The following is a 55,604-nucleotide window of genomic DNA, read 5'->3' on the forward strand; positions in this document are numbered from 1 at the left end:
GATTCTGGGGGTGCGGCATGACGCGCTGGTGGTGCCCGATCCCGCCGTGCAGCGCGGGGCGCAGGGCCTGTTCGTTTATGTGGTTGGCAAGGACGACGTCGCCCAGCCCCGGACGGTGCGGGTATTGGCCTCGCAGGACGGGCTCAGCGTGATCGCCCAGGGCCTGGCCGCGGGCGATCGCGTCGTGGTGGACGGGCAATACCGCTTGCGGCCCGGCGTGAAGGTCGCCGAAATCCAGCCCCAGGCGGGCGATGGCGCCAAGACCTCGGCGGGGGCCAAACCCGTCGCCGTCCCGGCCGCGAACGCCGCATCCTGAGCAGGGCTGAATCTTGAACATCTCCTCGCTTTTCATCCAGCGGCCCATCGGCACGTCGCTGTTGGCCCTGGCGCTCTTCCTGGTGGGGCTGGCGGTGTTTCCTCTGCTGCCGGTGGCGCCTTTGCCGCAGGTGGATTTCCCCACCATCCAGGTCACCGCCAAACTGCCCGGCGGCAGCCCGGAAACCATGGCCACCAGCGTGGCCCAGCCGCTGGAGCGGCAGTTTTCCACCATCCCCGGCCTGGCGCAGATGAGTTCGGAAAACACGCTGGGCGCCTCGCGCATCACGCTGCAGTTCGATCTGGACCGCAATATCGACGGCGCCGCGCTGGACGTGCAGACCTCGATTGCCGCGGCCGCCCGCCAGCTGCCGTCGAACATGCCCAGCCCGCCGACCTTCCGCAAGATCAATCCCGCCGATTTCTCGATCCTGCTGCTGTCCGTGCAGTCCGACGTCCTGCCGATCACCGTCGTGAACGACTACGCCGACAACATCCTGGCGCAGCAGCTGTCGCGGGTGGACGGCGTGGGGCAGGTGAATATCTTCGGTCAGCAGAAGCCCGCCATCCGGGTCCAGGTCGATCCACGCAAGATCGCCGCGCTGGGGCTGGACCTGGAATCGATCCGGGGGGTGATCGCCACCACCACCGTCAGCCAGCCCAAGGGCTCGGTGGACGGCACCCGGCAGAGCTACACCGTCTACACCAACGACCAGCTGACGGACGCGGACCAGTGGAACGACGCGATCGTCGCCTGGCGCAAGGGGGCGCCGGTGCGGGTGCGCGACATCGGCCAGGCGGTGCCGGGACCGGAAGACGCCAAGCAGGCCGCCTGGGCCTTCGCCGGGCGCGGCGCCGGCCCCAACGACGTGGCCATCGACGGCCGTTCCCTGGTGGTCGGCGTCACCAAGCAGCCGGGGGCCAACGTCATCGACACGGTGGCGCGCATCCGCGCCGAGATGCCCAAGCTGATGGCGGCCATGCCGGCCAGCGTGCACGTCAGCACCCTGATGGACCGCACCCAGAACATCCAGGCGTCCGTGCACGAGGTCGAATTCACGCTGATCCTGTCCATCGTGCTGGTGGTCCTGGTCATCTTCATGTTCCTGCGCAGCCTGGCCGGCACCCTCATTGCCAGCGTCACGGTGCCGCTGGCCCTGATGGGAACCTTCGCCCTGATGTACCTGGCGGGCTACAGCCTGGACAATCTGTCGCTCATGGCCCTGACGATTTCAGTCGGCTTCATCGTCGACGACGCCGTCGTGATGCTGGAAAACATCTGGCGCCACGTCGAAGAAGGCATGAAGCCCCTGGAAGCCGCCTTGCGCGGGGCGCGTGAAATCGGCTTCACCATCGTGTCGATTTCCGTGTCGCTGATGGCCGTGTTCATTCCCTTGCTGCTGATGGGCGGCATCGTGGGCCGCCTGTTCCGGGAATTCGCCGTGACGGTCGTCATGACCATCGGGCTCTCGGTGCTGGTCACGCTGACGCTCACGCCCATGCTCTGTTCGAAGTTCCTGCGCGACCTGCAGCACGTGCGGCACGGGCGCGTCTACCAGGCCTTCGAACGCGGCTTCGATATCCTGCTGGGCGCGTACCGGCGCAGCCTGGACGTGGTCCTGAACCACTCCTTCCTGACCCTGTGCGTGTTCCTGGCCACGCTGGCCGCCTCGGCGGCCCTGCTGGTGGTCATTCCCAAGGGGTTTTTCCCGCAGCAGGATACCGGCGCGATCTTCGGCCTGGCGGAAACCGCCCAGGACAGCTCCTTCGAAGCCATGAACGGCCGCATGATGGCCCTGGCCGACGTGCTGCGCCAGGATCCCGACATCGCTTCCTTCGGCATGACCAGCAATGCGCCGACCTTCAACACGGGCCGCTTCTTCATCAGCCTGAGGCCCCGCGACCAGGGGCGCACGGCCTCGGCCGACGCCGTGATCCGGCGGCTGAATCCGCAACTGGCGAAGGTGCCCGGCGTGCGCCTGTTCATGCAGGCGGGGCAGGACATCAACGTTGGCGGACGGATGTCGCGCACGCAGTACCAGTACACCCTGACCAGCGCCGATCTGGACGAGCTCAACGTCTGGGCGCCCCGGCTGCTGGATCGCTTTCGCACCCTGGCGCCCCTGACCGATCTGGCCACCGACCAGCAGAACAGCGCCAATACGGCGGTGGTGACCATCGACCGGGCGCGGGCCGCGATGTTCGGCATTTCTCCGGCCATGATCGACAACACCATCTACGACGCGCTGGGTCAGCGCCAGGTCGCCCAGTATTTCACCCAGATCAACAGCTACAACGTCGTGCTGGAAGTCACGCCCGAATGGCAGCGCGACCCGGACGTGTTCTCGCACCTGTACGTCACCTCGCCGCTGACGGGGCAGCAGGTGCCCCTGTCCAGCCTGGTGAAGGTGGACACCTCCAGGACCGGCTATCTGTCCATCAATCACCAGGGGCAGTTCCCGGCGGTGACGATTTCCTTCAACCTGGCGCACGGGTATTCGCTGGGCCAGGCGGTGGACGCCATCCAGCGGGCCCAGGCCGAAATGGCGGTGCCGATTTCGGTGCAGGGGTCTTTCCAGGGCACGGCCCAGGCCTTCCAGGAATCGCTGGCCACGCAGCCCTATCTGATCACGGCCGCCCTGGTGGCGGTCTACATCGTGCTGGGCCTGCTGTACGAAAGCTACATCCACCCGCTGACCATCCTGTCCACGCTGCCGGCGGCGGGAGTGGGCGCGCTGCTGATCCTGATGGTCAGCGGCATGGACTTCAGCGTGATCGCCCTGATCGGCATCCTGCTGCTGATCGGCATCGTGAAGAAGAACGGCATTCTGCTGATCGATTTCGCCATCGTGGCCGAACGCGAACAGGGGCTGTCCTCGCGCGAAGCCATCTACCAGGCCTGTCTGCTGCGTTTTCGCCCGATCCTGATGACGACCCTGTGCGCCCTGTTCGCGGGGCTGCCGCTGATGCTGGGCACGGGCGCCGGTTCGGAACTGCGCCAGCCCCTGGGCTACACCATGGTGGGCGGACTGATCCTGTCGCAGGCCCTGACGCTGTACACGACGCCGGTCGTCTATCTGTACCTGGACCGCGTGCATCATCATTACGTGCGTGGACGCGCGCTGAAACAGGCCCGGCGGCTGCGCAGCCGCCGGGTGGCCGCCCGCGCGGCGGGCCAGCCGGGCCGGTGATCCGGCCCGCCCGGCGTCCGGCCGGGCGGCGGCGTCGGGCGCCCCGGCCGCCGCTTTCGCGGCCGCAGCCGCTCAGTTCCGCGCCACCGACGTCAACCCCGCCACCAGCTGGTCGATGAAGAAGGTGTACAGCACGGCGATCGGGATGCTGGCGATCAGCGCCCCCGCCAGCAGCGGCCCCCAATGATAGACGTCGCCCCGGATCAGTTCGGTGGGCACCGCGATGCTGATGGTCTTGTCGGCCGTGTGCGTGACGAAGGCCAGGGCGTAGATGAATTCGCTGGTGGACAGGGTGAAGGCGAAGACCACCACCGTCATCAGGCCCGGCAGGGCCAGGGGCAATACCACGTGGATGAAGGCGCTGAAGCGGTTGTGGCCGTCGATCATCGCCTGTTCCTCGATGTCGCGCGGGATGCCCTTGAAGAACCCCATCAGCAGCCAGGTGCAGAACGGCACGGTGAAGGTCGGGTAGGCCACGATCAGCGCCCAGAGCGAATTCTGCAGGCCCAGGAATGCGATGACCTTGGAAAAGGGGATGAACAGCAGGGTGGGCGGCACCAGGTAGCTCAGGAAGATGCCGATGCCCAGGGTCTCGCCCCAGCCGCCCGCGATGCGGGCCAGCCCGTAGGCCGCCGGCACCGACAGCGCCAGCGTGATGACGACCACCGCCAGCCCCACCCAGACCGTGTTGATCAGCCACTGGACGAACTGCGTCTGGAAGAACAGCAGCTTGATGTTCGCCAGGGTCGGCGGCGCGGAAAACCAGAAGGGGTTGGCCGCCGGTGAAAAGATGTCGCCCTGGGTCTTGAAGCTGGTGATCAGCATCACGTAGAACGGCAGGGCGGAAAACACCACGAACAGCAGCGTGGCGACATAGAGGCCGCCGGCGCGGGCGGGGGATCGGGATCCGGTGTGCATGGCTAGATCTCCCGGCGGCGGATGATGGACAGGATCACGATCGACACGGCGGCCAGCACCGGCAGCAGGAACAGCGCCGTCGCCGCGCCGCGCCCGAGCGATCCGCCCTGGACCCCGGTGAAGAAGGCCAGGGTGGGCAGGACCTGGGTGGCGTTGGCCGGACCGCCGCGCGTCAGGATGAAGACGGTGACGATGTCCGTGAACACGAAGACGAAGGTGAACAGGATCGTCACCCCGAACACGGGAATCAGCATGGGCAGGATGATGTGGAACAGGCGCCGGAAATAGCCCGCGCCATCGATCTCGGATTGTTCCAGGATGTCGCGCGGCACCCCGTTCAGGCCGGCGAGGATGATGACGGTGGCCAGCGGCAGCAGGCGCCAGACGTTGACCAGGATGATGGAGAACAGCGCCAGGCCGCTGCGCCCCAGCCAGAAGGTATTGTCGAAATCCCCGAACAGGGCGCCGGGATGGCCCAGCAGGCCCAGCCCGCGCAGGATCCAGTCCAGCGGACTGAACGTCGAGTCCAGCATCCACAGCCAGGCGATGGCGCTCAGGGACGCCGGCGCCGTCCAGGGCAGCAGGATCAGGAAGCGGATCAGCCACTTGCCCCGGATGGGGCGGATCAGCAGTTCGGCCTGGACGGTGCCCAGCACCAGCACGCCGATCAGGGTGGAGATCGTGATGACGAACGTATTGCTGACGGCCCGCAGGAAATCGGGGGTGTCCAGCAGCGCCTGGAAGTTGTCCAGGCCGATGAAGCGCATCACCGGGCTGCCGGTGGTGACGTCGTTGAGGCTGTAGATCACGGCCAGCACGATGGGAATGCCGAGCAGCAGGGTGATGTACAGGATGGCGGGCAGCACCATGCCCATGGCCAGCAGCGTGTCGCGCTGGTGCAGGGTCAGGGTCGAGGCGCGGCGAGCCATGGCCTCAGTCCCGGACCCGCAGGCCGGTGCGGGGATCGAAGCGGCGCATCAGCGCGTCGGGCACGCAGAAGGTGCGGGACTGTCCGGCCGCCAGGCCTTCGGCCAGCCGCTCGGGCAGCTTCAGGATGACGTCGCTGCGATTGGGCGTGAACGTGCCGTAGACCAGCGCGTCGGCCCCCAGGTTCTCCACCTGCTGGATCTCGACCGGCAGCATGTGGTGCTGCGGCAGGTCCGCCTGCTCGGTCAGGCGGGCATCTTCCGGGTGGAAGCCCAGCAGCTGGTCGCCCGATGGAATCAGGTTCATGGGGGGCGAGCCCATGAACTGCGCCACGAAGGTGTTGGCGGGTTCGTGGTAGATCTCGTAGGGAGTGCCGATCTGCTGGATCTTGCCGTGGTTCATGACGGCGATGCGCTGCCCCAGCCCCATGGCCTCGACCTGGTCGTGAGTCACGTACAGGGTGGTGATGCCGGTCTGCTGATGCAGGCGCTTGAATTCCCGGCGGGCCGAGTGGCGCAGCTTCGCGTCCAGGTTGGACAGGGGCTCGTCCATCAGGAACAGGCGGGGCGTCCTGACCAGGGCGCGGGCCAGCGCGACCCGCTGACGCTCGCCCCCGGACAGTTCGCGGGGCTTGCGGCCCAGGAGCTGGCCGATGCCGAACAGCTCGGCCGCCCATCGGACTTTCTCCTGGATCTGCGCGGACGGCATCTTGATGGCCTCCAGCGGAAAGGCGATGTTGCGGGCGACCGTCTTGTGCGGGTAGAGGGCGTAGCTTTGAAACACCATGGCGATGTTGCGCAGGCGCGGCGGCTCCTCGTTGGCCTCGCGCCCGTCGATGCGGATGACGCCGCCGCTGGGGTGCTCCAGCCCGGCGATGGTGCGCATCAGGGTGGATTTCCCCGAGCCCGAAGCGCCCAGCAGCACCAGGAACTCCCCGTCGGGAACATCCAGGCTGACGTCGTCGACCGCCTTGACTCGGCCATGGTCGTAGGTGGTGCTCAGGTGCTCGATGCTCAGGCTGGCCATGAGAGTTTCCTTGTCGCGGGTTCAGGCCTTCTTGCCGCCGATCAGGCCGCGGCCGCGCCATTGGGCATAGATGCTTTCGCATTGCTTGGCGGCTTCGTCCACCGCCTGTTCCGGCGTCAGGTCGCCTCGCGCCGCCTTGGCCATCATGTTGGGCAGGATGAAGGTGTTGAAGACCTCGCCCACGGCCGGGTTGGAATAGCCGGGGTGGCCCAGGTTGGTGGTCCAGTCCGGGGCCGGCACCAGGGGGGCCAGCTTGCCGTCGGCCTCGCCGTCCAGCTTGAACGGATCGTGGGCGAACCAGGCGTCGTTCAGGTTCTTCAGCGTCTTGGCGCCCTGGACCGCCGCATAGCCTCGGTCGCCGCCGGGCACGGGCGTGCCGAAGAAGCTGGGCGAGTTGTAGAGCTTGCTCTGGTACATGGCCTGATCGTAGTTGGCCGCCAGGTGCAGGATGAACTGCTTGGCCAGGTCTTCGCGGGCCTTGGCGAATTTCGGGATGATGTAGTTGTAGAGCACGTGCACGTTGGCCCAGCGGTCTCCCTTGGGCCCGGCCAGCGGGCCGGTGAAGAACACGTCCTTGGCGATGTCGGGCTTGGCTTCCTGGGCGGACCGGTAGGCCGAGATCGAATTGACGATGTAGGACGCCTTGCCCGCGATCAGGTCCTGGTTGTTGGATGCCGCATTCCAGGAAAAGATGGCCGGCGTCATGGTGCGGTGATACAGGTCGACCATGTATTTCACGGCTTCGATGGCCAGGGCGCGGTTGTTGCCCCGGCCCAGGATCACGTTGTCGTCCGCGTCCTGCACCGACGCCCCCCAGGACCACAGCACGGAACGCGCCACCATGTTCGAATCCAGTTCCTGGGACATGCCGATGCCCACCTGCACGCCTTGTTCCTTGCGGATCTTCTCGCCCGTGTCCAGCAATTGCCGCCAGGTGTCCGGGCCATTGGCCAGGCCGGCCTTGTCCCAGAGCGATTTGCGGTAGTCGCCGCAGTCGATGGTCCAGCCGTGGCAGAAGGCATACCAGGTCTTGACCACCGGGTTGTAGGACACGCGCCTGGTGATGGGGAAGATGTCGCCGAACTGCTTGGCGGCCTGCTGGTTGACGTCGGCCATGTCCAGCACGTTGGGGGTGAACTGGGCGGCTTCCGGTCCGAGCTCGATGATGTCGTGGCCCGAATTGGCGGACAGTTCGGACGTGGTGGCCGTGACCAGGTCGCCGATGTTGATGTGGTCGACCGTGACCTGCACGCCGTGGGCTTCGCCCCAGGCCTTGGCGAAGGCGTCGAACCATTTGTCGTAGCTGGGGACGAAATGACTCCATTGCAGGATCTTCAGGGTCTTGCCGGCGGCCAAGGCGCGGGCCGGCAGGAAGGGAACGCCCAGGACCGCCAGGCCGCCGGCCTGCAGGATGCGGCGCCGGGCGGGGGATAGGGGGGATGCGGAGCGGGCCAGGGGCGAATGCCCCCGGGAAAGGGTGGAGCGTACGGACGACATGACCTGCCTCCTAGAAAAGGGCAGGTCGTCAGACCGGATTCACTGGCGGCGGCGCTACCCAGAACAGATGGATATGCAGCTGCGTAGCGGTCGCGTGCTACCTGGCGCGTCACGCACGATGAAATCGTAGTTCAGTGTAACGCGGGTTTACAGGATCGGATGAGGTGAACGCGGGTAAACCCCTGGTGTTTCGCGCCCTCTGGCCGGCATCCGGCCGGACGGGCGGACCGTCAGGCCGGATGCCGGGGCGAAAGCGGTTCAGACGGCGGCGGTCTGTTTCGTCCGCCGGCCCAGCAGGGACAGCGCCGTGTCTTCGATCATGTCCTCCTGGCCGCCGACCATGCCGCGCCGTCCCATCTCCACCAGGATCTCCCGGGCGGGGATGCCGTATTTCTTCTCGGCCCGCTTGGCGAACAGCAGGAAGGATCCGTAGACCCCGGCGTATCCCAGCGTCAGGGCGTCCCGGTCGATGCGGATGGGGAAGTCCATCATGGGCACGACCAGGTCTTCGGCCACGTCCTGGATCTTGAAGACGTCGACGCCCGTGTCGATGCCCATCAGGTCCAGGACGGCGACCAGGACTTCCATGGGCGTGTTGCCGGCGCCGGCGCCCAGCCCCGCGCAGGCGGCGTCGATGCGGGTAGCGCCGGCCTCGATGGCGGCGATGCTGTTGGCGACTCCCATGGCCAGGTTGTGGTGGCCGTGGAATCCCAGTTCCGTTTCCGGCTTCAGGGCGTCCCGCACCGCCCGCAGGCGTTCGCGCACGGTGGCGGGCAGCAGGTGGCCGGCGGAGTCCGTCACGTAGATGCAGTTGGCGCCGTAGCTTTCCATCAGCCTGGCCTGTCCGGCCAGGCCTTCGGGGCTGTTCATGTGGCTCATCATCAGGAAGCCGACCGTGTCCATGCCCAGGCGGCGGCCTTCGGTGATGTGCTGTTCCGACACGTCGGCTTCGGTGCAGTGGGTGGCTACACGGATGGAGTGCACGCCGAGATCGTGCGCCATGCGCAGGTGGTCCGTCGTGCCGATGCCGGGCAGCAGCAGGGCCGAGACCCGGCTGTGCTTGACCACGGGCAGGACGGCCTTCAGGTAGTCCTCGTCCGAGTGGGCGGGAAAGCCGTAGTTGACCGATGCGCCGCCCAGGCCGTCGCCGTGGGTGACTTCGATCAGGGGCATGCCAGCCTCGTCCAGGCCCTGGGCGACGGCCCGCATCTGCTCCAGGGTGATCCGGTGCTGCTTGGGGTGCATGCCGTCGCGCAGCGTCATGTCGTGCAGGGTGATTTTCCGCGGTGTCTGTGTCATGTTCGTGTCCTTAGCTGGCGGTCGATTCGGTGGGGGCCGCGCGCCGCAGCATGTGTTCGGCCATCAGTTCGGCGGTCCGGGCGGCGGCGGCCGTCATGATGTCCAGGTTGCCGGAATAGGTCGGCAGGTAGTCGCCCAGGCCTTCGATCTCCAGGTAGATCGAGACCCGCTTGCCGTCGAAGACCGGGCCGTTGACGATGCGGTAGCCCGGCACGTATTTGCGCACCTGTTCCAGCATCCGGTGAATGGAGTCAGTGATGGCGGCTTCGTCGGGGTCCGTTTCCGTCAGGCAATGCACGGTGTCGCGCATGATCATAGGGGGCTCGGCGGGGTTCAGGATGATGATCGCCTTGCCCTGCTTGGCGCCGCCGATCTTCTCGACCGCGCCGGCGGTGGTGCGGGTGAATTCGTCGATGTTCTTGCGCGTGCCGGGGCCGGCCGAGCGGGACGACACGGTGGCGACGATTTCCCCGTAGGCCACGGGCTGCACGCGCGAGACGGCGTGGACCATGGGAATCGTGGCCTGGCCGCCGCAGGTCACCATATTGACGTTGGCCTGGTCCTGTTCTGCCAGGACCGCCAGGTTGACGGGGGGCACGCAGTAGGGGCCGATGGCCGCCGGCGTCAGGTCGATCATGCGCACGCCCAGGGCGGTCAGCTTGTCCGAATTGGCCCGGTGCACGTAGGCGCTGGTGGCGTCGAAGGCGAAGCGGATGTCGTCTTCCCGCACGTGGGGCAGCAGGCCGTCCACGCCCTGGTCGGTGGTCTTCAGGCCCAGTTCGCGGGCGCGTTTCAGGCCGTCGGACTGCGGATCGATGCCGACCATCCAGGCCGGCTCGATCCAGTCGCTGCGCATCAGCTTGGCCAGCAGATCCGTGCCGATGTTGCCGGGGCCGATGATGGCGGCCCGTAGTTTCTTTGTCATGGCGAGTTCCTCAGTATCCGAGCGCGAAATAGGGTCATGGGGGGCGCGCTCACTTGCCCATGAGACTCAGGGGCGCCAGCGACAGGGCTGGCACGTAGGTGATCAGCATCAGGACGGTCAGCATCGAGGCGATGAAGATCAGCGCCCCGGAGGACGCTTTCTCCAGACTGGTGCCGCCGATGCGGGCGCCGACGAAAAGGTTGACTCCGACCGGCGGCGTCACCATGCCGATGGCCAGGTTGGCGATGACCACGATGCCGAAATGCACGGGATCGACGCCGACCGCCAGCACGACGGGCAGCAGGATGGGGGTCAGGATGATGATGGCCGCCAGGGTTTCCATGAACATGCCGACGAACAGCAGCAGGACGTTGATCAGCAGCAGGATCAGGATGTGGCTGCTGGTCAGGCTGACCATGGCTTCGGCGATCATCACCGGAATGCGTTCGATGGTCAGGACCCGGCCGAAGATCGTGGCGGTGCCGACGATGAGAATGACCGTGGCCGACGTCAGCGCCGATTCCGCGATGACGCGGTACAGGTCCTTCCATTGCAGTTCCCGGTGCACGAAGACGCCGACGATGAAACCGTAGAGGACGCCGACGGCGGCCGCCTCGGTGGGCGTGAACACGCCCCCGTAGATGCCGCCCAGGATGATCAGGGGCACGAGCAGCGCCCATTTGGCGTCCCAGATCGTGGCGGAAATTTCCCGGAATGTGTAGCGGCGCTCGTCCCCCCTGTAGCCGCGCCTGCGGGCGCTGAGCCAGGCCACGGCGATCAGGCCGATGCCGATCAGCAGGCCCGGGATGATGCCGGCGATGAACATCTGCGTGATCGAGACGTTGGCCGAGACCGCGTAGATGATCATGGGGATGCTGGGGGGGATGATGATGCCGATGCTGCCGGCCGAGGCGATCAGGCCGACCGACCAGCCCCGGGCGTATCCCGCCTTGTTCATGGCCGGCAGCATGATGCCGCCGATGGCGGCCACGGTGGCGGGGCCCGAGCCCGAAATGGCGGCGAAGAACATGCAGGTCACGACCGCGATGATGGCCAGTCCGCCGGTGTAGCGGCCGAAGAAGACCGCGCCGACGTTCAGCAGGCGGCGCGACAGCCCGCCCTGGCCCATCAGTTCGCCGGCCAGGATGAAGAAGGGCACGGCCATCAGGGGGAAGGAGTCGATCGAGGTCACCAGACCCTGCGCGATGAAGCTGCTGCTGACCTTGCCGCTGTAGAGCAGGGCGAAGGCCGAGGCCAGCCCCAGGGAGATCGCGACCGGGACCGCGGCCGCCAGGAAGGCGACGAAGGTGCCGAAGAGGAGCAGGGATACCATGCTCAGGCTCCTTGGCGGATGGCGCGGATTTCGCCGCTGACGGCCTGCAGCAGGCGCAGCACCACCAGGCCGAAGCTCAGCGTGGGCGCCAGGTAGATCCAGCCCATGTAGATGCCCAGGGACGAGGATTTCTGTCCGAAGCGGAAGATCTTCATGGCCAGCGCCCAGCCTTCTTTCATGACCATGAAGGCGAACAGGCCGAAGACCGCGTAGGCGAAGATGTGCAGATAGCGCTGGCTGTTGCCCGACAGGCGTTCGCTGAGCGCGGTGACGCAGATGTGGGCCTTGCGCTTCACGCCGTAGCTGACGCCGATGTAGGTGGCCCAGATGAAGCAGTAGCGGGCCAGCTCTTCGGACCAGGTCAGGGAATTCAGCATGACGTAGCGCATGAAGACCTGGGCGCCGATCAGGAGGGACATGGCCGACAGCAGGAAGACGAGCAGGGCTTCCTCGAAGTGATCGTCGATCAGCTTGATCATCGTAGTGTTCCAGGGCGTGGGTCCCGCATGCCCCGGCGCCGGCGTCGGCCGGGCCGGGGCATCAGGCGGAACGCGGGCGCCCGCGTTCCGGGATGGGTTTAGCGGTTGACTTCAGCGACGATCGCTTCCACGACTTCCGCGCCGACCTTCTTTTTCACCGAGTCCTGGATGGGGCCCATGCGGCTGGCGAAGGCCGCGTGCTCTTCCGGCGTCAGGTCGATGATCTGCACCTGCGGCATGGCGGCGGCGGCCTTGTCGTCGGCCTTCCGGGCCAGGTCGCGCTGGAAGCTGGTGGCGTCCTTGACGGCCTGGTCGAAGATGGCGCGGTCTTCCGGCGAGAAGCTGTTGTAGACGTCCGGATTGATCAGGAGCGGCCACGGCGAATAGACGTGGTTGGTGCGGGTGATGTACTTCTGCACCTCGTAGAACTTCATGTCGTAGAACAGGTTGATGGGGCCTTCCTGGGCATCGAACGTGCCCTGCTGCAGGGCGGTGAACAGTTCGCCGAAGGCCAGCGGCGCCGGGTTGGCGCCTTCCGCCTTCCAGGCGGCGATGTGGACCTCGTTTTCCATGGTGCGCATCTTCATGCCTTCCAGATCCTTGGGGCTGCGGATCGGGCGCACGTTGTTGGTCAGCTGGCGAAAGCCGTTTTCCCAGTACGCCAGGCCCTTGATGCCGACCTTGTCCAGGCTGGCCAGCAGCCGCGTGCCGATGTCGCCGTCCAGGACCCGGTAGACGCCGGCGCGGTCCTTGAACATGAAGGGGATGTCCAGGGCGAAGAACTGGGGATTGAACGCGCCCAGCACCGCCGAGGAGATGAAGGTCATGTCCAGGTTGCCCAGCTGGACGCTTTCGATCTGTTCCCGTTCGCTGCCCAGTTGCGAGTTCGGGAAGATCTGGATGGTCAGGCGGCCGTCGGTCTTTTCCTTCAGTTGCCGGGCCATGTGTTCCAGCGCCTGGTGCCCGGTGCTGGTGGTGGATGACGAGTGAGCGGCTTTCAGCACGGTCTGGGCTGTGGTCGCGGCGGGGGCGCCCAGGCCGAGCGCCAGCGCAACCAGGCCGGGCGCCAGAAACGTGCCGCGCGCCAGGCGTCCGATGCGGGTGGGGATTGTCTTCATGTCTTCTCCGTTGTCGCGCCCTGGTCTGCGGATGGTGCAGCCATGGTGTGCGGTCCGGCCCGTTCGTCGGAGCCGTTGGGAGATTCTAGATGGGCATCGATAATTTTTCAACAGATGAGATTTAGTCTCATATATTGAGAATAATTGAATACGGAGGGGCGATCGGATCGAGGGAAGGACGGCGCTCGGTACTGCGCCGGGCGGCGGTGGGGCCGGATGCGAAGGGGGCCGGATGCGAAGGGGGCTGGGGCGGCGGGGCGCTCGGCTGGGGGCCGTGCGGGTCGGGCAGGTCGGGCAGGATCGGGTCGAGCCCGGCCGGGCGTCAGCCGCCCAGTTCCGCGCTGATCCGCCGGGCGGCGTCCAGCACGACGGGGACCAGGTCGCGCATGCGCTTGGGCGGCATGTAGGCGCTGGTGCTGGTGACGCTGATGGCGGCCACGATGGCGCGGCGGCCGTCCCGGACGGGGGCCGCCACGCAGCGGATGGAGGGCGCGTCTTCGCCCAGGTCGTAAGCGTAGCCGCCGCGCGCGTAGCCCTGCATGAGGTCCAGCCACTGGTCACGCGTCATGGACACCTGCAATGCGGCCGCGTCCCGGTCGTACAGGGCGCCCCAGGAATCCACGCTGCCGTCCAGCAGCAGGGCCTTGCCCACGCCGGTGGACATCAGCGGCTTGACGCCGCCGATGCGGGAACTGATTTCCACGGGCCGCCGGCTGGCGATCTTGTCCAGGTAGAAGACGGCGCCCAGTTCTTCGCAGGCTAGGTGCACGGTGTCGCTGGTCTGCGTGGCCAGCCGTTCCAGGATGGGACGCGCGATGGCCGTCAGTTCGACCTGGCTGTGCGCCTGGAAACCCAGGGACAGCAGCTTGCGGCCCAGGAGCAGGCCCTTTCCGGGCACCCGCTTCAGGTACTGGCGCTGCAGCAGCACCGAGACGATGCGATGCGCCGTGCTGTAAGTCATGCCCGTGCGCTCGGAGATCACGCCGATGTCGGCCGCGCCGCCCTGCGCGACGGCGTCGATGACGTCCAGGCCCCGGACCAGCGTCTGGCTGGCCGTGACGGCCTTGGCGGATTGCGGGTCCCGGGCGGGCGCGGCGCCGTCCGCGCGCTTCATTCCAGCGCCTGGACGCATTCCCGGACCAGCGCGGGGCCCCGGTAGATCAGGCCGGTGTAGAGCTGGACGGCGTTGGCGCCCGCCTGGATCTTTTCCAGGGCCTGCCGGCCTGATTCGATGCCGCCCACGCCGATGATGGCCGTGTCCGCGCCCAGGCGTTCGCGCAGGCGACGGATCACGGCCAGCGACAGGGCATGCACGGGGGGGCCGGACAGGCCGCCGGCTTCGTCTTCGTGGGGCAGGCCGCGCACGGCGTCGCGCGACAGGGTGGTGTTGGTGGCGATGATGCCGTCGATGCCGTGGCGCGGGACCAGGTCGGCGATGGCGTCGATTTCCTCGGGCTGCAGATCCGGGGCGATTTTCACCGCCAGCGGAGTGCGGCGCCCGTACTGGTCGGCCAGGGCCAGGCGGCGCGCCTGCAGGGCGGCCAGCAGGGCGTCCAGCGCGTCGTGGCTTTGCAGGCTGCGCAGGTTTTTCGTGTTGGGCGAGGAAATGTTCACCGTGACGTAATCGGCATGCGGGTAGACGCCGTCCAGGCAGCGCAGGTAGTCGTCCACGGCGTGTTCGATGGGGGTGGCGGCGTTCTTGCCGATGTTCAGCCCCAGGATGCCGCCCTGGCGGCGCCATTGGCTGCGCTGCACGTTGGCGATGAAGGTGTCCAGGCCGTCGTTGTTGAACCCCATGCGGTTGATCAGGCAGCGGGCGCGGGGCAGGCGGAACATGCGCGGTTTCGGATTGCCCGGCTGGGCGCGGGGGGTGACGGTGCCGACTTCGATGAAGCCGAATCCCAGGGCCGCCAGCGCGTCGATATGGGCGCCGTTCTTGTCCAGTCCCGCGGCCAGGCCGACCGGGTTGCGCAGCGGCAGTCCCATGACGGTGCGCGGCAGGATGGGCTGCGCGGAAGCCGTCAGCAGCCGCGTCGCGGCGCAGTCGTGGCTGCGCTGCAGCAACCGCAGCGTCTGTTCGTGCGCCTGTTCGGGGTCCATGGAAAACAGCGCGGCACGGGCCAGGGGATAGGCGTTGAACAGGAGGGACATGGGCGTTTCGGACAGTGAGGGGATCAGTGCGCGGCGGCTTCGATCCAGACGCCGCCCCGTAGAATCTGATGCGGATGGAACCGCGATTTGTAGGCCATTTTACGGCTTTCGTCGATCCAGTAGCCCAGATACAGCCAGGGCAGGCCCAGGCGCCGGCAATAGTCCAGCTGCCACAGGATCCCGTAGGTGCCCAGGCTGCCGCGCCAGTCCGGATCATAGAAGGTATAGACGGCCGAGATGCCGTGATCGACGCGGTCCATGATGGACACCATGCGCAGGACGCCCTGCGTGTCGCGGAATTCCGCCATTTCGGTGTGCACGCGGCTGGTCAGCAGGAACTGCGTGTACTGCGCCTGGTCGTCCTGATCCATGCCGGCGCCCGGGTGGCGCTGCTGCTGGTAGCGCAGGTACAGGTCGAAGTGCCGGGCATCCCAGTGCAGCGGCGCCAGCTGCGCCGTCAGCGTTTCCTGCATGCGGTTCCAGAGCTTGCGCTGGGTGCGGTCGCGCTGGAAGCGCCGCGCGTCGACGCGCAGGGGGATGCAGGCCTGGCAGCCGTCGCAGGCGGGCCGGTAGGTGAACAGCCCGCTGCGGCGGAAGCCCTGTTCGATCAGGCGCGAATAGGCGGCGTCGTCCACCAGGTGGGCGGGGGCGGCGACTTCGGATCGGGCCATGCGCCCCGGCAGATAGCTGCAGGGGTAGGCTGCCGTGGTATAGAACTGCAGGCGGCGGAAAATCGATTCACTGGGTTTGCTCATGGCGAAGGCCGGGGACTTCTGTCGGTTCATTGTGACACCAGCCATCGGCGAAGGCCAGCCGGCGCGGCCTGCTTGAATTGTCCTGCCTAGTTGTCGTACAACATAGGTCTGAGAAAAATCGGATGTCGGAGGACGGTATGACGGAGACGGGCGCGGAACTGGCGCAACTGGTGTCCCTGGGGGCGGAATACAACGCGCAGCTGGCGGCCCGCTGGCGGGTGCTGCCCCTGTTCCAGGAAGATGCGCCCGAGGCGCGGCTCAAGGCCCTGGCGCCCGGCGTCCGCCTGCTGGTCACGTCCGCCCGCGTGGGCCTGAGCGACGAGGCGCTGCGGGCCTTGCCCGACCTGCGGGCCATCTGCAGCTGGGGCGTGGGTTGCGACGCCCTGCCGCTGGAATCCGCCCGGGCGCGGGGGATCGTCGTCAGCAACACGCCCGACGTGTTGAGCGAGTGCGTGGCGGACATGGCCTGGGGCCTGCTGCTGGCCGGCGCCCGCCAGATTCCGGCGGGCGACCGGTACGCGCGCTCGGGGCGCTGGGTGAAGCAGGGGAAGTTCCCGCTCGGCACCCAGGTCTGGGGCAAGCGCCTGGGCATCCTGGGGATGGGCCGGATCGGCGAGGCCATCGCCCGGCGCGGGCAGGGGTTCGGCATGACGACGCGCTACCACAACCGCCGGCCGCGCGCGGACCTGCCGGACTACGGCTACGAGCCGTCCCTGATCGAACTGGCGCGGTGGGCGGACTTCCTGGTGGTCGCCTGCCCGGGCGGCGAGGCGACCCGGCATCTGGTGGACGCTCCAGTCCTGCAGGCCCTGGGGCCGCAGGGCCTGCTGGTCAACATCGCCCGGGGTTCGGTGGTGGACGAATCCGCGCTGATTCCCATGCTGCGCTCGGGAGCCGTGGGCGGAGCGGGCCTGGACGTGTTCGAACATGAGCCGGGCGTGCCCGCCGAACTCGCCGCGATCGACCATGTGGCGCTGATGCCGCATGCGGCCAGCGGCACCCGGGAAACCGCCGGCAGGATGTCGCAGTTGGTGATCGACAACCTGAATGCCTGGCAGGACGAGCAGCGCCTGCTGACGCCGGTTGTCTGATGTCTGCGCGGGCGCGAAGGCGCCCGCCGCCGGAGGTCATGCAGGGAGCGGGCGCCCAGGCGGGAATCAGGCGGGAATCAGGCGGCCGTCGGCCAGCAGGCGGCCCCGTCCCCAGGCCGGGGGCGGGGCGTCCCGCCCGTCGGCCAGCAGGCCCAGGAATTCCGCGCGAGCGATCGGCCGCGCGCCCAAACTGGCCAGGTGCGGGGTTTCCTGCTGGCAGTCGATCCAGGGGACTCCCTGGGACAGCAGATAGCGCACCAGATAGGCCAGGGCCACCTTGCTGGCGTCGGCGGCCAGGCTGAACATCGATTCGCCGAAGAAGCACCGTCCCAGGCTGACGCCGTACAGTCCGCCCGCCAGCCGGCCGTCCACCCAGGTTTCGACGCTGTGGACGCGCCCCATCCGATGCCAGGCGGTATAGACCTGGATGATGTCCGGCGTGATCCAGGTGGCGTCCCGGCCCGTCGGGTGCTCGGGCGCCGCCCATTGTCCGCCCGCTCGCGCCCGGCCCAGGCCGATGCGGGGCGCGCCCCGCCGGGCGCAGTGCGCCATGACGTCGGGAAAGGCCAGATTCAGGGTGACGCGCAGTGCGCCGTCCGGGTCATCGGCCCGCTGTCCCGCGTCCTGCGCGCGGCCGAACTGGCGGATGCGCTTGGCCAGGGAATGGCTGATGCGCAGGTCCTGGCAGCGCAGCACCATGCGAGGATCCGGGCTCCACCAGAGCACGGGGTCGCCGGGGCTGTACCAGGGAAACAGGCTTTTGCGGTAGGCTTCCTGCAGCCGTGCGGGCGACAGGTCCAGGCCGGCGGCCACCAGACCGTCCGGAGACGTCCGGCTGATGTCGGGCAGGGGCGCATCCGGTTCGACCCAGGCGATCGGCATGGCTTCGGCTGGCGGGGACGGCTCAGTCCGGGAACCGCAGGTCGATGGCGTAGTGCCGGGTGGGAAACCGGCCCTGTTCGCGGTCCTTCAGGTAGTGTTCCAGCGTCGTGCTGACCGTGCGGAACGCCAGGTCGTGCCAGGGGATGCGGTCCAGATCGAAGAAGGCGGCTTCCAGCGTTTCCGGGCCGGGGGCCAGATGGGCGTCCAGGGCCTGGGCCAGATAGAACAGGTGGACCTGATTGACCGAGGGCACGTCGATCACCGTGTACAGGGATTCGATGCGGATCCGCGCGCCGGATTCTTCCTGGTTTTCGCGGGCGGCGCCTTGTTCGGTGGTTTCGCCCAGTTCCATGAAGCCGGCCGGCAGCGTCCATTTGCCATGCCTCGGTTCGATGGCGCGGCGGCACAGCAGGACCTGGTCGCCCAGGATCGGCACCACTCCGACCACGTTGCGCGGGTTTTGATAGTGCACCGCACCGCAATGGGTGCAGAGATCGCGGATGCGGTTGTCGTCCGGCGGGATGTCGCGGGTCAGCGCGTGGCCGCATTGCGAGCAGTATTGCTGGGTGCGGGGCGCGGGATGGTAAAAGGCGGGGTCGGACGGGTTCATGCGCTGATTTTAGCGTGACGGTCAGGGGCGCGGGATGCCGAAAATGCGTCAGCCCGCGGTATCGGCCGGCGCGGCGGCCGGCCGTCGGACGAAACCCAGGACCGCCTCCGCGTCCGCCGTCCGCAGGCGCCCGAACGGCGCGTGCGCCGGCGGGGATGCGCCAGCGTCCGGACCCGCGCCGGCCGGGTCCCGCGCGCCCGGGTCGGCCGGGCGGACCTGCGTGATGTCGTCCGCGCCCGGGCCGGCTTCCAGCCAGGCGCCGACCGGCTGCCCGTCCGCCGTGCGCAGGGCATCGATCACCTGGGCGAGATCCCGGTCCGCGACCAGTCCCGCGCCCTGGTCCGATTGGGCGTACAGGCAGCCTTCGTCGTCCAGCCACCAGCGGGTGACGGGACCGTAGGGCTGGCCCGCATGGGTGCGCAGCTGCAGCGGTCCCCGGGTGTCCGGCGGCGTATGCAGGATCCAGGGGGCGCCGTCCAGGCGCACGTAGACGCGCTGCGGACCGTTCTGGAAGAACCAGCGGCCCTGCCCGTCGGACTGATAATTGCGGTTCATGAAGGCCGTGATCTGCGGGTTGGCGATGGCTTCGCCCGGCTCCTCGTCCGGCGCGCCCCAGCCCCGGCCGTGCGGGTGCAGCAGCCACTGCCCCCGCCGGGACAGGGACAGCCAGCCGTAGGCTGCCGGCACGTTGGGCCAGCGGGCCATGGCGGCCAGTACCTGCTCGTCCATATGCGCTCGTCCTCCGATGGTGATGTCCATCAAGGATGACATGAAAACCGCCGCTTTGCAGCGCCCCGGCGCGCGCGTGTTCTCGCGGATCGGCGGCGTAGAATGAAGGTTTGCCAAGATCATCAGGAAGCCGTCATGGATGCTCCCGTCAGCCAGGGGCTGGATCCCGTCGCCCTGCAGGATTTCGTCGATGCGCAGTGGGACCGGGAAATCGTCCCCGCCTTGAAGCGCTACATCGCCATCCCCGCCAAAAGCCCGGCCTTCGACCCGGACTGGGCGCAGCATGGCCATATCGAGCAGGTCGTACGCGATGCGGCCCAGTGGCTGGAATCCCGGCCGGTCACGGGCCTGAAGGTCGAGATCCTGCGGCTGCCGGGCCGCACCCCCGTCCTGTTCTTCGAGGCGCCGGCCACGCGCCGGGACCAGGGCGATGCCGTGCTGATGTACGGTCACCTGGACAAGCAGCCCGAATTTTCCGGCTGGCGCGCGGGCCTGGGCCCCTGGCAGCCGGTCATGCAGGACGGCAAGCTCTACGGACGCGGCGGCGCCGACGACGGCTATGCCGTCTATGCCTCCCTGACGGCCATCGAGGCCCTGGATCGCCAGGGCGTGCCCCGCCCGCGCTGCGTGGGGCTGATCGAAACCTGCGAGGAATCCGGCAGCTACGATCTGCTGCCTTACGTCGATGCGCTGCGCGACCGCCTGGGGCGCGTGGCGCTGGTGGTCTGCCTGGATTCGGGGGCCGGCAATTACGACCAGCTCTGGATGACGACTTCGCTGCGCGGGCTGGTTTCCGGGGTGCTGGAAGTCCAGGTGCTGGACGAAGGCGTGCATTCAGGCGATGCCAGCGGCGTGGTGCCATCCAGTTTCCGGGTGCTGCGCCATCTGCTGGACCGCCTGGAGGACAGCGGCACCGGCAGGGTGCTGCCGGACAGCTTCCATTGCGACATCCCCGTGGAACGCCGGGACCAGGCGCAGGAAGCGGCCCGCATCCTCGGAGACGAGGTCTGGAAGCGCTTCCCCTGGGCCTGCGGCGCCGACCAGGGCTTTGTCCTGCCCATGACCCGGGATCCCCAGCAGGCGCTGCTGAACCGCACCTGGCGGCCCGCCCTGTCCGTCACCGGGGCCGAGGGCCTGCCGCCCCTGGCCAGCGCCGGCAACGTGCTGCGGCCGCGCACGGCGTTCAAGCTGTCCCTGCGCCTGCCGCCCCTGGTGGACGCGGTCGCGGCGGCCGGCACGCTGAAAGACCTGCTGGAACAGGACGCCCCCTATCAGGCGCGGGTGCTGTTCCATCCCGATCCCGGGGCGGCCAGCGGCTGGAACGCGCCCGCGTCCGCCCCCTGGCTGCTGGATGCGCTGGAAGCGGCGTCGCAGCAGTATTACGGGGCGCCTTGCGGTTATATCGGGCAGGGCGGCACGATTCCGCTCATGAACCTGCTGCTGCAGGGCTTCCCGACGTCGCAGTTCATGGTCTGCGGGGTGCTGGGGCCGAAATCCAATGCCCATGGCCCCAATGAATTCCTGCACGTGCCCTATGCCAGGCGCCTGACGGCCGCCGTCGCCCAGGCCATGGCGGCGTTGCCGGCCTGATGGCGGCGAAAGCCGTGTATTGCTGGGGGATAAGGCAGCAGTTTGACTGATCCTGCCCTGGGGCTGCCCGCTAGAATGGTTTTGATTCTTTTCAAAACCTTTCAAGGCAGCCCTCCATGTTCAACAGTTTGCGCGCCCGGCTGACCGGCGTCAGCGTCCTGATCGTTTCTCTGTCCCTGATCGTGCTGACGGTTGCCGTCTTCCTGGTGGTGCGGTCCATCGTGCTGGATTCCCTGGACGCCAGCACGGGCCGGCTGGCCCGCACCTATGCGGACGAACTCTCCCAGTGGGTGAAGGACAAGCAGCAGATCACCGGCTCCATCAAGCTGGCGCTGCCGCAGCAGGACCCCGTGCCCTTCCTGAAGGCCGCCGAGAAGGCCGGCCTGGATCTGGCCTATTTCGTGCGGGCCGACAAATCGTATGCCTTCACCCGCAAGCAGCCCGATGGCTACGACGGCACGCAGCGCGACTGGTACAAGCAGGCCGCCGCCGCGGGGAAACCCGTCTACACGCCGATTTATGCCGACGCGGCGACGGGCGACCTGACCCTCAGCTTCGCCGAGCCGGTGGTGGAAAACGGCAAGACCGTCGCCGTGGTGGCCTCGGACATGACCATGAAGTCGGTCATCCAGAAAGTCGCCGGCATCCGGCCTTATGAAAAAAGCTTCGCCTTCCTGATCGATGGCAATACGGGCGTGATCCTGGCGCACCCGGACCCCGCGCTCACGCTCAAGCCGATGACGAACCTGTCCCCGGATCTCGACATCGGCCTGGTGTCGGAACTGGCGAAGCAGGGCGGGCATCAGGTGGTCTCGATCGGCGGGGCGCCGCAGATGCTGTATGCCGCCGGCGTCACCGGCACGCATTGGCTGCTGGGCATCAGCATCGACCAGGCCGAAGCCACGGCGGCCCTGCATCGCCTGCTGTTGCTGGCCATCGTCATCGCCGTGGCCTGCGTGCTGGTGGCGGGCCTGCTGATGGCCGGATTCGTGCGCCAGCAGCTGGGCCGGCTGGTCCAGGTGCGCGACGCCCTGCAGGACATCGCCTCGGGCGACGGCGACCTGACCCGGCGCCTCGGCGAGTCCGGCAAGGACGAACTGACGCAGATCGCCAGCGCCTTCAATCTGTTCGCCGACAAGATTTCCTCCGTGCTCGTGCGCATCCGCGCGGCCTCCGATTCCGTGCAGACGGCCGCCACGGAAATCGCCAGCGGCAGCCAGGATCTGTCCGCGCGGACCGAGGAGCAGGCCAGCTCGCTGGCGGAAACCGCCGCCACCATGGAAGAGATCACCGCCACGGTGCGGCAGAACGGCGATCACGTCCAGGAAGCCAACGCCTTGGCGGCGACCGCGGCCGAGACCACCGCCGCCGGAAACGTGACCGTGGGTGAACTGGTCACCACCATGAACGAAATCAACGCCAAATCCCAGCAGGTGGCCGAAATCATCGGGGTGATCGACAGCATCGCCTTCCAGACCAACATCCTGGCGCTGAATGCCGCCGTCGAAGCCGCCCGCGCCGGCGAACAGGGCCGGGGCTTCGCCGTGGTGGCGGCCGAAGTCCGCGCCCTGGCCCAGCGCAGCGCCGCGTCGGCCAAGGAAATCCGCAGCCTGATCGAACTGTCCGTGCAAACCACGGCCAAGGGCAACCAGCAGGCCGCCAGCGCCAGCAAGGCCACCCAGGAAATCCTGGAGGGCATCCGCCGCGTGACCGACATCATGCGCGAAATCAGCGCCGCCAACCGCGAACAGACCACCGGGATCGAGCAGATCAATACGGCGGTGACGCAGATGGACGACGTGACGCACCAGAACGCCAGCCTGGTCGAGGAATCCGCCGCGGCGGCTGCCAGCCTGCAGGATCAGGCCAACACCCTGTCCGAACTGGTGGGCACGTTCCGGGTAGACGATCAGGGGGCTGGCGACGCGGCGTCCGATCCGCGTCGCGGCCCGGTGGCGCTGCTGCCGCGCCGCTGATGGCGCCGGCATGAAAAATGGCCCCCACGCTGCGCCTGCGGCTTGCTGCCCCCCCCCCAAGGGGGCGTTTTCATCTTGGGGCGGCCCGGCGATGAAAAAAGGGCTTGTGCCGAAAGCATAAGCCCTTGATTCATTTGGAGGCGCAAGCCGGAATCGAACCGACGTACACGGATTTGCAGTCCGCTGCATCACCACTCTGCCATTGCGCCTGTGATGGGCTGGGGTGATCCAGCCAAGTCCAGCATTATACGATATTTTTCAGCGCATCTCGAACGCCTCCCGATGCACCGGCGCGTCCTTGAAACCCAGGGACCGCAGGCCGGCTTCCAGCTGGCGGGCCAGGCCGGCGGGGCCGCAGAACCAGACGTCCAGCGCTTCGCCGGGCTGCGCCCCGCTTTCCCTGCGCAGGATGTCCGCGTCCAGCCGCTGGCCGGCGCCGGCATCGTGGACGTGCAGGGTGATGCCGGGCAGGGCGGCGCACAGCGCGCGCAGGCGGCCGACGAAGGGATCCCGGGCCGCGTCGCGCACGCAGTAGTGCAGCTGCGCGCAGGGGGCGGCGTCCGGTCGGCCCTGCAGCGATTCCAGCCAGGCCAGGAACGGCGTGATGCCGATGCCGCCGGCCACCCAGGCCTGGCGGTCTTCGCCCCGATGGTGATCGAAGCGGCCGTAGGGGCCTTCGACCTGGATCGCCTGGCCGGCATGCAGACGCCGCGCCAGCGTGCGGGTGTAGTCCCCCAGGGCCTTGATCTGGAAGGTCAGCCGGCCCGCCCGGTCGGCGCTGGCGATCGTGTAGGGGTGGGCGCCTTCTCCGGCGTCGAAGGTCACGAAGGCGAATTGCCCCGCCCGGTGGCCCGGCCAGTCGCCGCCCATCGCGCAGTTCACTTCCGTGACGCCGCCTTCCAGCTGGCGCACGGACTCGATGCGCCCGGCATGCCGGCGGCTGTGTCCGATGCGCTGGCGCAAGGCGGGGATGGCCGACAGGCTGCCGCCCAGCATCAGGGCGCCCATGATCAGGCCCAGGGGCTGCAGCCACCAGGCGGCCGGAGTCAGGGCTGCGGAGTGAAAGACCAGGGCCAGGTACAGCAGCGGCATGACCCGGTGCAGGATGCGCCAGGATTTATAGGGGAACGCCTTCCACAGGCTGATCAGCAGGGAGACGATCAGCGCGTAGATGACCCATTCGCCCACGTCCTTGGCCAGGCCGTGGCTGGATTGCAGGAAATCGGCCACGGCCACGCGGGGCGGTTTGTCCACGGCGGCGCCGACCAGCGCGCGCAGTGCGCCCCCGCCGAGTTCCAGCAGCCAGTGGGCGACGCCCAGGCTGATCGCCAGGATGCCCGCCCATTTGTGCAGGCGGTAGATGCGGTCCATGCCGCCCAGGGCGGGTTCCAGCCAGGCGGGGCGGGTGGCCAGGATCATGGTCAGGGACATCAGGCCCATGGCCCAGATGCCGGTCAAGTAGATGCCTTGCTTGCGGGCGACCCAGACGGCGTCGCCGGGCATGGGATTCAGGACGAAGGCGTCCCAGGCCCAGGCCAGGGCCAGGATCCCCAGGAAGGAGAGCAGAATGGTGCGTGTTTTCATGCGGACTTCCAGATGCGGGCCGATGGGTATCGGCGATGAGGGCAGTATGGAGTCCGGTGTCTGAATCGCGCGTGAAGCGGCCGTTCAGCCGGGGTTCATGCAAGGGGCGGGGGCGGTGCCGCCCAGGAGCGGCGGCGGCCGGTCTTGGTAAGATGCTGCGACTTATCTGTGTATTCTGTCATTTTTACTGTATCTGGATCGTCTCATGGGGACCCTGCTGCCGTTTGTCACCGGCACCATCTGGCTGTATGTGGTGTGGCGTTTCGTCTGGCCCTTGCCCTGCGGGTTCGCCTGCCGGGCGGCGCTGGCGGTGGCGCTGCTGCTGGCGGCCGAATATCACCAGATCACGGGGCGGTTTTTCGGCACCCTGGGTTCTCCGGAACTGCCTCAGTGGATCCTGATGTGCCTGGCCTGGGCCTTTGGCGTGGTGCTGCTGCTGGCGCTGCTGTTGCTGCTCCGGGATGTCGTCGGCATGCTGGTGTGGCTGCCGGCGCGCGGGGCGGGACGGGTGGTCCTGCAGGGACGGGCCGTGGGGCTGTCCATCGGGGCGCTGGCGCTGGTCCTGTCGGCCGTCGGCGTCTGGCAGGCGGTCAAGATTCCCGGCATCCGCACCGTGGCGGTGACGATCCCCGGTCTGCCCGCGGCGTTTGACGGCTATCGCATCGTGCAACTGACGGACCTGCACGCCAGCCGCCTTCTGCCGCAGTCCTGGCAGGCGGCCGTGGTGGCGCGCGCCGACCGGCTGGATCCGGACCTGATCGTCATCACGGGGGATCTGGCCGACGGCACGCCCGAGCTCCGGGCGGCCGATGTCCGGCCCTTGCGGGACCTGAGGGCGAAGGACGGCGTGCTGGCGATCCCGGGCAATCACGAATACTACAGCGACTACGTCCGCTGGATGCAGGCCTATCGCGCCATGGGTCTGAACATGATGGAAAACAGTCATGTGCTGATCCGCCGGGATGGGGCATCGCTGGCGGTGGCGGGGGTGACGGACCGGCAGGCGGGGACCTTCGGCCTGCCGCGTCCCGACCTGAAGGCCGCCTTGCAGGGGATTCCGGCGGGCACGCCGGTGATCCTGCTGGAACACCGGCCGGGCGACGCGCCCGCCAATGCCGACGCGGGCGTGGCGCTGCAGCTGTCGGGGCATACGCATGGCGGCCAGATCCTGGGGCTGCACTTCATCACCCGGTGGGCCAACAATGGTTTCGTCTCGGGCTTGTACCGGGTCGGGCCCATGACCTTGTATGTCAGCAACGGCACCGGCTTGTGGAATGGCCTGGCGCTCCGCCTGGGGCGGCCTTCCGAGATCACGCAGATCGTGCTGCGGGCGAAATGACGCCCGCGGCGGCGGGAACCCGGGTCCGCATCGCAGCGGGCCCGCGTACCGGCCATGAGGTCCCCCGGACCGAGGAGCATCGTGGATGGACTCTTTGATATGGGTCGGCGGCGCCGGCGCGGTGGCGGGCGCCATGAATGCCCTGGCGGGCGGCGGCTCCTTCGTCAGCCTGCCGGCCCTGATCGCGGCGGGCGTGCCGCCGGTGCTGGCCAATACGTCCAGCACCGTGGCGCTCTATCCCGGCAGCGCGGCCAGCGCCTGGGCGTATCGCGACAGCCTGGGCGGCGTGGGCGACGTGCCTTTGCGCAAGCTGTTCTTCGTCACCCTGCTGGGGGGCAGCGCGGGCGCCCTGCTGCTGTTGCTGACGCCGTCGCGGGCCTTCGATTTCGCGCTGCCCTGGCTGTTGCTGGCGGCGACCGTCGCGCTGGGCTTCGGCCGCCGGATCGGCGAGTGGGTGCGGGCCCATTGCCGGGTGCATCCGGCCGTCGTGATGGTCCTGCAGTTCTTCCTGGGCATCTATGGCGGCTATTTCGGCGGCGCGGTCGGCATCATGATGGTGGCCGTCTGGGGGCTGCTGGGTTCGCACGATCTCAAGCGCATGAGCGGGCCCCGCGTGCTGATGGTCACGGTGGCCAACACCATGGCCGTGATCATCTTCATCGGCGCGGGCGCCGTCCAGTGGCGGGAAACCGTGGTGATGCTGGTGACGGCCAGCCTGGGCGGCTATCTGGGGGCGGTGCTGGGCAAGCGCATCCCGGCTCCGATCATCCGCTTCGGCACCCTGGCCCTGACCGTCTTCATCACCGTGATGTTTTTCCTGCGCACCTATGGTTGATGCGGCCCTGCGGGAGCATGTCCCGCAGGGCCGCATCGAGCCGTTTCGCCGCGGCGCGCCGCGGGCGGGGAGCGGCCGCCTTATTTCACTTCCTCGATTCGCTGGACGTCGGATTTGTTGACCTTGACTTCGTGGCCGTCCTTTTCATAGCGGACGAAGCCGTCGTCCGCATCCGTCTGCGGCGCGTCGGCCGTGTAATCCGTCCGTCCGTCGTTCGTCGTGACGGTGGACGGAGTGGAGCAGGCGGCCAGAATGAAGCTGCCGGCCAGAACGGCGAGGAGTCCGGGAATCTTCTTTGACATGAGTATCTCCTGAAAACGAGGGTCTCATAAACACCATATCAAGGTCTTCCGGACGGTAATGTAAGCGGGTTCGACAGCAGGCTCCGGCGGGTCGCCTGCGCAATCGGCCGCATGCCGGGGTTTTAGAGCGGGAAGGGCGCGAAAACCCCTTGTAGAGTCTTCTGACAAAATCGAGGCCGGTTGTTGCGCGGACGAGGCGCTGCGCGAGCGAGGCCTAGGCCGGCGCTCGCCGCGCGGCCCATTGCCGGTAGCCCCGCGCGCGCAGCTCGCAGGCCGGGCATCGACCGCAGCCGTAGCCCCAGTCGTGCAACCGGTCCCGCTGGTTCAGGTAGCAGGTATGCGTCTCGGCGCGCACCAGATCCACCAATGCCGCGCCGCCCAGCTGCCGGGCCAGATCCCAGGTGTCGGCCTTGTCCAGCCACATCAGCGGGGTTTCGATCCTCAGCGGGCGGTCCGTTCCCAGGCTGAGCGCCACCTGCAGCGCTTTGAGGGTATTGTCGCGGCAGTCCGGGTAGCCGGAATAGTCGGTCTGGGACATGCCTCCCACCAGCACGTCCAGGCCCCGGCGGTATGCCAGCGCGGCCGCCAGGGTGAAGAACAGCAGGTTGCGGCCCGGCACGAAGGTATTGGGCACGCCGTCTTCCTGCAGGGCGATGGCGACGTCGTCCGTCATGGCGGACGCGCCCAGGCGCTTGAGCACGCCCGCGTCCAGCAGGTGGTCGTCGCCCAGGCGACGCGCCCAGTCCGGCTGCAGCGCCGTGATGCGGCTGCGCACCGTCATGCGGCAGTCCAGTTCCGCATCGTGACGCTGGCCGTAGTCGAAGCCCAGGGTTTCGACGCGATCGAAGCGCGTCAGCGCCCAGGCCAGGCAGGTGGTGGAATCCTGGCCTCCGGAGAAGAGGACCAGGGCGCGGCCGGTGTTCACGCCGGCGATGCCTCGGTCAGGGGGCGCCGGCCCAGGACCCGGAGCACGGCATTGAGGACAATGCCGTACAAAGGCACGAACAGCAACAGGCTGACGGTAAGCTTGATCGCGTAGTCCACCAGGGCGATTTCGACCCAGTGTTCCGCCATGAAGGGATTGCTGCTGTGCCAGAAGGCCACGGCGAAGAAGATCGCCGTGTCCAGCGCCTGTCCCAGCACGGCGGATGCGGAGGGCGCCACCCACCAGGGCATGCTGCTGCGGCGGATGCGGTCGAAGACCTGCACGTCCAGCAACTGACCGAAGACGTAGGCCGCGAAGCTGGCCAGCGCGATGCGGAACACGAAGCCGTCGAAGACGGCCAGGGCGCCGGCCCCGTTGAAACGGCCCTCGTGGAACAGCACCGACACGATGTAGGACGCGATCAGCGCGGGCACCATCACGCGCGCGATCACCCGGCGGGCCTGCGCCTTGCCGATCAGCCGCACGGTCAGGTCGGTGGCCAGGAAAATGAATGGGAAGCTGAAGGCGCCCCAGGTGCTGTGAAAGCCGAACAGGTCGATCGGCAGCTGCACCAGGTAGTTGCTGGCGATGATGATGGCGATGTGGAAGGCGACCAGCAGGGCCAGATGGCGGGATGTCCGCGACGGCGGGACGAGCGTGGGTGTCATGACGGACCTTTTTGGTGGATGGGGTGAGGGAACCCATGAGCGAAATGCACGGGGATTATACCCGGGCCGCCTGATGCGACAATCGGGGCTTCCGTTTTTCAAGGACCGTTCCGATCATGCCGACCTTCGATTTCAAGCAAGTGGATGTGTTCGCCAGCCAGCCCCTGAAGGGCAATCCGCTGGCGGTGGTCGTGGCCGCCGACGGATTGGCGGATGCGCGGATGGCGGCATTCGCCAACTGGACCAACCTGAGCGAAACCATCTTTCTGCTTCGGCCCACGACGCCGCAGGCGGACTACCGCGTCCGGATCTTCACGCCGCGGGGCGAACTGCCCTTTGCCGGACACCCCACGCTGGGCGCCTGCGCCGTCTGGCTGGCAGGCGGAGGCCGGGCGCGCGGCGACCGGATCGTCCAGGAATGCGCGGCGGGCCTGATCACGCTGCGCCGCGACGGCCCGCTGGTGGCGTTCGCCGCGCCGCCCCTGCTGCGGTCGGAGCCGGTCGGACCGGAACTGCTGCCGCGCATTGCCGCCGGCCTGGGCCTGGATGCCGGCGACCTCCTGGAAGCGCGCTGGGTGGACAACGGTCCCGGCTGGCTGGCGGTGCTGCTGGCCTCGCGCCGCCAGGTGCTGGCGTTGCGGCCCGATCCGGCCGCGCTCGGCAGCCTGAAAGTGGGGGTGGTCGCCCCCTGGGATCCGGCCGTCGACGGCGCGGAGGCGCAGTTCGAGGTCCGGGCGTTCGTGTCCGGCGCGGGCATCCTGGAGGACCCGGTGACCGGCAGCCTGAATGCCGGCGTGGCCCAATGGCTGATCGGCAGCGGCCGCGCGCCGGATGCCTATGTCGCGTCCCAGGGCACGGCGCTGGGCCGGGCGGGGCGCGTGCACGTCCGGAAATCCGGCGCGGACATCTGGATCGGCGGCGAGGTCGTCACCTGCATCGAAGGCAAGGTGACGCTGTAGCGCCCTGGAAGGATTGGCCGGCAAGATCCGGGCAGGAACGGATGGAGCCGGCCGCCTGTGCTGATCCATTCATAAGTTGAATGTCGGAATTTTGATATTTAATTTGTAAATATAGGGGGCCTCCGATATGGTGTGGATTCCCGCTTCCGGGGCTGCGGCGCGCATGCGCCGCAGCTTCACATGACCCCCGAGGAATTCCCCATGTCCACGACCTACTATGCGCCGCATGGCGGCCATCCCCCCCAGACCGACCTGCTGACCGATCGCGCCATGTTCACCGAGGCGTACGCCGTCATCCCCAAAGGGGTGGTGCGTGACATCGTCACCAGCCACCTGCCGTTCTGGGACAACACCCGCCTGTGGGTGCTGGCCCGCCCGCTGACGGGCTTCGCCGAGACCTTTTCCCAGTACATCGTCGAGGTCGGCGCCGGCGGCGGCAGCGACCGGCCGGAACTGGATGCCGGGGCCGAAGGCGTGCTGTTCGTGGTCGAGGGGGAAATCGAGGTTACGCTGGACGGCGCGGCTCACACCCTGAAGCCGGGCGGCTACGCCTTCATCCCGCCCGCGTCGAACTGGACCCTGCGCAATCGCAGCGCGTCGGCGGCCCGGTTCCACTGGATCCGCAAGCGCTACCAGGCCGTGGAAGGCCTGGCCGCGCCCGAAGCCTTCTTCACCAACGAGCAGGACATCGAGCCCATCGCCATGCCGGATACCGAAGGCCGCTGGGTGACGACGCGCTTCGTGGACATGGCCGACATGCGCCACGACATGCACGTGAACATCGTCACCTTCCAGCCCGGCGGCATCATCCCGTTTGCCGAAACCCACGTGATGGAACACGGTCTGTACGTGCTGGAAGGCCAGGCGGTCTACCGCCTGAACCAGGACTGGGTCGAAGTCCAGGCGGGCGATTTCATGTGGCTGCGCGCTTTCTGCCCGCAGGCCTGCTATGCCGGCGGCCCGAAGCCCTTCCGCTACCTGCTGTACAAGGACGTCAACCGCCACGCAGCTCTGACCCTGGGCGGTCTGGGCGGCTGATCGCGCTTTTTCCGAAAGCCTTTGAAAAGGGCGTCCTTCGCATGAAGGATGCCCTTTTCGCGTTCCAGGCCTGCGTGGCTTGCGTCGCCTGCCAGGCGTCAGGGCAGCAGCGGGGTCTCGCCGGCGAGCATGCCGGCCAGGGCCTGCGCAAGGGCCAGGACCGTGGCGTTGGCCGTGGGCCGGTGGAACAGCCCGATTTCGTATCCGTCGACGGGCGGCAGGCCGTCCCTGGCGCCGAGGACGGCGTGATCGGCGGTGACGGTGCGCCGCGGCAGCAGGCTGATGCCCAGGCCGGCGGCCACGGCGCTCTGGATGCCGTTCAGGCTGGAACAGGTGTAGGCGATGCGCCAGTTGCGGCCCATGGCCTCGATGCCGCGGATGATGTCGTCCCGGTACAGGCCGCGAGGCGGAAACGTCACCAGGGGCACCGGGTCGAGGTGCAGGCAGGGGTGTGTCGCGCTGTCGATCCAGGCCAGGGATTCGGCCTGGCAGGCGACGGCAGCGCGGCTGTGGCGGCGCTGCTTGGTCAGGATCAGGTCCAGTTCCCCGCGATCGAAGCTGGCGGTCAGGCCGGCGCAGAGTCCGCTGGTGATCTCCAGCTTGACCTGGGGATGGTCCCGGCTGAAGGCCGCCAGCACCTGCGTCGTGCGGCTGGCGACGAAGTCCTCGGGCACGCCCAGCCGCACGGTGGTGGCGACGGCCGCGCCGGCCAGCACGTCCAGGAGCTGGTCGTTCAGGGCCAGCAGATGGCGGGCATGGCTCAGCAGCGCCTGGCCGGCTTCGGTCGGCAGGACCTCGCGGTTGCCCCGGTCCAGCAGCCGGTGGCCGGCCATGTCTTCGAGGCGGCGAATTTTCTGGCTGATCGTGGATTGGGTGGAGTGGAGCCGCGCGGCCGCGGCCGTGAAGCCGCCGCAGTCCACGACCGTGACGAGGGCTTTCAGCAGGTCCAGGTCGAAGAGCGGCCGATTCGGTGTCATGTGGGCTTCCATTGCATGATCCGGTTTGCGAATGGAGTGCCTTGCTTTTAACACGAAGGTCCGGGCCCGGTAAATTCAGCGGCTCCCCGCGCCGAGACGCTTCCGCCGGCCAGCGCGCGGGGAGCCGCTGCGGGGCCGGCGGCGCGTGTTATCGTGCGGCGATCGACCATCATCGCGCATCCATCCGACATGTCCAACTCGCAAGGCGCGGCCTCCGGCGTCATCGTCATCGGCGGCGGGATCATCGGCACGCTGGCCGCCTGCCGTCTGCTGGAGTCCGGCCTGTCCGTCACCCTGATCGAGGCCGATCCGGAGGGGCTGTGCTGCTCGACCGGCAATGCGGGGAGCCTCAGCGCGGGCTCGGTGGCCCCCCTGGGCATGCCCGGCGTCTGGAAGCAGGTGCCCGCCATGCTGCTGGACCGGGACGGGCCGCTCAGCGTCCGCGCGGATTACGCATTGCGCGTCGCGCCGTGGCTGATCCGATTCCTGCGCGCGTCGGCGCCGGCCCGGGTCGAACGCGCCGCCTCGGCCCTGCACGCGCTGAACGCGCCTTCCGTCGCCCTGTACCGTGAATGGACGCGCCGGATCGGCGCGCCGGAACTGCTGCGGGCGACCGGGCAGTTGCAGGTCTATCAAAGCGCGCAGGCCGTCGAAAAGGACGCCCGCGGCTGGCGCATGAGGCGTGAACACGGGGTCGACGTGCGCGATGTGGATTCCGCGGAGCTGCACGAACTCGAGCCCGGCGTCGGCCCCCAGTTCACCCGGGGCGTCTTCCTGCCAGACGAGGGCATGATCGTGAATCCCGGGCGGTTGCTCGAAGCTTCGCGCGCGATGTTCGCGGCGGCGGGTGGCGACATCGTCCAGGCGCGCGTGGATTCCGTGACGCCGGTCGGCAGCGATCGGGTCGCCGTGCGCACGGATCGCGGCATCCGCGAGGCGGCCAAGGCCGTCATCGCCGCGGGCGCCTGGTCGCATCGCCTGGCGGGCGGCCTGGGCGACCGGCTGCCGCTGGAGTCGCAGCGGGGTTATCACGTCCTGATGCGCAATCCCGGGGTCGCGCTGCGGCGGCCGGTGGTCTTCGCCGAAGCCAAGATCTTCGCGACGCCCATGGAGATGGGCCTGCGGGTGGCGGGCACGGTGGAATTCGGCAGCCTGGAAACCCCGCCCAACCCGCGCCGCGCCCAGGCCCTGCTGCGCAACAGCCGGAAGCTCTTTCCGCAACTGGATGTCGGCGCGCCGGAGGACCGGGTCGAATGGATGGGGAATCGGCCCTGCTTCCCCGATTCGTTGCCGGTCATCGACCATGCGCGCGATTCCAGGCGGGTGGTCTATGCGTTCGGCCACGGCCATCTGGGCCTGACGCAGGCGCCGGCGACCGCCCGGGCCGTGGCGGATCTGGTGTTGGAGCGGCCCTCGGAGATCGACCTGGCCCCGTATGGCGCGCGGCGCTTCTGATCGGCGGCGTGTTCCCTAGCGCAGGTCGCCGCCCCGCAGCCATGTCAGGTAGGCCGCGCGGGTGGCGGCGGAGACGGATTCCAGCGCTTTCTGGTGCTTGACCTGGTGCCGCAGCGCCAGCCGCGCGTCGGCCACGGCGCGGGATTTGCAGAACCAGTGGCAGCTGTGCTGGAACAGGTAGAGCTCCGCCGACAGGTGGTAGGCGCGGTCTTTCGGGTTCAGGCGGTCTTCATTGTCCACGACGCGGCGCAGCCCGGCGGCGTGGATGCGCAGCAGTTCGCGGAAATCCCGGGTCGATGCGGGCAGCAGGCGCTCGATGTAGGGCACGCAGAAGGGCAGCACGCCCATGCGGGTGGCCTGAGCATCCTCTTTTTGCATGGAATCGGCCAGCGCGCGCATCTGCGCCGCCACGCTGTTTTCGGCCTGGGCGAAGGTCTCCAGCACCTGGAGCTGGCGGCTTTCCTCTTTTTCGTGGATGGCGCGGGTGTAGCCCTGCGTCAGCGTTTCCATGTGGCGTTCGAGCTGCAGATCGGCCAGGTGGCGTCCCAGCAGCGCGATGCGGGCGCGCTGGCAGCGCAGGCACAGCAGCCGCCATGTCACGATGACGGCCAATAGGGTTAAGGCGATATCCATTGTTCGGGTTCTCTGATCGTTTGATTCGGCCGTTCGGCCAGGGCGGCTTGCGCGCGGTTCAGGCGTCGAAGGGCTGCTTGCCCACGGCCTCGGCCACGTAGTCGACAAAGCAGGTGATGCGCGCCGCCAGCGCCGTGTGCCGCAGCGTTTCGGCGCTGGAGGACGCGATCGTCGGCCGGATGCGCAGGACGTCGCTCGCGGCGTTGCGCAGCGGCCAGTCGTTCAGGGTCTCGGGCTGGGTGAAGCCCGGCGGCGCGTGGGTTCCCATCTGCCCCTCGGCCTGATCCACCGAGGCCAGGATGGTCTTCATCTTTGAATTTAAGTCAATAGAGTTTGTTTTATGGCGGGCTTAATCCGCAAATGTAAATCTAGCATACTGCCTCCATTCCTCAACGACTCGGGCGCCTCCATGAGCAACATTCCTTCTCTCGGCGTCGGCGCCTTCCGCCTCACCGGCCCGCGCCGGTCAATGGATGGCGTGGCGCTGCCCGAATTCATGGAGGCCCCGACCTCGATCCCCAAAGAGACCTGCAATGTCTGATATTCAAGATCCCCTGTTCAAACCGCATGCTCTGGGCGCCCTCGAACTCCCCAACCGCATCGTGATGCCGCCGATGACGCGCTCGCGCGCCAGCCAGCCCGGCGACGTGCCCAACGCGCTGATGGCCGAATACTATGCCCAGCGCGCCAGCGCCGGCCTGATCATCAGCGAGGGCGCCTGGATTTCGCCGCTGGGCAAGGGCTACGCCTGGACGCCTGGCATCCATACCCCCGAGCAGATCGCCGGCTGGCGGCTGGTGACCGAGGCCGTTCACGCCGCCGGCGGGCGCATCTTCGCGCAGTTGTGGCACGTGGGCCGCCTGAGCCACACCAGCCTGCTGGACGGACAGTCGCCCGTCTCCTCCTCGGCCATCCAGGCCCGGGGCGTGAACGTGTTCGTGGCGGATGACGACGGCAAGCCCGGGTTTGTCCAGGCTTCCATGCCGCGCGCCTTGAGCGTCGACGAGATCCGCGCCATTGTGGGCGACTATCGCCAGGCCGCGCGCAATGCGATGGCGGCCGGCTTCGACGGCGTCGAGCTGCATGCCGCCAACGGCTATCTGGTCAACCAGTTCATCGATTCCAACGCCAACGACCGCACGGACGCATACGGCGGTTCGCTGGAGAACCGCCTGCGCTTCCTGGGCGAGGTGGCGGACGCGCTGATCGAAGGCGCCGGCGCCGCAGGCCGCGTCGGCATCCGCCTGGCGCCGCTGACCACGCTCAACGGCTGCGAGGATGCGGACCCTGAAACCACTTACCTGGGGGCGGCCAGGCTGCTTGCCCGCCTCGGCGTGGGCTACATCCACATCGCCGAGGCCGACTGGGAGCAGGCCCCGCACATGCCTGTCTCGTTCAAGCGGCGTTTGCGCGAGTCATTCCCCGGCGCCATGATCTATGCCGGCGCCTATACCGCCGAGCGCGCCCGTCAGGCCTTGGAAGAGGGTTGGGCCGACCTGATCGGCTTCGGCCGCCCCTTCGTCGCCAATCCCGATCTGCCCGAGCGCCTGCGCCTCGGGGCGCCGCTTGCCCTGCCGGAGCGCGAAACGCTGTTCGGCGGCGGCGAGCGCGGCCTGACCGATTATCCCGCCCTGGAGTCCGCGGCGGCCTGAGACCCGCTTAGCCAGCGCCGGATGATCGCCACGCTGTAGCGCGACTCCACTTCGGTGATGAACCGGGGGAAGTCCACGCTGGCTGAATCGTCCGCCCGGTCGGACATGATGCGCACGGCCGCGAACGGGATACCCCATTCGTGGCAGACCTGGGCCACTGCCGCGCCTTCCATCTCCACGGCCAGCGCATCGGGCAGGGCGCCGCGCAGCGCCGTGCTTTCCGCCGCCGTCGATACGAACCGGTCGCCGCTGACGATCAGGCCCGAGTGGACGCGGGGCGCCGTCAGGCCGAAGGCGTGCATGACCGCGTCCCCCACCAGGGACGATGGATCCGCCAGCACGTCGCGCGCGCTGCGGCTCAGGCCGTCGGCCAGCGCCGCGTCGGCCTCGAATCGGGCGATGCCCGTCAAGGGGATTTCCCATCGGGGAAACAGGGGTGACGCGTCGACGTCGTGCTGCAGGAACTCGGTCGATACGACCACGTCGCCGATGGCCACCTGCGGCGACAAAGCGCCCGCCACGCCGGTGAAGATCATGGCGCGGACGCCGAACCGCGACGCCAGCGCGGCGGCCGTCGCCGCCGCCGCCACTTTGCCCACGCGGGACAGCACCAGGACGACCGGGCGGCCGTCCAGGTCGCCGATCCAGAATTCGCGGCTGCCGAGGTGGACGCATTGCCCGCCCCGCATCAGCGCGAGCAGGCCGCTCAGTTCCTGGTGCAGGGCGGCGATGATGCCGATGGGGCTGGCTGGGTTCGGGGCGGTGGTCACGGGTGTTCTCTATTTGATCGGGAGTCTGTTCGCCCAGGATCCGCGCGGCGTGTTTTCGGGCGAGGCGATAGGATACCGTGACGGCGCATGCCTGTTCCCGGCCGCCTCGCCTGAGCGGCTTCCGCCGGGCCATGACGGCTCAGCGCCAGCGCCTGATCTGCCAGAGGAAGTACGAGCCGCCCGCCAGCGAGGCCATCAGGCCGGCCGGGACTTCCTGGGGAAACAGGATCTGGCGTCCCATCCAGTCGGCCAGGATCATCACGATGGCGCCCATCAGGGCGGCTGCCGTCAACTGCTCCCGCGCCCGCCGAAAGCCCAGCGCGCGCGCCATGTGCGGAGCGATCAGTCCGACGAATGACAGGGGGCCGACCACCAGCGTCGCCAGGGCGCTCGAGGCGGCGGCGATCAGCAGCATGGCGACGCGGGCCTTGTGCACAGGCACCCCCAGGGCGTGGACCGTGGGCTGCCCCAGGGGGAACAGGTCCTGCCAGCGGCTGGTCGCGGCCGCCAGCGGCAGGGCGGCCGCGACCAGGGCCAGCAGCAGCCAGCTCATCGACGCCGAGGCGTAATAGGTCGAGCCGGACAGCCAGGCGGTGACCTGCTGGCCGCGCGGATCTCCGTCGGCCAGCAGCAGGCTGCGCAGGGCCTCGTAGAGCGCGCCGAGCGCGATGCCCGTGAGCAGTATCCCTTGCGGGGAATAACGATTGCGCCGGTTTGATGCGAGTATCAGCAGCAGCGCGGCGCCAGCGCCCAGCAGCGCCATGCCGGAGAGCGCGAGGTAGCCGGGCTGCCGCAGCAGGAACACGCCCAGCAACAGGGCGATGGCGCTGCCGCTGCTGACCCCGAGCAGTTCGGGACTGGCCAGCGGATTGCCCGTCAGGCGTTGAAGAATCGTGCCGGACAACGCCAGGAGAACGCCGCCGCAGCCTGCCGCGATCACGCGCGGCAGCCGCCATTGCAGGCTGTTGGAGCCGAATGGCGCTTGCCAATGCCAGCCGTGCAGCAATTGTCCGAATGACAATGCCAGCAGGAGCGCCAGCAGGAGCAGGACGCCGAGCCACGCCATGCCGCGCGCGGCGCCGTGCTGGAAGGGCATGCGGGCGTCGCCGGCGGCGCCTGGCGCCGTCGGCAGGCGCAGGCGGGTCAGGAGCCACAGCAGCAGCGGCACGCCAAGCGCCGCCGTGACGGCGCCCGTGGGCACGAAGGCGCTGACCTCCGAGGCGTACGCCTGTACCAGCTGGTCGGCGCAGGCCAGCAGCAGCGCGCCGAACAGCATCGAGAGCGGCAGGCGCGACGCCAGCCGGGGGGCGCCCGCGAGCTTCATGATGTTCGGCGCCGCCAGGCCCACGAAGCCGATCACGCCGACGCCGCTGACGAGGCTGCCCGCCAGGAATACGGCGATGCCCAGCCCGATCAGCCGGAGGTGGCGCACCGGCAGTCCGAGGCCGTGCAGCGTGACGTCGTCCAGAGTCGCCAGTCGCAGCGGGCGCAGCAGCGGCAGCAGGCAGAGGACGCAGATCAACAGGCGCGGGGCCAGGAAGCGCACGCCGTCCCAACCCTGCTGCGCCAGCGAACCCGCGCCCCATATCAGCAGTCCCGAGAGCGCCTCGTGGTTGAACAGCAGCAGCACGATGGAGAGGCCGCCCAGCAGCAGATTCAGCGTCATCCCCACCACGATCAGCACCAGCGGATCCAGGCCATGGCGCCAGCTGAGGCGGAAGACCAATGCCAGCGTCAGGCCCGCGCCCAGCATCGCCGCCCATTCCCGCCCTTGCGCCAGCAGGCTGGGCGCGAACAAGGTGGCCAGCATCAGGGCCACGCTGGCGCCGCTGGAAATGCCCAGCGTCGCCGCCGATGCGAGCGGGTTGCGCAGCAGCAACTGCAGCAGTTCTCCCGCCAGCGCCAGTCCGCCGCCCGCAAGCAGCGCAAGGACCAGGCGCGGCCACCAGCTTTGCGACAGCAGCAGTTCCGCGACGGCGGCGTTCGCGGGAGAGGCGGCGCGCAGGGCGGCCAGGGCGGCGGACATGCCGCCCAGCGGCTGCAGGCTGACGGCGGCAAGCATTGCCAGCAGGAACGCCAGGCCTGCGCAGATGAGGATGGCGGTGCGTGGTGTCGCCGTCATGGCGTGCGCAGCCCTTGTTCCAGCAGCCGCGCGAACCGCTGCGCGGACGACAGGCCGCCCAGGCTCCAGACCGGGGGCAGCACGATGGGCGGCCGGCGGCTGGCGACCGGCAGTTGCCGCCAGAGAGCGTTCTCCTGGATGCGCTGCAGCGCGCCCAGCGGCGCGGGTCGGATGATGACCAGGCGGCCTTCGATGCCGGCCAGTTCGTGCCAGCCGGCCAGGCGGTAGCCCCAGTCGTTCACGGGGCCGGTCCAGGCGTTACGCAGACCCAGTTTGTCCAGCACCGCCTGGTACAGGCTGCTGCCGCCGTAGATCCGGAGGTGCCGTTCGTCGGCGATCTGGACGATCAGCAGGGGATCGCAACCCGCAAGCCGCGACCTGGCGTCGCTCAGCATGGCCCGTGTGTCCTCGATCAGGCGTTCGGCGGCTTGGGCTCGCCCGGTCAGCTCGCCCAGGCTGCGTGTCATGTCTTCGATGGCGCGCCAGGTATCGACTGCGGGGTCGTAAAGCGGCAGGCTGCGTATCGGGCCGATGCCGGACAGGCGCTCTTCCATGCCCGCGAACATGGGGGTCGTCAGGATGAGGTCGGGTTCCAGAGCGGCCATGAGCTCCATGGACGGCTGGTTGCGCAGGCCGAGGTCTATCGTGTCTTCCGGCAGCTCGGGCGCGCCGACCCAGCCGTGATAGTCGCCGATCTGGGCGACGCCGTCCGGGGCCTGGCCCAGCGCGGTGAGCGTCTCGGCCAGCGTCCAGTCCAGGGTGAGGATCCGCTGCGCGCCGGCGGGCGGCGGCGCCGACAGCGGGACGAGCAGACAGAGGCTCAGCAGCAGGGTGCGCATGCTAGTTCGCCAACGCGACCGGAATGCCGAGCAGCGGGTGGTTCACGATGCTCATGTCCACGCCGTAGATGTATTGCAGCTGCTCGGGTGTCATGAGCTCCGCGGGTCCGCCGCTGGCGATGACGCGGCCGCCGCTCAGGGCGACGAGCCGGTCGCAGTAGCGTGCCGCCTGATTGATGTCGTGCAGGACCAGGATGACGCCCAGGCCGAGCTCGCGGCTCAGGCGATGGATCAGCTCCAGAACTTCGGCCTGGTGCGCGATGTCCAGCGCGGCCAGAGGCTCATCCAGCAGCAGGAAGCGGCTGTTCTGCGCCAGCAGCATGGCCAGCCATACCCGCTGGCGTTCACCGCCCGACAGCGTATCGACGCGTTGGTCGCGGTAGGCCTGGGTCTGCGTCAGTTCGATGGCGCGGTCGACTTCGGCTTTGTCCTGCGCGTTTGCGCGGCCCAGCAGGCCTTGCCAGGGGTAGCGGCCGAACTGGATCAGTTCCAGCGCCGTCAGATGTTCCGACGGCGGCAGGTGCTGGGGCAGGTAGGCGATTTCGCGAGCGAAGCGGCGTTGCGGCCAGCTGGCGACGGGGCGGCCGTCGAAGTCCACGCGGCCGGAACTGGCTTTCAGTTGCCCGGCCAGCAGTTTCAGCAAAGTGGACTTGCCCGAGCCGTTGTGGCCGATCAGCCCGTAGATGCAGGCGGCGTTGAACCGGATGCTGGTGGGGTGCAGCAGGGTTTTGTCGGGGAGCCGGTAGCCCGCCTGGTCAAGTTGAAACATGGCGATGTGCGCAATGAGGGTGCAGGCGCGGGCAATCGCCGCACAGTTCGGTGCCCGGCAGCAGGTAGTACAGGCAGCACAGCCGGCGCACGCGTATCGTGCCGGCCTGCGTATCGGCCTGATAGCGCACCGGCCCGCGGACGGGATTGGGGCTGCCGTCGGCCAGTGCGGGCGCATCCAGCATGGCGTCCAGGGCCTGTTGCAAGGACGTGTCGGCGCGCGGATGCGGGCGCATCCTGCCCGCCAGGTATTCCAGCAGATTGCCCAGGTTGTTCCAGAACACCCTGGGGGCGGTTCCGGACGCCAGGGCCAGGGCCTGGATGACGGGCCCGGCCAGCCTGATCGGGTATTCGCTCGCCGAGCGTTCGTCCAGGGCATGCACGGTCGGCGCTTCTTCCGCCCAGTGCAGGCCGCAGACTCCGTGGCCGGCCGTGATGCGGACCGCGTGCGGAACCGGACAGGCGCGTTCCAGCACCAGGGCGGCGACCAGCGGGGTCATGACCGTATGGAAGTACCAGCGCGACCAGAGCGACGCGATGGCGCGCGGGTCGCCGCCGGGATGGCCAGCCTCCAGGGCAAAGGCCTCCAGCAGCGTGGCGATCCGGTCCGGTTGGCGCAGTGTCGCGCAGCGCGACCAGCCGTCGCCCTGGAGGCGTGTCTCCAGGGCGGGTAGCAGGGGAGCGAGGGTCTCGTCGCGCTGCAATTTCCGGATCAGATCGCTGGCCAGCATCAGAATCGGTAGCTCGCGGTCAGGTTGATGCTGCGCTCCGCGCCGTAGTAGCAGAACTCCAGCGAGTTGCAGGCGGCGACGTATTTCTTGTCGAGCAGATTCAGGACGTTCAGCCGTGCGCTCAGGCCTTTGGCGCCCAGCGCGGAGAAATCGTAGCCGACGGCCAGGTCGAACAGCGTGTAGGACGGCAGGGTATGCGTATTGGCTCGATCGGACTGGATGCCGGCGATGTGGCGCACGCCCAGCGCGGTGTTCAGGCCGCGCAGGCTGCCGCCGTAGCGGTAGTCGGCCCAGAGGCTGGCCATGTGCCTGGGCGCGTACACCGCGCGATTACCTTCGTTGCCGTCGTCGCTCCGGGCGTAGCGGATGTCGTTGAAGCTGTAGCTCGCCTGGACGCGCAGCTGGTCCGTCAGCCAGGTGTTGGCTTCCAGTTCGACGCCTCGCGAGCGGATCTTGCCGACGGCGCGGTAGGGGTCGGTGGGTTGTTCCTTGGTGGCGACGTTCGTCTGGTCGATCTGGAACAATGAAATCGTGTACAGGTCCCGGCTGCCGGGGGCCTGGAACTTCAGGCCGGTTTCCCATTGCTCGCCTTCCATGGGCTTGAGGAGGTCGCCCCTGGCGTCCACGAAGTTGGTCGGTGTGAACGCGGTGGAATAGCTGACATACGGAGCGAAACCCTGTTCGAAGACGTACATCAGCGCGGCGCGGCCGCTGAACTGATTGTCCTTGAGCGTGCTGGCGTAGCCCGTGTCGAGGTTGGTGCTGGAGATATCGACCCGGTCATGGCGGGCGCCCAGGGTCAGGCGCCATTGCCGCCAGGACATCAGATCCTGCAGGTAGACGCCGGTCTGCTTCAGTTCGTGCCGCTCGCGCAACGGGTCGTACATGGCGGTGGGCGATGCGCCATAGGTCGGGTTGAACGCGTCGATGTTGGGGAAGGCGCCGGAAGGCCAGCTGACGTCGTTCTCGCGCTGTTGATAGTCCAGGCCCGTCAGCAGGCGGTGCTCCAGTGCGCCGGTCCGGAAATTGAATTCGAGCTGGTTGTCGATGGCGAAGGCGTGCAGATCCTCTTCGCTGCCGGCGTAGTATCGGTACAGTTCGGTGGGGGAGGCCCAGCCGTAGGCGTAGACCTGATCGAGCGTAACGTCCGATTTCAGGTATTGCGCATTCTGGCGGAAGGTCGCCGTGTCGTTGAAGTTGTGCTCCAGGGCGTAGCCCAGCATGGTCTGGTTGCGGCGGTATTTCTCGTAATCGTCCTCGCCTTCGAAGAACGAGCGCGAGATCGTCCTGCCCGCGTGCGGGACGACGGTGCCCTCGTACGGCAGGCCCGAGTGGTAGCCGCCCTCCGGCTCGCGCTGCAGGTAGGCGGTCAGGTCCAGCGTCGTATCCGGGGTGATGCGCCAGGTCAGCGACGGCATCAAGGCGTAGCGTTCCTCCTTGACTTGGTCGACCTGGGTGTCGGTGCGGCGCGTCTTGCCCGTCAAGCGCCAGGCGACCGCTCCGTCGGCCGCTGTCTCGTTGAGATCGAAGGCGGCATGGGCCTGCTTGTGACTGCCGGCGCCGAGTTCCACTTCGCCGAAGGAGTCGAACCGCGGCCTGCGCGTTTGCAGCGCGACGATACCCCCGGGCGACGATTGGCCGTAGAGCACCGAGGCCGGGCCGCGCACCACTTCCATGCTCTCCAGGAACCAGGGGTCGATCACCAGCGAACTGTGCGAATTCGTGTCGCCCAGTATCTTCAGGCCGTTCAGGTATGTATTGCCCAGGCTGCCATCGGAAAAACCGCGCAGCACCAGGTAGTCGAAACGGTTCGAAGCGCCGACCTGATTGCTGAACACGCCCGCCGTGTACGAAGCCGCGCGCTGCACGCTGGTGGCGCCTTGTTCCTGCATCCGCTCCTGGGAAATGACGGAAACCGATTGCGGCGTTTCCAGGATGGGCGTCAGCAGTTTCGTGGCGCTTTGTTGGGCGCCCACGGTGATGGCGTCCAGCGCTTGTGGCTGGACTCCGGCATCAGGTTCGTTGACCGGCGTGGCGCCTTCCTGCGCCTGGGCCGTGCCGCCCAGCCCGGCGGCCAGCAGCGCGACGGCCAGGGACGGCCGGATTCGTCGGAACAGGGGCTTGGTGTCTTGCGTCCGGATGAACATGATGTGCTGGGTCCAGGTAAACATGATTCAGAATTATTATCATTCACGATTTTGGACGGGTATGCATGATGACTGCTTGCGTATGCGCGCTGACGAGATGCGGGGACATGGCGGCCTGCGTCGCTAATTCAGGCTGCTGGGCGTGGCGCCGTAATGCTTGCGGAAGGCGGTGGCGAAGTTGGTGGCGTGGCGATAGCCGCTGAGGTGCGCGGCTTGCTGGACCGAGTAGCCCTGTTGCAGGTATTGGCGGGCAAGCGCGAGGCGCCTGTCGCGCAGGTAGTCGAAAACGGGCATGCCGAACATCTGGCGGAACTTGCCGCGAAAGCTGCTCGGGCTCATCGCGGCCAATCCGGCGAGCTGACTTACGGCGTAGTCCAGGCCGGGCGCGCCGTCGATCTGCAGGCGGACTTTTTCCAGGCGGCCGCGTTCGTCGGGGGACAGCGCCGCGGTTCGCGCCGGCTCCGCGCTGTCGCCGATGCCGTGGGCAAGCAGCTGCAGCGCCAGCCCTTCCAGCAGCAGGCGTCGTTGCAGCGCGTTCATGCGTTGCCAGGTGTGCAGCTGTCGCAGTGCTTGATGCAGATGCGGCGGAATGCGCCAGAGGCGGGTGATTGGCTCGGGGAGGTGCGGAAAGCTGTCCGGCGACCATGGAAGCGGCATGTCGCCTGACGTGCGCACGCTGTCCAGCGCCAATGTCAGGGTCTTCAGGTGCTGGTTGCAGCGGTGCGCGGCGCGGAGCCTGCTGCCGACGGCCAGACGGGTGGTGAGGGCCATGCCCGCCGGCACGATGTGCTGTTGACCGGCGATGCTGATTGCGACGCTGCCTTCCATGATCGCCAGCAGGAAGAATGAGGTATTGCGCGTGGACAGGGATTCATAAGGCTGCAGGATGTCCAGGCTGGAGTGCGTGAGGTGCAAGCCCGACGCCAGCGTCAGTTCGTCCACGCGGCCGCGCGACACGACCGGGTTCGCCGATCCGGCGCCGGCCGCCAGTCTGGGGAACTGGAAGTCGATGCCGAAGCGTTCACCGAAGCCTTGCAGATCCGCGACGGACAGCTGGCGCAGGGAAGAGGAGGAGTGGGCTGGGACGATCAGGATGCGGAGCAGTGAATTTGTGGAATGGTATTGAGAATTATAATCATTTTCTTCCATTCTTACACTTGGCAAGCAATCCGGCCCCGCTCGCCGGGACGCGCGTTGCGGGAAAAGTCTAGCTGCTGGGCAGCATAGCGTGTGTCGGGAAGCGGCTTGAGCCAGGAGGTTCTGGCGCAACGTGCCGGGGCCTCATGTGCGACCGTTGTATGCATGGAGGCGCTTGCCAAAGGCGATAATGCCCCATGGATCGGAATATCCCTGGATGCCGCCGCAACATGTTCGTAGCCTTGGAGTGAAAGCGTGCCCGTATTGAACGAAGCCTCAGCGTGCGTGAGCCTGGCGCAGGCGCGTGCGCTGCAACTGCATGCGCAGGGTCTGCTGCAGGCGCCGCGCCGCCGCGCGCGCCGGGACGACGTGGTGGCCGCCATCGAGCGCATGCGCCTGCTGCAGATCGATTCCATCCATGTGGTGGCGCGCAGCCCCTACTTGGTGCTGCAGTCGCGGTTGGGCGATTACCCGATGGACTGGCTGGACGAGGCGCTGGCGGCCGGCCGCATCGCCGAATGCTGGGCGCACGAGGCTTGCTTCGTCGGCGCGCGCGACTTCGCCGCCCACCGCGCCTGGCGCGAGCGCGCCGGGCACTGGGCGCACCGCCATGCCGAACGTATGCGGCTCGAACAGCGCGAAGTGATGGCGGACGTGCTGGGGCATGTCCGCGAGCATGGGCCGGCGCGCGCGGCGGATTTTTCGCGCACGGACGGCGGCAACGGCGCGGGCTGGTGGGAGTGGAAGCCGGAGAAGCGCGCGCTGGAGGCCTGGTTCACGTTGGGCGAGCTGATGGTGCTGCGGCGCGAGCGATTCCAGCGCGTGTACGACGTGGCCGAGCGGGTGCTGGCCGGCTTCGACCCGCCGTTCGTGCCTTGCGCCCCGGATGCGGCGCGCCTGCGCCGGCGCTTCATCCTGGACAGCGTGCAGGCCCTGGGCATCGCGCAGGCGCGTTGGATCGCCGACTACCACCGCCTGAAACCCTCCGTGAGCGCGCGCGAACTGGCGCCGCTGGTGGCGGCGGGCGAGCTGCTGGAGGTGACGGTGGCTGGCTGGCCGGCGCCGGGCTACGTGCATCCGGCGCACGCCGATGCTCTTGCCAAGGCTCGTGCCGGCCGCCTGCGCGCCACGCACACCGCCTTGCTGTCGCCGTTCGATCCGCTGGTGTGGGACCGCGCCCGCGCTCTGGCGATGTTCGGTTTCGACTATCGCATCGAGTGCTATGTGCCGGCGGCCAAGCGACGCTACGGCTATTATGTGCTGCCCATCCTGCATCGCGGCGCGCTGGTGGGGCGGCTGGATGCCAAGGCGCACCGCGCGGAAGGGGTATTCGAGATCAAGGCGTTGTACCTGGAGGATGGCGTGGCGCCCGCGCCGAGGCTGGTGCAGGAGCTGGCTGCGGCCATTGCGCGCTGCGCGCGTTGGCACGGCACGCCGCAGATCCGGCTGGCGCATTGCCAGCCGGAGTCGCTGGCGCCCGCCTTGCGCGCCGCGTGGCGGGAAGTTGGATCGGAGAGTGCCGTGTCGGGCACCTAGATTGCACCGCCAGACGCAAAAAAGCCCAAACCGGAGTCTGGGCCTTTTTAGATTCTGGAGCGGGAAACGAGACGCACATTAGCAATCTAAGGCGCTGTTTCATAAACGCTTTTTCCATCTGTATAAGCAGATGGTGACTTGATTTTAGCCTTGTTTATCGACGTCGGCAATGGAGCCGTTCCATCGATGTCCAGGCATGTCCAAGCGCATCTTCTGAGTCTCCATCCATGCTCGAACGAGGGGAGTTTCAATAAGTTACGGCGCATTTTAGCGTTGTAGTGATGTGGGTGTCAGCTGCAGTTCGCAGAGGTTGCGTGCTCTTTCAATGGTTCTGGGCGCCACGCTTTTAGATGCTATTTAGGTCTATCAGGATACCGATCAGGTATTACCGTCGTAGGATGCCCCACTATGGTGCAGCGAATTCACCACACACAAGTTGAGTCCTTAGGACTCTTGGTTATGCCATGCAGATATCAGACTATACACGTTTGGTCTTGATTAGAACGGCTCCGATTGCGACGCTGATGGCATGAGCGCTAATGCTGAGCTAATTTTCTGTCTTTGCTCGATTACTGGCAAATGTTAATTTTTGCATATTGAACGAACGAAGGCTAGATGTTGCGGATGCTAATAATCTTGCATGTCCGTTTCTTCCCGTCTCTGTCGCTCTAGTCGGGGGGAGAGAATAGCCTTTGGTTGGCAACGGAACCGTCAATGGGGTGACGCTTCCGTGGGGAGAAGGGACATGCATAACGAGGGTCCCCCGCGATCGAAGGTGTTTTATCATCCTCTTGAGGCAGCCGTTCGCTGGGCGGGGTTATTACGGTATGAATCGCTGATTATGAAATCAGTCAGATCACTTCAGTGTCTACCTCGGTCAATGGATTGCCCTCGTTGGGGTGAATGTCGTCTATATGCGGAACGCATCTATGATGGCATCGTCAATAGTGAGCTGCCGTTTGGTAAGAATGGAATTACACTCAACGACGATGCTCTGCTCACTTCTCCAGAATTGACTATCCGTCACATTAATCTGAAACGTTGGATGCGAACTTACTATCCAGAGCACCGGCCCGGTTTTCTCTTTAGCCGTGGTGAACGCATGACGCATCCCTTTATCACTGTAGATACGGTTCAAGCGATATTGACCGAGCGCTTGGCTTTGAGGGCCGCGTTGGGGCAGAATCAACGTGATTTTCTCGAATTGCAGGAAAAATATAAATCCTTGCTTGAGAAGTCCGCGGCATTGCTATCGTCCGAGCAGGGTGCCATTAGTGATCGAGCTGAAGCTACCTATTTGCACATCATTGGCAGCATGTTGGCATTGATGCTAGGACAATCACCGTCTGGCATGCCGTACTCAAACTTCAAGACCCAAGAAGCTATCGTAAGTGCATTGGTGGCACATCACGATGGCGTCATGGGCATCACGGAAAGGACGTTGAACGGCAAATTCGCAACGGCAAGGCGCCGACTGCATAACGTCTCCCTTTGAAGTCGGCCAGCTTGTATGTGCAGTCGCGGATATTGCATTTGCAATGATTTTCTGCGGCAGTGTCTATTGAATAGAGGTCACGCCAACAAACGCCACTGAGCGTTCAGGAGTGACTGTCATGTCGCAAACCCCGATACTGCCAGCGAATGAGCGTCGTATCCTTCGCCTCGAAGAAGTTGAGGCAAAGTCCGGCTTCAAGCGCGCCCACATCTACAACCTGATGAAGAAGCGCCAATTTCCACAGGCACTGCGCTTGGGCGTGCGCGCTGTCGGCTGGGACTCCATCGAGATCGACCAGTGGATCGCTGAGCGCGTCAACAATCGGGCCTGACCCGTTCTCCTACGGATTTTTCATCCTCGAAAGGAGACGCCATGCAGGTCGTATCTATCATTTCAACGAAAGGCGGTGTTGGCAAGACTACCACCGCAGCCAATCTGGGCGGACTCGCTGCGGACGCGGGTCTGCGCGTACTGCTGCTCGATCTCGATGTGCAGCCTACCTTGTCCTCCTATTATGAGCTGGGCCGCCGTGCTCCTGGCGGCATCTATGAACTGCTGGCTTTCAACGAGCACGATCTTGGCCAGCTTGTGTCCCACACGATCATCCCAGGCCTCGATCTTGTACTGTCCAATGACCTCCGAAGTGAGTTGAACACCTTGCTGCTGCATGCACCCGACGGGCGTCTGCGGCTAAGACACTTACTGCCAGTGCTGGCGCCGCTCTATGACTTGGTGCTGATCGACACTCAGGGCGCGCGCTCGGTGTTGCTGGAGATGGCGGTGCTCGCCTCCAACCTCGCGCTGTCGCCTGTGACTCCCGAAATCCTTGCCGCCCGCGAACTGCGACGCGGCACGATGCAGTTGTTGGAGGATATTGCACCGTATCGTCATCTCGGGATTGAGCCTCCGTCATTGCACCTGCTCATCAACCGTGTTCACCCGGTGTCCGCCAATGCGCGATTGATTCAACGGGCTCTGCGTGATCTGTTCCAGGATCACACAGGCGTTCGTGTGTTGGACACCGATGTACCGGCTATCGAAGCCTACCCACGCGCTGCAACGCGTGGCCTGCCGGTGCATCGGGTCGAGTACCGACAGCCGCCGGGCAGAGTTGCGCCAGCCGCGCTCGATACCATGCGCGCGCTGGCCGCCGAATTGCTCCCACAGTGGCATGATCGATTTGCGCAGGTGGTCGGTCGCCAGCCGCGCTCCGCTGATACAGGGGGGCGCCATGGCGAACGTTCATGAACTGGCCCGAGGCCACAAGCGATTGAGAGTTCTGATCGAGTTCGCCTTGAGCGAGGGCTGGCACGTCAAACGTACCCCCGGCGGACACCTCAAGTTCACCAGGCCCGGCTTCGCCTCAATCTACACCAGCTCGACAGCAAGTGACCACCGAGCGGCGCTCAACGCGAAGGCACAGATTCGCCACGCCGTGCGAGGACCAGGTTCCTCGCACGCCAACGATCGTGGGGGCGATCATGGCTGACATGACCTCCCAGGAGATGGCTGGCAAGCTACTCGCAGCAGGGTTCGAGCGCGGTGGCCCGCCAGCCTTGGCCTTGAGTGACCCCATTGCCGATACGCCCATGGTCGTTACCCTGGATCAATTACGCCCCTATGACCACGATCCGAGGAAGAAGCGCAATCCGGCCTATGAGGACATCAAGGCCTCAATCCGTGAGCGTGGTCTTGACGCGGCGCCAGCCATCACGCGGCGCCCGGGTGATGATCACTATATCATCCGCAACGGGGGCAATACGCGGCTGGCGATTTTGCGCGAACTGTGGTCGGCGACTAAGGACGAGCGCTATTTCCGCATATCATGTCTGTTTCGTCCATGGCCTGAGCGTGGCGAGATCGTTGCGTTGACTGGGCACCTCGCGGAAAACGAACTGCGTGGAGGTCTCACCTTCATCGAGCGTGCCCTGGGGGTCGAGAAGGCGCGTGAGTTTTACGAACTGGAAAGCGGCTGCAAGCTGAGCCAATCCGAATTGGCCCGGCGCCTTGCTGCCGATGGCTACCCCGTGCAACAGTCGCATATCAGTCGGATGGCTGACGCGGTGCGCTATCTTTTACCTGCGATCCCGACTGTCCTTTATGCCGGGCTGGGCCGCCACCAGGTCGAGCGGCTGTCGGTCATGCGTAAAGCCTGTGAGCGTACCTGGGATCGCTATGTCAAGGATCGTCCTCTGGTGCAGGGCTTTGACGACTTCTTCCAGGAAGTGCTGTCGCAGTTCGATACCCAGGGCGATGAGTTCTCGTCACCACGGGTACAAGATGAGCTGATCGGACAGATGGCTGATCTGCTGGGTATAGATTACGATGTGCTGGCCCTGGACCTGACAGAATCCGAAAGCCGCCAGCGCGCTTTGGTCAGCGACCCAACGCCGCCATCATCACCGCCCGTATTGCCTAAACCTGGGGACATTCCACGCCCACTTGATCGAACCGTACCCTACGCTGCAAAGGCTGCACCGCCGGCGCCACCTGTCGGTGGGTTCGCCGACGCCCCTCCGATGCACGAGAGCGATGAAAATGCCGAAGCTGCGGTAATGGCGGACAACCTGCTTCAGGAGCACATCGTCTCGCCAGCACCGACGACTGAGCGGCTACAGTCCATCCAACGCATGCTTGCCGACCAGTTGGGCAATGCTTTGCCGCCTGACTTCTCGGCGAGTGTCTTACAGTCCATTCCAGTGCAGGCCGGCGGCCTCTATCCGATCTCCGATGTCTGGTACATCGATCCTGGCCTGGATACGCCCGAGCGCCTGCGCATTCACATCGCGCAGTTCGCCCACGAGATCGCGAACGAGGCGGGCCTGGGTGAGTGCATCAATGACCGCCCAGACGGCATCGGTTTCGAATGCCATACCCGTACCCAGGCCTTGGCCCCGCTGGGCCGCGCCGTCCTCGCATTGCTGGCTTGCCTGGCCGGCCAGCAACTTGCAGACATCAGCCTGGACAACGGACAAGTCGTCAACGACCTGCCGGTGCTGTTGCACGGTCAGGGCGACGCAACCCTGCGACTGAGCGATGCTGCGCTGGTCAAGCTGTTCCGATTGCTGCGATTGGCCCGGCGTTTGCTAGACTTGGAAGCTGGGCCTGCGGGCTCTGGAACGTGAGCGGAGAAGACTGGCATGTCCACACCGCATCCTCTCAACCAGGCCGTCATCGCTCAGGCTCTCTATGACCTGCGAAACGGACAATTGCGCCGTTGCAAATTGATGGGGTTTGGCGAGGAAGAGCTAGACGCTCTCAAGCATCCCGCGCTCATCAGTGTCCTGGCCAACGCCAACGTCTCATGGTGCTCGGTGACGGTCAACCGTGAGGTGCTTCGGCGGCTGCTCAAGCAGGCACAGGACGTGGAGAAGGAAATCGCCACGGTCGATCGGATGCTACGCTTGGGCGCCAGTACGGAAATGGTCAGTCGTTTCTATGGCCTTACACATCAGGAAGTTGCCCTGCGGCGCGACATCCTCGGCCTGCCCAAACGCAAAGGTCGTCACCCCGTGCTGGACGAGCAGCAGGATACGGAGCTGTGGCAGCAATGGAAGGCACTCACCGATGGCAGGGACGTAGATCTGAGGGACGAAGCCTCGATTCTCGAAGTCACGATGGATCTTTCCGAAGGGATGTCACTGCCGCTGTCGGTGGTTTGGACTGCGGTCAAGGCGTGGGTCGATCAAGGGCTGGGATAGGCGATGGTCGAGGGGAGGACGTCACCGCAATGTCGAGGCCCTGCCGCCCTCACTGATCTGCTCAATGCTGCGGTGAAGGATCTTGTGCCCGAGCCCGGCACCGGTGCGTCGGTGCCCACATCCGCGTTCCCTACGTCTGCCGATGGCATGCTGTTCAGCGGCAACCGGCATGACATTGTGCCGCGGCGGCTGTTCCTCGATCGCCGCCTGACTCCGCTGGAGCGCAATGCCTGGCAAGTGTTCCGGTTGATGCTCAACGACGATGGTGTGACTGCGTTCCCCACTTATGAGCAGTTGCGGCCCTGGTTGGCATCAATGCCTTGCTCCGGCCAAGCCTCTCACGAGACCGTAGCTCGGGCATTGACATTGCTGCGGCTCACCCGATGGTTGAGCTTGGTACGACGGCGGCGTGACCTCGATACTGGCCGTATCCTTGGCAACCTGTACGTCCTGCACGATGAACCTCTGACGCCGTTCGAGGCCATGCAGCTTGATGCCGACTACCTGGCGCTAGTCAGCCAGTCTCTCGGTCATTCGGCCAAAGCGGTTCAGGTGGTCGGCTTGAACACGCTCAAGGAGATCGTGGAAGACCCGTTGCTGTCTGGCCGCACACTGCCGTCACGATTGCAGGTTCTGGCTGAGCGCCTCGCCAGCCAAGGCGTTGCGGCTACTGATAGTTATCCACAGGAGAACACCAACCGCAATTCTGAAGAAGGCGCGAGGGGCCTTCTTCGGAATTGCGGACACCTCTCTTCGGAATCCGAAGCAGGGCCGAAACCCGCGCCGGACGCCGCTCTTCGGAATCCGAAGAACGACAGTACTGTACATAGTAGCCGTATTAATGAAGTACATACTACCGTGCAAGCGTGCAGGTTGAGCGAATTGCATTGGCCTGATCGCTTTGCCGAACTGAAGGCGGAACAACAGGCAGGCGTCAGGATGGCGTTGCAGCAAGTGGATGGCGCTCTGCGTCAAGCCGTGCTGGATGAGTGGGCAGCACGTTGCGGCAAGCGCGGCATCCGTAATCCGGCGGCCTACCTATTCGGAATCATTCAGCGCGCCATTCGCGGAGAGTTCAATGCATGGGCTCGGCAAGCAGACACACCCGCGTCGGTAGCGTTCACCGATCAGAAACCTCCAGCACCATCGGCTCGGCCACGAGGCAGGCCTGTGACATCCGAAATTGCCAGGCAGCACATTGAGCGCTTGCGCGATCTGTTACGAAAGGCCTGACCACGTTGGAGCGCGAGGCCATGGAGCAGACATCTCTGGCCTTCAGCGGAGCTATCCCCTGGGGATAGTGAGCGCAAGGGGCATTGAACCTGGGCTTTAGCAGATTCGGTTTGTTGACTGACTGCCTTCCGCTTCCTGCGGAAGCTGGCTGCTCATCTTCCAACAAAGGGCGACCGTCATGGCAACCAACGAACCGCTGCAACTGAATCTCGGCTCCTTGCGCAGCTCAATATCACTGACACTTCACACGCACCATGCTTCCCGTATCTGGCATGGCCGCGCTGCTGCCGAGGGGCGGCCAGGCATCGTCGGCCTGAATGGCTACATCGCAGTGATGAACAAAATGAAGCGCGGCTCGGAGCAAGACGATCCGTACTCGGACTGGTGGATGCTGCGCATTGAGGAGAAGCTCGATCAAACCAAGGCCACGCTGCAATCGCTGCGCGAACAGGTGGATCAGGCACTGTCTGGTGTGCCCGCCGCACTCAGTCTGGGCGAAAACCTGAACGTGCAACCCGTCAAGCTGCCGCTGTTCGTCAATGCCCAGCTTGGTTTTGCCGCTGTATATCTGCTGGCAGACTACGACGACATCGCCCGCAAGCTGATCCTCGCCCACCACACCGCGCTCATCGATCGCAGCACGCTGGAGCGCTGGCTCAATGAAGGTGCCCATGCGTTGCGCAGTCTTTTCAGCCTGGCCCAGCAGTATCGCTACTCGGGCTGCACCCGCGACGACTTTGCTGCGAAGAATGCTGTATCACGCGCGGCGCTGGAGAAGTTTGGTGAGTTGCCGCAGGACGTGCTGGAAGGTACACGCCGCTCGAAGTTTGCGCCGCCCATCGTGCGTCGTGGCCTGCAGCCGCGCAGTGACGGTTCTGCCGCAGCCGACCCCAGCGACGAGGCCGCCACCATTGAGGCCCCTGAAGCAACTTCCAGCGAGGGTGAGCAGGCATGAGTGACCCGAATCGTGACACACGCTACTTCCGCCCGCTGCAACAGACAGCCTTCATGAAGCTGGAACACGCAGGCTCTCAAAAGGGCCTTTTGAAACCTTTTAAAGGTAAGGGGGATCTGGAGGATTGGGCCAGCCAGTGCTTCGCCCTGCGTGACGAGTTGATTGACGTGGCGCAGCGACAGGTGCTGCAACAGGCGGTCGGGTATCCCTTCCACCTGCTGCCCATCGAGCTGGCCCAGCAGACCACTGGCGCAGGCACGGCGTTTTTGCGCTGGCGCAAGCACGACAGGTCAGCCATGGGTGTGGCTCTGTGGCAGGAGCTGATCGCGAACACCGGCACACCGGTCAACCTGCTGGCCGATCTACACGCCATCGAGCTTCAGCGCATCACGCTGAACATGCAGATCAGCTTGTTGCACACCTTGGGCAGGCAGGCCAGGGGGTGCGCCAGCAAGGCCGCCGCAGCGGAAGACGCCTACCTGCGCCGGCTCAAGTTCATCCCGCCTGCAGTGCGCGATCGGTGATCGCGTCGGGCACCTTGACACCCGCCGCTAGCCAGGCACGGGTATTTCAACCACACGGAGACTGCAATATGAGCACGCATTTTTCTGGCGAGGGCAACATCGGCTCGCCCCCCGAGTACCGGGAGTTTCCCAACGACAACGACGAACCCAGCCGTCTTCTGCGCCTGAACGTCTACTTCGATAACCCCATCCCCAAGAAGGATGGCGGCTTTGAGGACCGCGGTGGCTTCTGGGCGCCGGTTGAAATCTGGCACCGCGATGCCGCGCACTGGAAGGACTTGTACCAGAAAGGCATGCGCGTGCTGGTCGTCGGCCGCATGGAGCGCGAACCCTGGACGGACAATGAAGATCGGCCGCGCGAGACCTGGAAGGTCAATGCGCATAGTGCCGGGATCTTGCCGTTTCGCATTGAGTCCGTGGCCCTCGGCCCCAGGCAGCAGGAGACCGTGCAGGAAGCGCAACCAAAGTCCCAGGCCGCCCAGGAACCGACCGCACCGAAGGAGCCAGCGCGCAAGAAGTGAACTGGCAGGGGGATGGCTGCGGTTCATCACCGCCCTATGTGTGCCGGGGGCTATCCCCTGGGGATAGCTCCATCAACATCCACCAGCCTCCAACCGCTCCCGAAAATCGCGGCTCCTGGCCCACACGTCCCTGGCCGTACGCCATTCCTGCTTCAGCTGTGCCATCCCGTGAAAGTGGTCGCCATCTCATGCGACTTGTTTGCTGCTGCCTCTGGTGGTGTTTGTCATCCTCAATGCCAGCAACCCAATGACCCACGGAAATCGGATGGACGGACATGCGGCTGTTCTTGTGCGAGAAGCCCTCCCAGGGCAAGGACATTGGCCGGATTCTCGGCGCGACCCAGCGCGGTGAAGGCTATCTCAGCGGCTCCGGTGTCACCGTCACCTGGTGCATCGGCCATCTCGTAGAAGTGGCAGCCCCAGAGGTCTATGACGCGGCGCTCAAGCGCTGGTCGCTGGAGCAGTTGCCCATCATTCCCCAGCAATGGCGGGTCGAGGTCAAACCGAAGACCGCCACGCAGTTCAAGGTCGTCAAAGGGCTTTTGGCGAAAGCGACCCATCTCGTCATCGCCACCGATGCGGATCGCGAAGGTGAGCTGATCGCCCGCGAGATCATCGACCTGTGCGGCTACCGCGGCCCCATAGAGCGGCTCTGGCTGTCGGCGCTCAATGATGCGTCGATCCGCACGGCGCTCGGAAAACTGCGGCCCTCGGCCGAGACGCTGCCGATGTACTACTCGGCTCTGGCGCGCTCGCGAGCCGACTGGCTCGTCGGTATGAACCTCAGCCGCCTATTTACCGTACTCGGAAGACGGGTGGGTTATAACGGCGTGCTGTCCGTCGGGCGCGTCCAGACGCCGACACTTAGGCTTGTCGTGGATCGCGACCGCGAGATTGAAGCTTTCAAATCGGTGCCCTACTGGGCCATCGACATATCCTTGTCCGCAGGCAGTCAGGCGTTCATCGCGCAGTGGGTTGCCCCCGATGGCTGCACCGATGGCGTCGGACGTTGCCTGCAGCAACCTACTGCGTGGCAAGCCGCACAGCAGATTCGAACTGCGGGCAATGCTCAGGTGGAGTCGGTGGAGACTGAGCGCGTGCGCGAAGGTCCGCCGCTGCCGTTCGACCTGGGTACCTTGCAGGAAATTTGTTCCAAACAGCTTGGACTGGACGTTCAGGAAACCCTGGAGGTCGCCCAGGCCCTGTACGAAGCACACAAGGCTACGACGTACCCGCGTTCGGATTCCGGCTATTTGCCCGAAAGCATGTTCGTCGAGGCACCCACGGTTCTCGACAGCCTGATGAAGACCGATCCCTCGCTGCGCCCGATCATGGACCAGCTCGACCGCTCCCAGCACTCGCGTGCCTGGAATGACAGTAAGGTCACGGCGCACCACGGCATTATTCCGACGCTCGAACCGGTGAACCTCTCGGCCATGAGCGAGAAGGAACTTGCGGTGTACAGGCTGGTCCGGGCGCACTACTTGGCTCAGTTCCTCCCTCATCACGAGTTCGATCGCACCATAGCACAGTTCGCTTGTGGCCAGCAGATGCTGGCGGCGACGGGCAAGCAGGTTGTCGCCAAGGGTTGGCGCCTGGTGCTCGAGGAACCTCAGCCTGACGAGGACGGCGATGCCGCGATGCGCAGTCAAGTGCTTCCCGCGTTGCGCGAGGGCTTGGCGTGCCAAGTGGCTGCAGTCGATCTGAAGGCGCTCAAGACGTTGCCGCCAAGACCGTACACGCAGGGCGAACTGGTCAAATCCATGAAGGGGGTCGCCAAGCTCGTGACAGACCCGCGCCTGAAGCAGAAGCTCAAGGATACGGTCGGCATCGGCACCGAGGCGACGCGAGCCAACATTATTAGCGGCCTGATCGCACGCGGTTATATCGTGAAGAAGGGGCGCGCCATCCGAGCATCGGATGCGGCCTTCACTCTGATCGACGCC

The 55,604-nt window shown here is 66.4% G+C and carries 52 protein-coding genes, 1 tRNA gene and 1 pseudogene (2 of these 54 only partly in view); 24 read left to right on the forward strand and 30 right to left on the reverse strand.

The window, feature by feature from the left end:
- Together Q0263_RS05350 and Q0263_RS05355 are read left to right on the forward strand one after the other, a co-directional pair.
- On the forward strand, positions 1 to 316 hold the 3' end of the coding sequence (locus Q0263_RS05350; protein WP_298014071.1) for an efflux RND transporter periplasmic adaptor subunit. The gene continues 908 nt to the left of window position 1, outside the view; only the last 316 of its 1,224 coding nucleotides appear in the window; its start codon lies off the left edge, out of view; the stop codon is at positions 314 to 316.
- 13 nt (positions 317 to 329) lie between these two features.
- On the forward strand, positions 330 to 3,506 hold the full coding sequence (locus tag Q0263_RS05355; protein WP_298014074.1) for an efflux RND transporter permease subunit: 3,177 nt from the start codon (positions 330 to 332) through the stop codon (positions 3,504 to 3,506).
- A gap of 72 nt (positions 3,507 to 3,578) precedes the next feature.
- Here Q0263_RS05355 and Q0263_RS05360 read toward each other — a convergent pair whose 3' ends face one another.
- From Q0263_RS05360 to Q0263_RS05415, 12 genes are all read right to left on the reverse strand, one after another.
- Positions 3,579 to 4,424 carry a carbohydrate ABC transporter permease gene (locus tag Q0263_RS05360; RefSeq protein ID WP_298014076.1) on the reverse strand — a complete coding sequence of 282 codons (846 nt, stop codon included), beginning with the start codon at positions 4,422 to 4,424 and terminating at the stop codon, positions 3,579 to 3,581.
- 2 nt (positions 4,425 to 4,426) lie between these two features.
- Positions 4,427 to 5,353, reverse strand: coding sequence for a sugar ABC transporter permease (locus Q0263_RS05365; RefSeq protein WP_298014079.1), 927 nt, complete (start codon positions 5,351 to 5,353; stop codon positions 4,427 to 4,429).
- Positions 5,354 to 5,357: 4 nt separating this feature from the next.
- Positions 5,358 to 6,377: an ABC transporter ATP-binding protein gene (locus Q0263_RS05370; RefSeq protein ID WP_298014082.1), complete on the reverse strand. Its 1,020-nt coding sequence runs from the start codon at positions 6,375 to 6,377 to the stop codon at positions 5,358 to 5,360.
- A gap of 21 nt (positions 6,378 to 6,398) precedes the next feature.
- Positions 6,399 to 7,874, reverse strand: coding sequence for an ABC transporter substrate-binding protein (locus Q0263_RS05375; RefSeq protein ID WP_298014085.1), 1,476 nt, complete (start codon positions 7,872 to 7,874; stop codon positions 6,399 to 6,401).
- A 258-nt stretch (positions 7,875 to 8,132) separates the two neighbouring features.
- Complete coding sequence (gene dmpG / locus Q0263_RS05380; protein WP_298014088.1) at positions 8,133 to 9,173, reverse strand: 4-hydroxy-2-oxovalerate aldolase; 1,041 nt, start codon at positions 9,171 to 9,173, stop codon at positions 8,133 to 8,135.
- A gap of 10 nt (positions 9,174 to 9,183) precedes the next feature.
- Positions 9,184 to 10,098, reverse strand: a complete 915-nt coding sequence (locus Q0263_RS05385; protein WP_298014091.1) for an acetaldehyde dehydrogenase (acetylating) — start codon at positions 10,096 to 10,098, stop codon at positions 9,184 to 9,186.
- 49 nt (positions 10,099 to 10,147) lie between these two features.
- Positions 10,148 to 11,431, reverse strand: coding sequence for a TRAP transporter large permease (locus Q0263_RS05390; RefSeq protein ID WP_298014094.1), 1,284 nt, complete (start codon positions 11,429 to 11,431; stop codon positions 10,148 to 10,150).
- 2 nt (positions 11,432 to 11,433) lie between these two features.
- Positions 11,434 to 11,910 carry a TRAP transporter small permease gene (locus tag Q0263_RS05395; RefSeq protein ID WP_298014096.1) on the reverse strand — a complete coding sequence of 159 codons (477 nt, stop codon included), beginning with the start codon at positions 11,908 to 11,910 and terminating at the stop codon, positions 11,434 to 11,436.
- 98 nt (positions 11,911 to 12,008) lie between these two features.
- Positions 12,009 to 13,028: a TRAP transporter substrate-binding protein gene (locus tag Q0263_RS05400; protein ID WP_298014097.1), complete on the reverse strand. Its 1,020-nt coding sequence runs from the start codon at positions 13,026 to 13,028 to the stop codon at positions 12,009 to 12,011.
- Positions 13,029 to 13,350: 322 nt separating this feature from the next.
- Positions 13,351 to 14,142, reverse strand: a complete 792-nt coding sequence (locus Q0263_RS05405) for an IclR family transcriptional regulator (protein WP_298014099.1) — start codon at positions 14,140 to 14,142, stop codon at positions 13,351 to 13,353.
- A complete protein-coding gene (locus Q0263_RS05410) occupies positions 14,139 to 15,179 on the reverse strand; it encodes a quinone-dependent dihydroorotate dehydrogenase (protein WP_298014100.1) in 1,041 nt (346 codons plus the stop codon). The genes Q0263_RS05405 and Q0263_RS05410 overlap by 4 nt, the downstream gene beginning before the upstream one ends.
- A gap of 23 nt (positions 15,180 to 15,202) precedes the next feature.
- Positions 15,203 to 15,934, reverse strand: a complete 732-nt coding sequence (locus Q0263_RS05415) for an arginyltransferase (protein ID WP_298014101.1) — start codon at positions 15,932 to 15,934, stop codon at positions 15,203 to 15,205.
- A gap of 137 nt (positions 15,935 to 16,071) precedes the next feature.
- Between Q0263_RS05415 and Q0263_RS05420 the strand changes: the two genes are divergently transcribed.
- Entirely contained in the window at positions 16,072 to 17,025 is a 954-nt protein-coding gene (locus tag Q0263_RS05420) for a 2-hydroxyacid dehydrogenase (RefSeq protein ID WP_298014102.1), read from the forward strand.
- Between the two features lie 66 nt (positions 17,026 to 17,091).
- Here the strand turns inward: Q0263_RS05420 and aat are convergent, their stop codons facing one another.
- From aat to Q0263_RS05435, 3 genes are read right to left on the reverse strand one after another with little or no spacing between them, the layout of a single operon-like run.
- Positions 17,092 to 17,907 carry a leucyl/phenylalanyl-tRNA--protein transferase gene (gene aat, locus Q0263_RS05425; protein WP_298014104.1) on the reverse strand — a complete coding sequence of 272 codons (816 nt, stop codon included), beginning with the start codon at positions 17,905 to 17,907 and terminating at the stop codon, positions 17,092 to 17,094.
- A 22-nt stretch (positions 17,908 to 17,929) separates the two neighbouring features.
- Entirely contained in the window at positions 17,930 to 18,517 is a 588-nt protein-coding gene (locus tag Q0263_RS05430) for an NUDIX hydrolase (protein ID WP_298014107.1), read from the reverse strand.
- Between the two features lie 48 nt (positions 18,518 to 18,565).
- Positions 18,566 to 19,288, reverse strand: coding sequence for a DUF2946 family protein (locus Q0263_RS05435; RefSeq protein ID WP_298014109.1), 723 nt, complete (start codon positions 19,286 to 19,288; stop codon positions 18,566 to 18,568).
- Between the two features lie 93 nt (positions 19,289 to 19,381).
- Between Q0263_RS05435 and Q0263_RS05440 the strand changes: the two genes are divergently transcribed.
- Together Q0263_RS05440 and Q0263_RS05445 are read left to right on the forward strand one after the other, a co-directional pair.
- On the forward strand, positions 19,382 to 20,836 hold the full coding sequence (locus Q0263_RS05440) for a M20 family metallopeptidase (RefSeq protein ID WP_298014112.1): 1,455 nt from the start codon (positions 19,382 to 19,384) through the stop codon (positions 20,834 to 20,836).
- Positions 20,837 to 20,952: 116 nt separating this feature from the next.
- Positions 20,953 to 22,812: a methyl-accepting chemotaxis protein gene (locus tag Q0263_RS05445; RefSeq protein ID WP_298014114.1), complete on the forward strand. Its 1,860-nt coding sequence runs from the start codon at positions 20,953 to 20,955 to the stop codon at positions 22,810 to 22,812.
- 135 nt (positions 22,813 to 22,947) lie between these two features.
- On the opposite strand, the gene Q0263_RS05450 is transcribed toward Q0263_RS05445, so the two are convergent.
- Positions 22,948 to 23,021: transfer RNA gene (locus Q0263_RS05450), tRNA-Cys, on the reverse strand.
- Positions 23,022 to 23,070: 49 nt separating this feature from the next.
- A complete protein-coding gene (locus Q0263_RS05455; protein ID WP_298014116.1) occupies positions 23,071 to 24,396 on the reverse strand; it encodes a ferric reductase-like transmembrane domain-containing protein in 1,326 nt (441 codons plus the stop codon).
- Between the two features lie 205 nt (positions 24,397 to 24,601).
- Between Q0263_RS05455 and Q0263_RS05460 the strand changes: the two genes are divergently transcribed.
- Together Q0263_RS05460 and Q0263_RS05465 are read left to right on the forward strand one after the other, a co-directional pair.
- Positions 24,602 to 25,735, forward strand: a complete 1,134-nt coding sequence (locus Q0263_RS05460) for a metallophosphoesterase (RefSeq protein ID WP_298014118.1) — start codon at positions 24,602 to 24,604, stop codon at positions 25,733 to 25,735.
- Positions 25,736 to 25,820: 85 nt separating this feature from the next.
- On the forward strand, positions 25,821 to 26,570 hold the full coding sequence (locus tag Q0263_RS05465; protein ID WP_298014121.1) for a sulfite exporter TauE/SafE family protein: 750 nt from the start codon (positions 25,821 to 25,823) through the stop codon (positions 26,568 to 26,570).
- A gap of 80 nt (positions 26,571 to 26,650) precedes the next feature.
- On the opposite strand, the gene Q0263_RS05470 is transcribed toward Q0263_RS05465, so the two are convergent.
- The 3 genes from Q0263_RS05470 to Q0263_RS05480 all read right to left on the reverse strand — a co-directional run bounded on the left by Q0263_RS05470 (position 26,651) and on the right by Q0263_RS05480 (position 28,465).
- A complete protein-coding gene (locus Q0263_RS05470) occupies positions 26,651 to 26,872 on the reverse strand; it encodes a YgdI/YgdR family lipoprotein (protein ID WP_298014123.1) in 222 nt (73 codons plus the stop codon).
- 214 nt (positions 26,873 to 27,086) lie between these two features.
- On the reverse strand, positions 27,087 to 27,806 hold the full coding sequence (gene queC, locus Q0263_RS05475) for a 7-cyano-7-deazaguanine synthase QueC (RefSeq protein ID WP_298014219.1): 720 nt from the start codon (positions 27,804 to 27,806) through the stop codon (positions 27,087 to 27,089).
- On the reverse strand, positions 27,794 to 28,465 hold the full coding sequence (locus Q0263_RS05480) for a 7-cyano-7-deazaguanine/7-aminomethyl-7-deazaguanine transporter (protein ID WP_298014125.1): 672 nt from the start codon (positions 28,463 to 28,465) through the stop codon (positions 27,794 to 27,796). Before Q0263_RS05480 ends, queC begins: the two co-directional genes overlap by 13 nt.
- A gap of 116 nt (positions 28,466 to 28,581) precedes the next feature.
- Between Q0263_RS05480 and Q0263_RS05485 the strand changes: the two genes are divergently transcribed.
- Both Q0263_RS05485 and Q0263_RS05490 read left to right on the forward strand, forming a co-directional pair.
- The gene (locus Q0263_RS05485) at positions 28,582 to 29,424 is read left to right on the forward strand and encodes a PhzF family phenazine biosynthesis protein (RefSeq protein WP_298014127.1); all 843 of its coding nucleotides are present in this window, start codon (positions 28,582 to 28,584) and stop codon (positions 29,422 to 29,424) included.
- A gap of 201 nt (positions 29,425 to 29,625) precedes the next feature.
- Positions 29,626 to 30,462 carry a bifunctional allantoicase/(S)-ureidoglycine aminohydrolase gene (locus Q0263_RS05490; protein ID WP_298014129.1) on the forward strand — a complete coding sequence of 279 codons (837 nt, stop codon included), beginning with the start codon at positions 29,626 to 29,628 and terminating at the stop codon, positions 30,460 to 30,462.
- Between the two features lie 98 nt (positions 30,463 to 30,560).
- On the opposite strand, the gene Q0263_RS05495 is transcribed toward Q0263_RS05490, so the two are convergent.
- Positions 30,561 to 31,439, reverse strand: a complete 879-nt coding sequence (locus tag Q0263_RS05495; protein ID WP_298014131.1) for a LysR substrate-binding domain-containing protein — start codon at positions 31,437 to 31,439, stop codon at positions 30,561 to 30,563.
- Positions 31,440 to 31,628: 189 nt separating this feature from the next.
- Between Q0263_RS05495 and Q0263_RS05500 the strand changes: the two genes are divergently transcribed.
- Positions 31,629 to 32,894, forward strand: a complete 1,266-nt coding sequence (locus Q0263_RS05500) for an FAD-binding oxidoreductase (RefSeq protein ID WP_298014133.1) — start codon at positions 31,629 to 31,631, stop codon at positions 32,892 to 32,894.
- A gap of 15 nt (positions 32,895 to 32,909) precedes the next feature.
- Here Q0263_RS05500 and Q0263_RS05505 read toward each other — a convergent pair whose 3' ends face one another.
- Together Q0263_RS05505 and Q0263_RS05510 are read right to left on the reverse strand one after the other, a co-directional pair.
- Complete coding sequence (locus Q0263_RS05505) at positions 32,910 to 33,527, reverse strand: hypothetical protein (RefSeq protein ID WP_298014134.1); 618 nt, start codon at positions 33,525 to 33,527, stop codon at positions 32,910 to 32,912.
- A gap of 58 nt (positions 33,528 to 33,585) precedes the next feature.
- Positions 33,586 to 33,798 (reverse strand): annotated as a pseudogene (locus tag Q0263_RS05510) (LysR family transcriptional regulator); the annotation flags it as partial.
- 138 nt (positions 33,799 to 33,936) lie between these two features.
- On the opposite strand from Q0263_RS05510, the gene Q0263_RS05515 reads away from it, so the two are divergent.
- Both Q0263_RS05515 and Q0263_RS05520 read left to right on the forward strand, forming a co-directional pair.
- On the forward strand, positions 33,937 to 34,068 hold the full coding sequence (locus Q0263_RS05515) for a hypothetical protein (RefSeq protein WP_298014135.1): 132 nt from the start codon (positions 33,937 to 33,939) through the stop codon (positions 34,066 to 34,068).
- Positions 34,061 to 35,179: an alkene reductase gene (locus Q0263_RS05520; protein ID WP_298014136.1), complete on the forward strand. Its 1,119-nt coding sequence runs from the start codon at positions 34,061 to 34,063 to the stop codon at positions 35,177 to 35,179. The genes Q0263_RS05515 and Q0263_RS05520 overlap by 8 nt, the downstream gene beginning before the upstream one ends.
- Here Q0263_RS05520 and Q0263_RS05525 read toward each other — a convergent pair.
- The 7 genes from Q0263_RS05525 to Q0263_RS05555 form a co-directional block, all read right to left on the reverse strand.
- On the reverse strand, positions 35,149 to 35,949 hold the full coding sequence (locus Q0263_RS05525; RefSeq protein ID WP_298014139.1) for a 5'-methylthioadenosine/adenosylhomocysteine nucleosidase: 801 nt from the start codon (positions 35,947 to 35,949) through the stop codon (positions 35,149 to 35,151). The two genes, Q0263_RS05520 and Q0263_RS05525, sit on opposite strands and share 31 nt — an antisense overlap.
- Positions 35,950 to 36,088: 139 nt before the next feature.
- Positions 36,089 to 38,071 carry a Fe(3+)-hydroxamate ABC transporter permease FhuB gene (fhuB, locus tag Q0263_RS05530; protein ID WP_298014141.1) on the reverse strand — a complete coding sequence of 661 codons (1,983 nt, stop codon included), beginning with the start codon at positions 38,069 to 38,071 and terminating at the stop codon, positions 36,089 to 36,091.
- Positions 38,068 to 38,910, reverse strand: a complete 843-nt coding sequence (locus tag Q0263_RS05535) for an iron-siderophore ABC transporter substrate-binding protein (RefSeq protein ID WP_298014143.1) — start codon at positions 38,908 to 38,910, stop codon at positions 38,068 to 38,070. Before Q0263_RS05535 ends, fhuB begins: the two co-directional genes overlap by 4 nt.
- Before the next feature lies 1 nt (position 38,911).
- Entirely contained in the window at positions 38,912 to 39,679 is a 768-nt protein-coding gene (locus Q0263_RS05540) for an ATP-binding cassette domain-containing protein (RefSeq protein ID WP_298014145.1), read from the reverse strand.
- On the reverse strand, positions 39,666 to 40,409 hold the full coding sequence (gene fhuF / locus Q0263_RS05545) for a siderophore-iron reductase FhuF (protein WP_298014147.1): 744 nt from the start codon (positions 40,407 to 40,409) through the stop codon (positions 39,666 to 39,668). Before fhuF ends, Q0263_RS05540 begins: the two co-directional genes overlap by 14 nt.
- A complete protein-coding gene (locus Q0263_RS05550; RefSeq protein ID WP_298014149.1) occupies positions 40,409 to 42,580 on the reverse strand; it encodes a TonB-dependent siderophore receptor in 2,172 nt (723 codons plus the stop codon). The genes fhuF and Q0263_RS05550 overlap by 1 nt, the downstream gene beginning before the upstream one ends.
- Positions 42,581 to 42,679: 99 nt before the next feature.
- Positions 42,680 to 43,705 carry a helix-turn-helix transcriptional regulator gene (locus tag Q0263_RS05555; protein WP_298014151.1) on the reverse strand — a complete coding sequence of 342 codons (1,026 nt, stop codon included), beginning with the start codon at positions 43,703 to 43,705 and terminating at the stop codon, positions 42,680 to 42,682.
- Between the two features lie 243 nt (positions 43,706 to 43,948).
- Here Q0263_RS05555 and Q0263_RS05560 point away from each other — a divergent pair, with 243 nt between their 5' ends.
- The 12 genes from Q0263_RS05560 to Q0263_RS05615 all read left to right on the forward strand — a co-directional run.
- The gene (locus Q0263_RS05560) at positions 43,949 to 45,229 is read left to right on the forward strand and encodes a crosslink repair DNA glycosylase YcaQ family protein (protein WP_298014153.1); all 1,281 of its coding nucleotides are present in this window, start codon (positions 43,949 to 43,951) and stop codon (positions 45,227 to 45,229) included.
- A gap of 745 nt (positions 45,230 to 45,974) precedes the next feature.
- Positions 45,975 to 46,724 carry a hypothetical protein gene (locus Q0263_RS05565; RefSeq protein ID WP_113934389.1) on the forward strand — a complete coding sequence of 250 codons (750 nt, stop codon included), beginning with the start codon at positions 45,975 to 45,977 and terminating at the stop codon, positions 46,722 to 46,724.
- 118 nt (positions 46,725 to 46,842) lie between these two features.
- The gene (locus tag Q0263_RS05570; protein ID WP_113934388.1) at positions 46,843 to 47,055 is read left to right on the forward strand and encodes an AlpA family transcriptional regulator; all 213 of its coding nucleotides are present in this window, start codon (positions 46,843 to 46,845) and stop codon (positions 47,053 to 47,055) included.
- Between the two features lie 41 nt (positions 47,056 to 47,096).
- Positions 47,097 to 47,972 carry a ParA family protein gene (locus tag Q0263_RS05575; RefSeq protein WP_113934387.1) on the forward strand — a complete coding sequence of 292 codons (876 nt, stop codon included), beginning with the start codon at positions 47,097 to 47,099 and terminating at the stop codon, positions 47,970 to 47,972.
- Entirely contained in the window at positions 47,956 to 48,213 is a 258-nt protein-coding gene (locus Q0263_RS05580; RefSeq protein WP_113934386.1) for a type II toxin-antitoxin system HicA family toxin, read from the forward strand. Before Q0263_RS05575 ends, Q0263_RS05580 begins: the two co-directional genes overlap by 17 nt.
- Positions 48,206 to 49,849, forward strand: a complete 1,644-nt coding sequence (locus tag Q0263_RS05585; RefSeq protein ID WP_113934385.1) for a ParB family protein — start codon at positions 48,206 to 48,208, stop codon at positions 49,847 to 49,849. Before Q0263_RS05580 ends, Q0263_RS05585 begins: the two co-directional genes overlap by 8 nt.
- Before the next feature lie 15 nt (positions 49,850 to 49,864).
- Positions 49,865 to 50,425 (forward strand): DUF2857 domain-containing protein, encoded by a 561-nt coding sequence (locus Q0263_RS05590; protein ID WP_113934384.1) that lies wholly within the window; start codon positions 49,865 to 49,867, stop codon positions 50,423 to 50,425.
- A 3-nt stretch (positions 50,426 to 50,428) separates the two neighbouring features.
- Entirely contained in the window at positions 50,429 to 51,658 is a 1,230-nt protein-coding gene (locus Q0263_RS05595; RefSeq protein WP_113934383.1) for an STY4528 family pathogenicity island replication protein, read from the forward strand.
- Positions 51,659 to 51,836: 178 nt separating this feature from the next.
- On the forward strand, positions 51,837 to 52,613 hold the full coding sequence (locus tag Q0263_RS05600) for a PFL_4669 family integrating conjugative element protein (protein ID WP_113934382.1): 777 nt from the start codon (positions 51,837 to 51,839) through the stop codon (positions 52,611 to 52,613).
- Positions 52,610 to 53,137, forward strand: a complete 528-nt coding sequence (locus Q0263_RS05605; protein WP_113934381.1) for a DUF3158 family protein — start codon at positions 52,610 to 52,612, stop codon at positions 53,135 to 53,137. Before Q0263_RS05600 ends, Q0263_RS05605 begins: the two co-directional genes overlap by 4 nt.
- 68 nt (positions 53,138 to 53,205) lie before the next feature.
- On the forward strand, positions 53,206 to 53,658 hold the full coding sequence (locus tag Q0263_RS05610; RefSeq protein ID WP_113934380.1) for a single-stranded DNA-binding protein: 453 nt from the start codon (positions 53,206 to 53,208) through the stop codon (positions 53,656 to 53,658).
- A gap of 275 nt (positions 53,659 to 53,933) precedes the next feature.
- Positions 53,934 to 55,604 carry the 5' portion of a DNA topoisomerase III gene (locus Q0263_RS05615; protein WP_113934379.1) on the forward strand. The gene runs 342 nt beyond the window's last position, so 1,671 of the gene's 2,013 nt are visible here — the first part of the coding sequence; the start codon lies at positions 53,934 to 53,936; its stop codon lies off the right edge, out of view.

The organism is uncultured Castellaniella sp., assembly GCF_937988725.1.
GTDB lineage: Bacteria > Pseudomonadota > Gammaproteobacteria > Burkholderiales > Burkholderiaceae_B > Castellaniella.

Excerpts from the sequence above, each read along its gene's own strand:
- Q0263_RS05360 (WP_298014076.1), bottom strand. The coding sequence starts at position 4,424 with ATGCACACCGGATCCCGATCCCCCGCCCGCGCCGGCGGCCTCTATGTC.
- Q0263_RS05365 (WP_298014079.1), bottom strand. The coding sequence starts at position 5,353 with ATGGCTCGCCGCGCCTCGACCCTGACCCTGCACCAGCGCGACACGCTG.
- Q0263_RS05370 (WP_298014082.1), bottom strand. The coding sequence starts at position 6,377 with ATGGCCAGCCTGAGCATCGAGCACCTGAGCACCACCTACGACCATGGC.
- Q0263_RS05375 (WP_298014085.1), bottom strand. The coding sequence starts at position 7,874 with ATGTCGTCCGTACGCTCCACCCTTTCCCGGGGGCATTCGCCCCTGGCC.
- dmpG (WP_298014088.1), bottom strand. The coding sequence starts at position 9,173 with ATGACACAGACACCGCGGAAAATCACCCTGCACGACATGACGCTGCGC.
- Q0263_RS05385 (WP_298014091.1), bottom strand. The coding sequence starts at position 10,098 with ATGACAAAGAAACTACGGGCCGCCATCATCGGCCCCGGCAACATCGGC.
- Q0263_RS05390 (WP_298014094.1), bottom strand. The coding sequence starts at position 11,431 with ATGGTATCCCTGCTCCTCTTCGGCACCTTCGTCGCCTTCCTGGCGGCC.
- Q0263_RS05395 (WP_298014096.1), bottom strand. The coding sequence starts at position 11,910 with ATGATCAAGCTGATCGACGATCACTTCGAGGAAGCCCTGCTCGTCTTC.
- Q0263_RS05400 (WP_298014097.1), bottom strand. The coding sequence starts at position 13,028 with ATGAAGACAATCCCCACCCGCATCGGACGCCTGGCGCGCGGCACGTTT.
- Q0263_RS05405 (WP_298014099.1), bottom strand. The coding sequence starts at position 14,142 with ATGAAGCGCGCGGACGGCGCCGCGCCCGCCCGGGACCCGCAATCCGCC.
- Q0263_RS05410 (WP_298014100.1), bottom strand. The coding sequence starts at position 15,179 with ATGTCCCTCCTGTTCAACGCCTATCCCCTGGCCCGTGCCGCGCTGTTT.
- Q0263_RS05415 (WP_298014101.1), bottom strand. The coding sequence starts at position 15,934 with ATGAGCAAACCCAGTGAATCGATTTTCCGCCGCCTGCAGTTCTATACC.
- Q0263_RS05420 (WP_298014102.1), top strand. The coding sequence starts at position 16,072 with ATGACGGAGACGGGCGCGGAACTGGCGCAACTGGTGTCCCTGGGGGCG.
- aat (WP_298014104.1), bottom strand. The coding sequence starts at position 17,907 with ATGCCGATCGCCTGGGTCGAACCGGATGCGCCCCTGCCCGACATCAGC.
- Q0263_RS05430 (WP_298014107.1), bottom strand. The coding sequence starts at position 18,517 with ATGAACCCGTCCGACCCCGCCTTTTACCATCCCGCGCCCCGCACCCAG.
- Q0263_RS05435 (WP_298014109.1), bottom strand. The coding sequence starts at position 19,288 with ATGTCATCCTTGATGGACATCACCATCGGAGGACGAGCGCATATGGAC.
- Q0263_RS05440 (WP_298014112.1), top strand. The coding sequence starts at position 19,382 with ATGGATGCTCCCGTCAGCCAGGGGCTGGATCCCGTCGCCCTGCAGGAT.
- Q0263_RS05445 (WP_298014114.1), top strand. The coding sequence starts at position 20,953 with ATGTTCAACAGTTTGCGCGCCCGGCTGACCGGCGTCAGCGTCCTGATC.
- Q0263_RS05455 (WP_298014116.1), bottom strand. The coding sequence starts at position 24,396 with ATGAAAACACGCACCATTCTGCTCTCCTTCCTGGGGATCCTGGCCCTG.
- Q0263_RS05460 (WP_298014118.1), top strand. The coding sequence starts at position 24,602 with ATGGGGACCCTGCTGCCGTTTGTCACCGGCACCATCTGGCTGTATGTG.
- Q0263_RS05465 (WP_298014121.1), top strand. The coding sequence starts at position 25,821 with ATGGACTCTTTGATATGGGTCGGCGGCGCCGGCGCGGTGGCGGGCGCC.
- Q0263_RS05470 (WP_298014123.1), bottom strand. The coding sequence starts at position 26,872 with ATGTCAAAGAAGATTCCCGGACTCCTCGCCGTTCTGGCCGGCAGCTTC.
- Q0263_RS05480 (WP_298014125.1), bottom strand. The coding sequence starts at position 28,465 with ATGACACCCACGCTCGTCCCGCCGTCGCGGACATCCCGCCATCTGGCC.
- Q0263_RS05485 (WP_298014127.1), top strand. The coding sequence starts at position 28,582 with ATGCCGACCTTCGATTTCAAGCAAGTGGATGTGTTCGCCAGCCAGCCC.
- Q0263_RS05490 (WP_298014129.1), top strand. The coding sequence starts at position 29,626 with ATGTCCACGACCTACTATGCGCCGCATGGCGGCCATCCCCCCCAGACC.
- Q0263_RS05495 (WP_298014131.1), bottom strand. The coding sequence starts at position 31,439 with ATGACACCGAATCGGCCGCTCTTCGACCTGGACCTGCTGAAAGCCCTC.
- Q0263_RS05500 (WP_298014133.1), top strand. The coding sequence starts at position 31,629 with ATGTCCAACTCGCAAGGCGCGGCCTCCGGCGTCATCGTCATCGGCGGC.
- Q0263_RS05505 (WP_298014134.1), bottom strand. The coding sequence starts at position 33,527 with ATGGATATCGCCTTAACCCTATTGGCCGTCATCGTGACATGGCGGCTG.
- Q0263_RS05515 (WP_298014135.1), top strand. The coding sequence starts at position 33,937 with ATGAGCAACATTCCTTCTCTCGGCGTCGGCGCCTTCCGCCTCACCGGC.
- Q0263_RS05520 (WP_298014136.1), top strand. The coding sequence starts at position 34,061 with ATGTCTGATATTCAAGATCCCCTGTTCAAACCGCATGCTCTGGGCGCC.
- fhuB (WP_298014141.1), bottom strand. The coding sequence starts at position 38,071 with ATGACGGCGACACCACGCACCGCCATCCTCATCTGCGCAGGCCTGGCG.
- Q0263_RS05535 (WP_298014143.1), bottom strand. The coding sequence starts at position 38,910 with ATGCGCACCCTGCTGCTGAGCCTCTGTCTGCTCGTCCCGCTGTCGGCG.
- Q0263_RS05540 (WP_298014145.1), bottom strand. The coding sequence starts at position 39,679 with ATGTTTCAACTTGACCAGGCGGGCTACCGGCTCCCCGACAAAACCCTG.
- fhuF (WP_298014147.1), bottom strand. The coding sequence starts at position 40,409 with ATGCTGGCCAGCGATCTGATCCGGAAATTGCAGCGCGACGAGACCCTC.
- Q0263_RS05550 (WP_298014149.1), bottom strand. The coding sequence starts at position 42,580 with ATGTTTACCTGGACCCAGCACATCATGTTCATCCGGACGCAAGACACC.
- Q0263_RS05555 (WP_298014151.1), bottom strand. The coding sequence starts at position 43,705 with ATGGAAGAAAATGATTATAATTCTCAATACCATTCCACAAATTCACTG.
- Q0263_RS05565 (WP_113934389.1), top strand. The coding sequence starts at position 45,975 with ATGCATAACGAGGGTCCCCCGCGATCGAAGGTGTTTTATCATCCTCTT.
- Q0263_RS05570 (WP_113934388.1), top strand. The coding sequence starts at position 46,843 with ATGTCGCAAACCCCGATACTGCCAGCGAATGAGCGTCGTATCCTTCGC.
- Q0263_RS05575 (WP_113934387.1), top strand. The coding sequence starts at position 47,097 with ATGCAGGTCGTATCTATCATTTCAACGAAAGGCGGTGTTGGCAAGACT.
- Q0263_RS05580 (WP_113934386.1), top strand. The coding sequence starts at position 47,956 with ATGGCGAACGTTCATGAACTGGCCCGAGGCCACAAGCGATTGAGAGTT.
- Q0263_RS05585 (WP_113934385.1), top strand. The coding sequence starts at position 48,206 with ATGGCTGACATGACCTCCCAGGAGATGGCTGGCAAGCTACTCGCAGCA.
- Q0263_RS05590 (WP_113934384.1), top strand. The coding sequence starts at position 49,865 with ATGTCCACACCGCATCCTCTCAACCAGGCCGTCATCGCTCAGGCTCTC.
- Q0263_RS05595 (WP_113934383.1), top strand. The coding sequence starts at position 50,429 with ATGGTCGAGGGGAGGACGTCACCGCAATGTCGAGGCCCTGCCGCCCTC.
- Q0263_RS05600 (WP_113934382.1), top strand. The coding sequence starts at position 51,837 with ATGGCAACCAACGAACCGCTGCAACTGAATCTCGGCTCCTTGCGCAGC.
- Q0263_RS05605 (WP_113934381.1), top strand. The coding sequence starts at position 52,610 with ATGAGTGACCCGAATCGTGACACACGCTACTTCCGCCCGCTGCAACAG.
- Q0263_RS05610 (WP_113934380.1), top strand. The coding sequence starts at position 53,206 with ATGAGCACGCATTTTTCTGGCGAGGGCAACATCGGCTCGCCCCCCGAG.